We start from the raw sequence: 55,395 nt of genomic DNA, 5'->3' as shown, positions 1-55,395 counted from the left end.
GATCTGCAACGGCGCTCGTAGACGCCGGGCCGGGCCCCAAGGGGTCTGTTCCTGCAGCAGCCCCAAGTCCCCATCCTCTTCGGCGCGTAGCGGCGGTTCGGCTTCCGCCCGTGGGCAATGCTCAATCAGCAGTTTGGCGGTGCGGGCCAGGGACAGGCGCGCCGAGGTGCCTTGGCCGTCGCTCAAGGATTGGTTCAGTGCCCGCAGGGCGCTGGCTGCCATCAGGTAACCGGTGGCGTGATCCAGCGCCTGGACCGGCAGTGGCACCGGTTGCTGCGCGGCTTTCCAGGCCATGCCGGCGTCGGCGATGCCGCCGCTCATCTGCACCAGGCTGTCGAAGCCTCGGCGATTGCACCAAGGGCCGCTCCAGCCATAGGCGTTGAGGCTGATGTCGATCAGCCCCGGGGCGATTCGCTGGCGTGCCTCGGCGCCATAACCCAGGTGTTCCAGGGCATCGGCGCGGTAGCCATGCAGGAGCAGGTCAGCCTCCGCCAGCAGGCCCTCGAACACCGCGCGCTGTTCAAGGTCGTGCAGGTCCAGGCGCGCGCAGCGTTTGCCCAGGGTCACTTCCGGTTCCAGGGCAGGCTCGTTCCAGTGCGGCGGGTCGATGCGCAGGACGTCGGCGCCCAGCCCCGCCAGCAGGCGGCTGGCCACAGGGCCGGCCAGTACCCGGGTCAGGTCCAGCACCTTCAGTCCGGCCAGCGGCCGGGCGCTGGAGCCGCTCCAGGTTTTCTGCCGCTGGCCGCTGTGCGCCAGCCAGTGCACCAGCGGCTCGGCGTTGACTGCCCGGCCTTGTGGATGCACCTGCCACTGCGCCCAACTGCGCATCTGCGCGGCGCAACCGCCCTGGTCGACGATGGCTTGTTCCAGCGCCAGGGCATCCCACGTGGCCACTCGGGCGGCCATGGCATCGCGCGTGGTCACCGCGCCCAGCACCCGCTCGGCGGCGGCCCGGTGGTGGGGCGCATTGGTGTGCAGGCGAATCCAGCCATCGCGGCTGGGGTAGTCCCCGGCAATCGGGTCCCAAGGAGCCGGCAGGCTCCAGCCTTGCGGGCGGATCGAACCGGCGAACCAGAATGAAGCCAGGCGCCGGTCGACGCTGACCTCTGGCCGGCGTCCGGTCTGGCTGTACAGGAGTTCGGCGAGGGCTTGCCCGGCGGCGGCCATGCTGGCGCTGGCCAGGTCGGTCACGGCGAAGGCCGAGGGCAGGGCGCCCTGGCCGGTTTGTCGGACGCTTGCGGGCGCCAGGCCCAGCGCGGCCTGGAGGGTTGCCAGTAGTTCGGTCATGACGCACTCCCCGGTTCAGAGGAGGGCATTGCATCCTGAAACCGCCGCCACTGTCGATCACTTCCGGTCATCGGCCGCGGCGGGCGGCCGGCGTGGCGAGAACCGCGCTTACACCCGGAACTGGTCCATCAGTTTCATTTGCTGGGTGGCCAGGGCATTGAGCTGGCTGCTGACCTGGGCCGACTCGCTGGCCTGTTCGGTGAGGGTCTCGGTCACACTGCGGATCGCCGAGACGTTGCGGTTGACCTCTTCGGCCACCGCGCTCTGTTGCTCGGCGGCGCTGGCGATCTGCAGGTTCATGTCGCTGATCACGGTGACCGCGTCGCTGATCTTGCCCAGCGCCTGGACCGCCTGATGGATCTGCCCGGCATTGTTCTGCGCCTGGCTCTGGCTGGCGTGCATGGTGGTGACCACATCGCGGGTGCCGCTCTGGATGCGTTCGATCACCACGCGGATTTCCTCCACCGAGTCCTGGGTGCGCTTGGCCAGGTTGCGCACTTCATCGGCCACCACCGCGAAGCCGCGACCGCTTTCGCCGGCACGGGCTGCTTCGATGGCGGCGTTGAGGGCCAACAGGTTGGTCTGCTCGGCGATGCTGCGGATCACTTCCAGCACCGAGCCGATCTGCTCGCTGTTCACCGCCAGGGCTTCGACTTCGCCCACCGCCTTGCTCACTTCATCGGCCAGCAGGCTGATGTCCCGGGTGCTGCGTTCGATGATGGTCATGCCTTCCTTGGCCGACTGGTCGGCGCCACGGGCGGCCTGGGCGGCGTTGGAGGCACTGTTGGCGACGTCATGGGCCGTGGCGCTCATTTCGTTGGAGGCGGTGGCCACCTGATCGATCTCGCGGAACTGCACCTGCATGCCTTCACTGGTCTGGCGGGCGATTTCCGAAGACTGGTCGGCGGTGCCCCGAGCCTCGGTGATGCTCTGCTTGATCTGGGCGATGGTCGGTTGCAGTTTGTCGAGGAAGCGGTTGAACCAGCTCACCAGTTCGCCGAGCTCGTCTTTCTTGCTGTAGTTCAAGCGCTGGGTCAGGTCGCCGTCGCCGCTGGCGATGGCCTTGAGCATCTGCGCCACGCTGTTGATCGGCCGGGTCACGCCCGAGGCACTGAGCCAGATCAGCAGCAGGCCCAGCAGGCCGGCGCCGATGGCCACCAGCACGGTTTTCACGGTGCCGCTGGTCTGGGCGTCATCCAGCAGGTTCTGCAGTTTGACCGAGTCCGCCAGCAGCACTTGTTGCGGCAGGTCGATGGTCACGCCCCAGGGCTTGGCATCGGCGATCGGGCTGAAGGGGTAGATCGCCCGGATCAGCTCGCCCTGTTGCAGGACTTTCGATTGGCTGCCGGCGAGCGTCGCGAGGATGTCCTTGCCCTGGGCGCCCAGGCTGTCACCAATGTTCTTGCCAATTTGAGCGGGATCGCTGCCGACCGCCGCCAGCAGCCCGCTGCCGGCCAGGATCATCATGTGCCCGGCGCCATCGAACAGGCCGCGCTGGGCCTCCACGGCGGCGGCTTGCAGGGAGTCCAGAGCGATGTCGACGCCGATCACCCCGATGACCTTGCCGTCCACCAGCAGGGGCACGGAGATGGTGGTCATCAGCACTTGCTTCTTGTCCTCGCCGATGGTGTCGGCGTAGGGATCGAGCAGGCAGGTGCGCCGGGTATCACGGGGGCAGGTGTACCAGATGTTGTAGGGCGTGCCGCTGAGGTTGAGGGTGGTCTTGTTCATGTCCTCCTCGACCATCACCGTGTTCAGCTGCTTGCCTGCGGGACGGCTCCAGTAGCTGGCGAAACGTCCTTGTTCGTTGGAGGCGCGGCTCGCATCGTTGGCGAACTCGCGGTCCTTGCCGTCCAGGGCGTTGGGTTCGTAGGCCAGCCAGATGCCGAGCACCTTGGGGTTACGCTCGAAGGCGGTTTTCAGGCTGTGGTTGAGCTCTTCGCGCAGGGCCGAGGCATCCAGGCCGCGCTTTGCGGCCATCTCCCGCAGGTCCCGGACCTGATCCGCCAGGGCGGTGATCACCAGCTGGCTTTCGCCGAAGGTCTTCTGGATGCGCGCCGCCTGTTCGGCGGCCTTGGCCTGCAGCAGGTCCTCGACCCCGGCCGTCAGCATCCGTGTGCTGGAGGTGTTGACCAGCTGATTGTTCTGCTGGCTCTGGTAGATGTTCATGCCGACGATCAAGGCCACCACGCCCAACAGGCACAGTCCGGACAACAGCACTATTTTCAGGCGAATGGAGAGAGAGTCGAGCATGAGGGCAATCTCGCGAAAGGACGGATGGAAAGCACGGAATCGGATGACTCCGGTCGCCAAGTCCATTCAGCGCTATGCCCGGAACATCGGCTTGGGTGGCCTTTGCGTGAGGGGGTGCCGACGAACGGTCATGTCCTTGACATATATGGCCTCGGGGGCGAGGGCATAGCCGCCAGAGAACGCCAATCAGGAGGTTTGCGGCAGGGCTTCGGGGCGCGACCAGATCCACAGGTTGCCCAGGGTCATGCCGGCGATGGCGGCATACATCGTCCAGTGATGGTTGAGCAGGGTCAGCATCAGCCCGGCGCACAGCAGCATGCTGACGGTGGCGCTGATCTTGGCCTTGCGGCTGACGATCCGGCCGTTGCGCCAGTTGCTCAGGATCGGCCCGAACAGGCGATGGTTCTCCATCCAGGCACTGAGCCGTGGCGAACTCTTGGTGGCGGCCCAGGCGGCCAGCAGGATGAACTCGGTGGTCGGCAGGCCGGGGACGACGATGGCGATCAGGCCGATGGCCAGGCTGATATAGGCCAGCGCGCCAAACAGCAGGCGGGAAATCTTCGACGAGGAGGGGCGAGTGGGGGTCATGGCTTCGATGATGAGGTAACGCGCCGTACGGCTCAATCCGGGAAGGGCGGTGGCCGACAAAATACCGCTGCGGGCCGCTGGCGCGCCAGCGGTCCGCAACTATAGAGGTCAGGCCGGTTGTGCGGCGCCGGAATAAGCCTGTTCCAGCAGCACGGTGAAGCGGTTGAAGGCATCCAGGGCGCCTTTTTCCGCCGCGGCTTCTTCTTCGGCAGTGAATGCCAGGCCGTCGAGGATACGGGTGAAGGTCTTCCAGCCTTCGGCACGGCCGCCTGCCGGTTCGCCCAGGTGACGGGCGCCGAAGGTTTCGCTCAGGCCCAGGCCCACGGCGCGCTTGATCAGGAACGCGGCGCCGAGCTTGGAGCCCTCGGAGACGAAGATCCAACCCAGGGCTTCGGCCTGGCTCGGGTTGCGCACTGCACCGGCCACCGGGCCCGGAACGGCGGTTTCCAGGTCGGCCAGGTCAGCCTTGGCCGCTTCGGCGCGGCAGCGCTCGGCCAGGTCCGGGACGATCTTGTTCAGCTCGGCATCGTTGTACAGCTCCACCAGTTCCGACTGGAACAGGTACTGGGCCACCACGAAACGGGCGAATGCACCTTGGGTTTCAAACGGCGCATGGGCCTTGACCAGGGCGTCGAGCTTGGCGTGCGGCTCGTGGGTGATCTGGTTCAGACGCTGGGAGCGCAGGGGGTGACGCTGGGAGGAATCCTGGGTGGTCATGCAGATGTCCTTGAGAATGAGAGGCACTTAGTGACTAGACGAACAAGAAGACGCGACACAGTAAAAAATCCTCACTGCCCGGGATGAAAAAGGGCAGCGAGGAGTTCAGGTGTCAGATATCCCACACCAGGTTGACCGAGAAGTTGCGGCCGGGCTGGGTCAGGCGGTCGAGGTTGGCGGGGTTGAGCATGCCGGCCTCGCCGACGCCGTCGTAGCCGCGTACGTCATCCCAGTTCCAGTATTTCTTGTCGGTCAGGTTGTACAGGCCGGCGTTCACGGTGACGTCATCGGTGACCTTGTAGAAACCGGTGAGGTCGAGGATGCCGAAGCCCGGGGTCTTGAACTGGCTGCTGCTGGTCAGGCCGTCCGGGGCCTTGAACGCGCTGTCATCGACCCGATCCTTGCGCTTGACCAGGGTCCAGCTGAGCAAGGTGCCGTACTTGTCCTGGTCGTAACCCAGGCCGAATACCGCCTTGAGCGGGTTGACGCTGTTGATCGGTTCACCGTTGTCGGCATTGCGGCCGTAGGCATACGCCACCGAACCCAGGGTGTAGAGGCCTTGCGGGGCACCTACCGCGTCCAGGTTCAGGCGGCCTTTGATCTCGGCGCCCTTGATGGTGGCGTGCTTGATGTTGGCGGTCTGGAACTTGATCTGGTTGTAGCCGGGGGCGATGGCGTCTTCGTCGATGAAATCGCGGTACTGGTTATAGAACACCGCCACATCGAAGTTGCCGTGCTCGAAGTTGCCGCGCAGGCCGGTTTCCCAGCTTTTGCTCTTCTCCGGCTTCAGATCCGGGTTGGGGGTGACCGAGTAACCGGCCCCTGGGTTTTCAAAGCGCCCGAACAGCGCCTTGGCGCTTGGCGTGCGGAAGCCTTCGGCGTACTGGCCGTACCAGGTGTATTGCTCGGTCAGGGCGTAGGTCAGGCCGAACTTGGGTGACAGGCGATGCCAGGTCTTTTCACTGGCATTGATTTCCGAGGCCTTGCCTCCGGCGGTGACGATGGTGTTGACGAACTCGTCGGTCACGTGGGGTTTGAGCCGGGTGTAGTCGTAGCGCAGGCTGGGCAGGAAGGTCCAATCGTTCCAGTGGATCTGGTCCTGGACGAACAGGCCGTAGGTGTTGATGGTCGGGTCCGGGAAATCGCTGGACTTGGGCACGCTGTCCGAAGGCATTGCACTGGGCGCGCCGATGGCTGAGCAGCGCGGGGCCACGTTCAGGCAGGTGGCTGTGCCATAGCGGTAGCCGGTCACTTTCTGTTGCTTGACCTGGGTGCCGTAGGTCAGCAGGTGCTCGGTGTCGGCGAGGCTGAACGCCTTGTCCAGTTGTGCATCGAAGACCCACTGCTTTTCCTGGTAGAGGGTGTCGCGGGTGCGCGCGACACGGCGTCCGGACTGATAGATCTCGTCGGCATGCTGGTCGGTCTTGGCGGTCTGGTAGTTCAGGCTCCACTTGAGTGTGTCCGCCAGGAGGCTGTCGAGGGCAACGCTGTGCTCCAGGCCGAAACGCTCGCGGGTGATGGTGTCGTTGGCGGTGCGGGCACGGTACAGGTTGCTGCCGGTGCCGTTGAAGAACAGGCCGCCGACCACGCTGCGCTGGTTGCTGTCGCGGTCGTCCTTGTATTTCTCGTAGGTGAGGCCCAGGCGCGAATCGTCGTTGTAGTCCCAGCCCAGCTTGGCCAGCACGCTGGTGGTGCGGACGGTCTCCGGGTTGGCTTCGGTCCGGTTCAGGCCGGTGCCGCCAGTGCTGCCGTAGGATTCGGTTTCGCGACCGTTGCGCTGGCTCAGGTGCAGCAAGCCATCGAATTCGCCACTGCGCCCGGCGAACGTGCCGGAGGTCAGCCAGCTGTTGTCGGAGGAGCTGTAGCCGCTTTTCAGGCGGGCGCCGAGATCCTTGCCGGGCTTGATGATGTCATCCGGGTCCAGGGTGAAATAGCTCACCGCGCCGCCGATGGCGTTGCTGCCGTACAGCGCCGAAGCGGGACCGCGGAGTATTTCCACGCGCTTGATGATTTCCGGGTCGACATAGTTGCGCTGGGTTTGCGCGTAGGGGCCGTTGAAGAAGCTGCTGGGCACTTCGACGCCATCGACCTGGGTCAGGATCCGGTCACCGTCGATGCCGCGGATGTTGTAGCCGCTGATGCCGCCGCCGCGCAGGCCCGCGCCGCCGACCGAGACACCCGGCTCATAGCGGGTCAGTTCGCGGATGTTGTTGACGTTCTGACGGTCGAGTTCTTCCCGGTTTTGCACGCTCACCGTGCTGGGCACCGAATTGACGTCCTGTTCCTGGCGTGTGGCGCTGATGGTCACCTGCTGCAGGCTCAGCACATTGGCGCCGCTGCGTTTCTCCAGAACGATGCTGTTGTTGCCCAGCTTGCGGTAGCTCAGCTGGGTGCCGACGAGCAGCCGCTCCAGGGCTTTTTCCGGGGGCAGCGAACCGCGCACGCCCGGTGACGAAACCCCGGTGCCCAGCTCGGCCGGTAGCCCTACTTGCCAGCCGGTGACCGCGGTAAAGGCATTGAGCGCCGATACCAGCGGTTGCTCGGCAATGGCGAAGTTGTAGTTGCCCATGCGCTGGCTGGAGGAGGCCGAGGCATCGGCGGCCATCACCGGCGCGGCTTGGGCGCCGGCCAGCAGGATGGCTGCGGTCAGCAGCGACAGGGTGCAGTTCTGCAGGCGGGCACAGGGAACAGAGGATCGGCTGTTGAGGCGAGGGGACATCGAGAGCGCTCCGGGTCGCACGAATCTTTTATAGGTGCAGATACGCATTCAAAAATGCGAATCAGTTGCATTGGCTATAACGAGACGTACGACCTGTGGCTATCGCGTAAAAATAATTGTTCTCAGTTGAGAATCACCAGCGCCGGGAACTCCGAGAGCCGCGCCGAGGTGATATGGGCCAGGGAGCGCACCACGTCCAGGGGTTGATCCAGGCGGTAATTGCCGGTGACCGCGAGCTTCGCCAACTGTGGGTTGTTGTTGACGATCCAGCCCGGGTAATAGCGCCGCAGTTCCGCCAGGACCTGGCTCATGGGGCAGTTCTCGAACACCAGGCGGCCCTGGACCCAGGCCAGTTCCTTGTCGGCATCGAGCTTGGCCGGACGCTCGAACCCCTGGGGCCCGACCCGCACGCTTTCCCCGGCGCTCAGGCGAATGCGCTGGTCGGCGTGGGTGGCGCGCAGATCGATGTCGCCGCGCTGCACCTGGACCTGGGCGATGCCGTCCAGGTAGCGCACGGCGAAGGCGGTGCCGGCCACGCTGGCCTTGACCGGGCCAGCGTCCAGCTCCAGGGGCAGGCCAGGGGGGCCGGGGACCTCGAAGAAGGCTTCGCCCTGGTACAGCCGCGCCACGCGCTGGTGATCGTTGATCTGGCTGGAGAATGCCGAGTTGGTGTTGAGCAGCACCTTGGAGCCGTCTTCCAGTTGCAGGCGCTGGCGTTCGCCGACCTGGGTCAGGTGGTCGGCCTGCAGGCGCAGCGGCAGGTTGCTGAAGCTGAACAGCCCCAGCAGCAGCACGGCCGCAGTGGCCAGGGGTTTCCAGTGCGGGCGCAGGCGCGCCAGGCGTGAAACTTTCGGTGGTGTCGCCAGGGTCAGCGCGCATTGCGCCACTTGCGCCCCGTCCCAGATCGCCCGGGCCTTTTCAAAGGCCTGGGCATTGAGCGGTGAGGCCGCCAGCCATTGATGAAACTGGCGCACTTGTTCCTCGTTCGGATGTTCCAGCTCGATCAGCCAATCCAGCGCCTGATCCATGGCAAGGGTGCTTGAGTGCGAGCCGGCAGGGGTGGGCGGCTCGGCGCTGTGAAAATCCGTCACGGGTGTTCCTCGGCTGCGTCTGTGCGCAGCTGTTTTTTCAAGAGAGAGCGAAAGCCGGCCAAGGTTAACAAAGGCCCGGGGCTGACGCAGTCATTCTGCTCAGCGGTCCTGACTCACTGGCCGTCGAGACGTTCGGCGACGCCGATGCAGATGGCCATGATCAGTTTCAATTCCTTTTGTACCGTGCTCAGCGAAACCCCGAGCTCGTCGGCGATCTCCTGATAGCTGTGGCCGTGCAAGCGGCTGAGGATGAAGATCTGCTGCTGGCGCGGGCTGAGCTGGCCGAGGCTGAGGTTCAGGCGTTCGAGCAGTTGCTCGGCGTGGGCGGCGTCTTCGGCGCTGCTGACGGGCGCGGCGATGTTCTCCACCACCTCGGCAGGCACGTCTTCGAGCAGGGTGCGGCCCTGAATGCGCCGGGCCCGCAGATGGTCGAGGGCGAGGTTGCGCGCGGTCTGGAAGACGAAGGGTTCGAGGTGAGTGATCGGTCGCTCGCTGAGGGCCCGGGTCACGCGCAGGTAGGTTTCCTGCAGTAGGTCTTCGGCGGTGCTGTGGTTGTTGACCATCCGCTCCAGCGTTCGTAGCAGAGAAATGCGTTGGGTGAGGAAGACGTGGTTGAAGTGCGATTGACTCACAGCAAGGCCTGATCCATTTTTTCAGCAGATGATAATGATTGTCATCTGCGTCAATGGTCAAGCCTTGCGTGAATTATCCTCGGCCGGCCAGGTAGGCCGGGTAGTCGGGAATCCGGTGCTCGTGGGCCTGGTTCATCAGCGGGCTGCTGAGCAGGTAGTCGGCGCTGCATTCATTGCAGGCCACCGCAATGTTCCACACCGCCGCCACGCGCAGCAGGGCCTTGATGTCCGGGTCGTGGGGCTGGGGCTCGAAGGGGTCCCAGAAGAACACCAGCAGGTCGACCCGCTGTTCGGCGATCTGCGCTCCCAGTTGCTGATCGCCGCCCAAAGGGCCGCTGATCATGCTTTCCACCGGCAGCCCCAGGCGTTTGCTCAGCAGCAGCCCGGTGGTGCCGGTGGCGACCAGTTGATGTTCGGCCAGCCGTGACTTCTGCCGCTCGGCCCAGTCCAGCAGAAAGGCTTTGCAATGGTCATGCGCGACCAGGGCGATGCGCTTGCGCGCCGCCACGGTCTTTTGCGTGAAACTGATACCGATCATCGACGACTGTCCGTTTTATTCCGCGTTGCACAGGGCCAGACAGTTATCCAGCATGCGGTTGGAGAAGCCCCACTCGTTGTCGTACCAGGCCAGCACCTTGAGCAAGCGCCCGCCGCTGACCTTGGTGTGGTTGGCGTCGAAGATCGACGACAGCGGGTTGTGGTTGAAGTCGCTGGAGACCAGCGGCAGGGTGTTGTAGCCGAGGATCGTCGAGTGCTGGCTGGCGCTCTTGAGCAGGGCGTTGACCTCTTCGGCGGTGGTGTCGCGCTTGAGGGTCACGGTCAGGTCCACCAGGGATACGTTGATCACCGGCACGCGCACCGCCATGCCGGTCAGCTTGCCGGCCAGTTCCGGCAATACCAGGCCCACCGCCTCGGCGGCGCCGGTCTTGCTCGGGATCATGTTCTGGGTGGCCGAACGGGCGCGGTACGGGTCGCTGTGATAGACGTCGGTCAGGTTCTGGTCGTTGGTGTAGGCGTGGATGGTGGTCATCAGGCCGTTGTCGATGCCCAGCTCGCGGTGCAGCACCTGAGCTACCGGGGCCAGGCAGTTGGTGGTGCACGACGCGTTGGAGATGATCTGGTGCGACTGGCGCAGGATGTCGTGGTTGACCCCGTAGACCACGGTGGCATCGGCGCCCTTGGCCGGGGCCGAGATGATCACCTTGCGGGCGCCGGCAGTAAGATGGGCGGCGGCCTTGGCGCGGTCGGTGAACAGGCCGGTGCATTCGAACACCACGTCGATCTTTTCCGCGGCCCAAGGCAGTTCGGCCGGGTTGCGGATGGCGCTGACGGCGATGCGGTCGCCGTTGACCGTCAGGCTTTCCTGGTCATGCTGGACTTCGGCATCGAAAGTGCCGTGCACGGTGTCGTATTTCAGCAGGTGGGCATTGATCGCGCTGTCCCCCAGATCGTTGATGGCGACGATCTGCAGATCCTGACGATAGCCTTGGGTATAGAGTGCGCGCAGGACGTTACGGCCAATACGGCCAAAACCATTGATTGCGATTCGAAGAGTCATGTGCAAACGCCTGTCGTTGAATTTGTTGTTGGAATTACAAGATTATTCGCATAGAAATAGAAAACAAGCCTTTTTAGTGGCAATATTTTGTCTTATCTACAACGAGTGACCTGAATCAACTGGTCCAAATGGTCAGAAACTCCTCCGCTGTCTCTGAGTGGCGGTGCGTCTGATCAGCATAGACAAACAGGTCGCCACATCCGTTAGCCTGGAGTTCTACACATGCATCCCCGCGTTCTTGAGGTCACCGAACGGCTTATTGCCCGCAGTCGCGCCACTCGCCAGGCCTATCTTGCGCTGATCCGCGATGCCGCCAGTGATGGCCCGCAACGCGGCAAGCTGCAATGTGCGAACTTCGCCCACGGCGTGGCCGGTTGTGGCGCCGACGACAAGCACAGCCTGCGGATGATGAACGCGGCCAACGTGGCAATTGTTTCGTCATATAACGACATGTTGTCCGCGCACCAGCCTTACGAGGTGTTCCCCGAGCAGATCAAGCGCGCCTTGCGCGAAATCGGCTCGGTGGGCCAGTTCGCCGGTGGCACCCCGGCCATGTGCGATGGCGTGACCCAGGGCGAGGCCGGCATGGAACTGAGCCTGCCGAGCCGCGAGGTGATCGCCTTGTCCACAGCAGTGGCCTTGTCCCACAACATGTTCGACGCCGCGCTGATGCTGGGGATCTGCGACAAGATCGTCCCGGGGCTGATGATGGGCGCTCTGCGCTTCGGTCACTTGCCGACCCTCTTCGTTCCGGGCGGGCCGATGGTGTCGGGGATCTCCAACAAGCAGAAGGCCGATGTGCGCCAGCGTTACGCCGAAGGCAAGGCCAGCCGCGAGGAGTTGCTGGAGTCGGAAATGAAGTCCTACCACAGCCCCGGCACCTGCACCTTCTACGGCACCGCCAACACCAACCAGCTGCTGATGGAGGTCATGGGCCTGCACCTGCCGGGCGCCTCCTTCGTCAACCCCAATACGCCGCTGCGCGACGCCCTGACCCATGAAGCCGCGCAGCAGGTCACGCGCCTGACCAAGCAGAGCGGCAACTTCATGCCGATCGGCGAGATCGTCGACGAGCGCGTGCTGGTCAACTCCATCGTCGCCCTGCACGCCACCGGCGGTTCCACCAACCACACCCTGCACATGCCGGCCATTGCCCAGGCGGCGGGCATCCAGCTGACCTGGCAGGACATGGCCGACCTGTCCGAGGTGGTGCCGACCCTGTCGCACGTCTATCCCAACGGTAAGGCCGACATCAACCACTTCCAGGCGGCGGGCGGCATGTCGTTCCTGATCCGTGAGCTGCTGGAAGCCGGCCTGCTCCACGAGGACGTCAACACCGTGGCCGGCCGCGGCCTGCGCCGCTACACCCAGGAGCCGTTCCTCGACAACGGCAAGCTGGTGTGGCGCGACGGCCCGATCGAAAGCCTCGACGAAAACATCCTGCGGCCGGTGGCCCGGGCGTTTTCCCCGGAAGGCGGCTTGCGGGTCATGGAAGGCAACCTCGGTCGCGGGGTGATGAAAGTGTCCGCGGTGGCCCCGGAGCACCAGATCGTCGAAGCCCCGGCCGTGGTGTTCCAGGACCAGCAGGACCTGGCCGATGCGTTCAAGGCCGGCCTGCTGGAGAAAGATTTCGTCGCGGTGATGCGCTTCCAGGGCCCGCGTTCCAATGGCATGCCCGAACTGCACAAGATGACCCCATTCCTCGGGGTGCTGCAGGACCGGGGGTTCAAGGTGGCGCTGGTCACCGATGGGCGCATGTCCGGCGCTTCGGGCAAGATCCCGGCGGCCATTCACGTCAGCCCCGAAGCTCAGGTGGGTGGCGCCCTGGCGCGGGTCGTGGACGGCGATATCATTCGCGTGGATGGCGTCAAGGGCACGCTGGAGCTTAAGGTGGACGCCGCCGAATTTGCCGCCCGTGAACCGGCCAAGGGCCTGCTGGGCAACAACGTCGGCACCGGCCGCGAACTCTTCGCGTTCATGCGCATGGCCTTCAGCTCGGCGGAGCAGGGCGCCAGCGCCTTTACCTCTGCCCTGGAGACACTCAAGTGAAACTGGCCCTGGTCGGTGATATCGGTGGCACCAACGCGCGCTTTGCGTTGTGGAAAGACCAACAGCTGGAGGCGATCGAAGTCCACGCGACGGCGGACTACCGCTGCCCGGAAGACGCCATCAAGGCCTACCTGCGTGCCCAGGGCCTGGCCCTGGGCGCCATCGGTTCGGTGTGCCTGTCGGTGGCCGGCCCGGTCAGTGGCGACGAATTTCGTTTCACCAACAACCATTGGCGCCTGAGCCGACAGGCCTTCTGCCAGACGCTGCAGGTGGACCAACTGCTGCTGGTCAATGACTTCTCGGCCATGGCCCTGGGCATGACCCGCCTGCAACCCGGCGAGTTTCGCGTGGTCTGCGAGGGCGTTGCCGAACCCCAGCGTCCGGCGGTGGTGATCGGCCCGGGCACGGGCTTGGGCGTGGGCACCCTGCTGAATTTCGGCGATGGCCGCTACCTGGCCTTGCCGGGGGAGGGAGGCCATGTCGACCTGCCCCTGAGCAGCACTCGGGAAACCCAACTGTGGCAGCACATCCACGATGAGATTGGCCATGTCAGCGCCGAGACCGCCCTCAGCGGTGGCGGCCTGCCCCGGGTGTACCGGGCGATCTGCGCGGTGGACGGTCATGAACCGTGCCTCGACACCCCCGAAGCCATCACCGCGGCCGGCCTGGCCGGCGACCCGATTGCCCGTGAAGTGCTGGAGCAGTTCAGCTGCTGGCTGGGCCGGGTGGCGGGCAACAACGTGCTGACCACCGGTGGTCGGGGCGGGGTGTACATCGTCGGTGGCGTGATTCCACGCTTTGCCGACTTCTTCATCCACAGCGGCTTTGCCAAGAGCTTTGCCGACAAGGGCTGCATGAGCGATTACTTCAAGGGCATCCCGGTGTGGCTGGTGACCGCGCCCTATTCCGGGCTGACCGGTGCCGGCGTGGCCCTGGAGCAGGCCCAGGGCTGACACCGAGCAGCAGGGCGTACAGGCCGTAACAGGCCTCCCGCCATCAGGCATAATCGCGCTCCCTGCCTAACAATAAGGACGGCCCCGGTGAGTTCAGTCAGTAAGTCGATTTTGTTGGTTGACGATGATCAGGAAATTCGCGAGCTGCTGGAAACCTACCTCAGCCGCTGCGGCTTCCAGGTGCGCAGCACCGCGGACGGGGCCGGTTTTCGCCAGGCCCTGAACGAGGCGCCCAGTGACCTGGTGATCCTCGACGTGATGCTGCCCGATGAAGACGGCTTCAGCCTGTGCCGCTGGATCCGCCAGCACGCCAAGCGCAGCCAGGTGCCGATCATCATGCTCACCGCCAGCTCCGACGAGGCCGACCGGGTCATCGGCCTGGAGCTGGGCGCCGACGACTACCTGGGCAAGCCCTTCAGCCCCCGGGAGTTGCAGGCACGGATCAAGGCCTTGTTGCGGCGCGTGCAGTTCGCCCAGGAGCGGGTCGCGGGTGACGTGCTGTGCTTCGACGAATGGCGCCTGGATGTGATCAGCCACCGGCTGTTTCACAACGACGGCGAGGAAGTGATTCTCTCCGGCGCCGACTTCGCCCTGCTCAAGCTGTTTCTTGACCACCCCCAGGAAATCCTCGACCGCGACACCATCGGCAACGCCACTCGCGGCCGCGACCTGATGCCCCTGGATCGCATCGTCGACATGGCGGTCAGCCGCCTGCGCCAACGCCTGCGGGACACGGAAAAGCCGCCGCGGCTGATCCGCACCGTGCGTGGCAGCGGCTATCAGCTGGCAGCCAATGTGGTTGCCGGCAATGCTCACTGAGGCGTTACGCAGGCTGCTCCGGCGCTTGCCGGTGCCGCGCTCGCTGTTGGGGCGCATGCTGCTCCTGACCCTGTTGGCGGTGCTGTTCGCCCAGGCGCTGTCCAGCGTGATCTGGGTCTCGCAGTTGCGCGCCACCCAGCTCGAAGGCCTGGTGACCAGCGCCCGCAGCCTGGCCCATTCGATGACCGCCAGCGTCAGCTACCTGCGTTCGTTGCCGGTGGCGTACCGGCCCCTGGTGCTCGACCAGTTGCGCAGCATGGGCGGCACCCGCTTTGTCGTGACCCTCAATGACAAACCCCTGGGCATGCAGGTACTGCCCGCCACCCCACGCAAAGAAGCCGTGCTACACGCGGTGGAACAGGTGCTGCGCCAGTCCCTGGGCAATGACGCGGACATTTCCGTGACCTTTGTCAGCCCCGATGACCTGCGGATCTTCAATGGCGGCCTCAAGCTCGATGAATTGCCCCGCTCCTGGGCCCATTACGCCCTGACCCTGGAACCGGTGAACCCGCCGGTGCTGGTGACCCAGATCCAGATGGCCCCAGGGGAATGGCTGTACATCGCCTCGCTGCTGCCCGAGCCCTACACCAGCCTCGAAGAACAGGGCCTGCCGGCGCAGCAGGTGTGGTTCATCCTGCTCACCAGCGGGTTTTTGCTGCTGTTCATCGGCCTCTTGGTGCACTGGCAGAGCCGGCCCCTCAAGCGCCTGGCCCGGGCCGCGCGGGACATGTCCCTGGGCGCCGACGTCGAGCCGGTGGCGGAGGGCGGTGGCAGTGAAGTGGTGGAAGTGGGGCGGGCCTTCAACAGCATGCGCGAACGCATCAGCCGCTACCTGACCGAGCGCAGCCAGCTGTTCAGTGCCATTTCCCACGACCTGCGCACCCCCATCACCCGCCTGCGCCTGCGGGTCGAGCTGCTGGAAGACGAGCAACTGCAAGCCAAGTTCGGCCGCGACCTGGACGAGCTGGAACTGCTGGTCAAGGGCGCGTTGCAGTGCGTCAAGGACACCGACATCCACGAGAACATCGAGCCAGTGGACCTCAACCAGGTGCTCGATTGCCTGGTGGAGCCTTACCTGGCGCCCCACGGCAACGGCCGGGTGACCCAGCAGGGGCGGGCGCTGGCCAGCTACCCGGGCAAGCCCCTGGCGCTCAAGCGCTGCATGGGCAACCTGATCGACAACGCCCTGAAGTACGGGCAGAACGCCCACTTGCACATCGAAGACGACGACAGCGGCTTTGTCCTGCATGTCGACGACGAAGGCCCGGGCGTACCGGAGCAGCGCCTGGAGCAGGTGTTCGAGCCGCACTTCCGCCTGGCCGGCCAGCAGCAGGGCTACGGCCTGGGCCTGGGCATCGCGCGCAACATCGCCCACAGCCATGGCGGCGAAGTCAGCCTGCAGAACCTGCGCGAAGGCGGCCTGCGCGTGACCCTGTACCTGCCCCGGACCTTCGACTGATGTCGGCGTGAGACTGGCTTGCGTAGGCGCTGGCGTGCCAGCGAAGGCGTCTTCAAGAGCACTACGGGATTCAAGGGCCGCGACGCCGGCAAGCCGGCTCCTGCAGTGCAGCGCAATGTCACCAGGCGGTGACATTGCGCGGGCTCTTCGTTACCTGCGGTTGCGGGCGGCTTGATTAGACTCAGGCCTTCGATAAAAACAACAACAGGTCACCCATGGACGCTCTTTCCCTGCCATTGGGCAGCTGGCTGAATGCACCTGCACATCAGGCCTGGCTCGCCGCCGAAGGCCTGCGCCTGCTGGATTTCGCCAAGGCTTCACGGCTCGCCGAAGGCTTCGGCAACCTCGATGCCCAGGGCCGCCTGCCCGAAGGCGCCCTGGCCGAAACCATGAACACCGCGCGCATGACCCACAGCTTTGCCATGGCGCATGCCCAGGGCCTGCCCGGCTATGCCGGGCTGGTGGATCACGGTATCGCCGCGCTCATGGGGCCGTTGCGCGATGCCGAGCACGGCGGCTGGTTCGCGGTTGCCGGGCAGGCGGATGGCAACAGCACCAAGGCCGCCTACCTGCACGCCTTTGTCGCCCTGGCCGCCAGCTCCGCGGTGGTCGCGCAGCGGCCGGGTGCCCAGGCCCTGCTTGAGGAAGCGATCCGAATCATCGACGGGCATTTCTGGAGCGAGGAGGAGGGCGCCATGCTCGAGTCCTTCAATCGCAACTGGAGCGAGCTGGAAGCCTATCGCGGCGCCAACAGCAACATGCACGCCACCGAGGCCTTCCTGGCCCTGGCCGATGTCACCCAGGACCCGCGCTGGCTCAACCGCGCCCTGCGCATCGTCGAGCGGGTGATCCATCAGCACGCCGCCGCCAACGACTTCATGGTGATCGAGCATTTCGACTGTGGCTGGCAGCCCTTGCGCGACTACAACCGGGCCTTTCCCGCCGATGGTTTCCGGCCCTTCGGCACCACGCCGGGCCACGGCTTCGAATGGGCACGCCTGCTCTTGCACCTGGAGGCGTCGCGCGGCCTGGCCGGGATGCTGACCCCGGGCTGGCTGGCGCTGGATGCGCAACGCCTGTTCGCGAGTAACTGCCGCCACGGCTGGGACGTGGATGGCGCGCCGGGCATTGTCTACACCCTGGACTGGGACAATCGGCCGGTGGTGCGCCAGCGCCTGCACTGGACTCACGCCGAGGCCAGCGCCGCCGCCAGCGCCTTGCTCAAGCGCACCGGCGAGCAGCAGTACGAGGTCTGGTACCGGCGTTTCTGGGAGTTCTGCGAAGCGCATTTCATCGATCGCCAGCAGGGCAGTTGGCATCACGAACTGGGCCGCGACAATCGCCCGGCCGCCGAGATCTGGGGCGGCAAGCCGGACCTCTATCACGCCTGGCAGGCGGTGCTGATTCCGCGCCTGCCGCTGGCGCCGAGCCTGGCTTCGGCCTTGGCCCAGGCGTCTGTTCCGGGCCTTGTGTAACCATGTCGTGACATTTCACCGTCGCTTCGTTACCCGAACGTTCGACTAGGCTGTTTAGACTCGTGTGCAGCGCAAGCACCAGACTTGCATGCATAACAACAAGAAAGGTACTTCAGATGAATGCGATTTCTCGCCTCGCCACTGTCATTTCCCTTGCCTCTCTGTTTCCCCTGAGTGCCCTCGCCGCCGACTCCAAAGGTTCCGTGGAAGTTGTCCACTGGTGGACTTCGGGTGGTGAAAAAGCGGCCGTCGATGTGCTCAAGGCGCAAGTGGAAAAAGACGGCTTCACCTGGAAGGACGGTGCCGTGGCCGGCGGTGGCGGCTCCACCGCGATGACCGTGCTGAAAAGCCGCGCCGTGGCCGGCAACCCGCCGGGCGTGGCGCAGATCAAGGGCCCGGACATCCAGGAATGGGGCAGCACCGGCCTGCTCAGCACCGACACCCTCAAGGACGTGGCCAAGGCGGAAAACTGGGACGGCCTGCTCTCGTCCAAGGTGGCCAACACCGTCAAGTACGAAGGTGACTACGTCGCCGTGCCGGTGAACATCCACCGGGTCAACTGGCTGTGGATCAACCCGCAAGTGTTCAAGAAGGCCGGGATCGACAAGGCCCCGACCACCCTCGAAGAATTCTACGCCGCCGGCGACAAGCTCAAGGCCGCGGGCTTCATTGCCCTGGCCCACGGCGGCCAGCCGTGGCAGGACAGCACCGTGTTCGAAGACGTGGTGCTCTCGGTCATGGGCCCTGAAGGCTACAAGAAAGCCTTGGTGGACCTGGACCAGAAAACCCTCGCCGGTCCGGAAATGGTCAAGGCCTTCGCCGAGCTGAAGAAGATCACCGGCTACATGGACCCCAACCGCGCCGGGCGTGACTGGAACATCGCCGCGGCCGACGTGATCGGCGGCAAGGCCGGCATGCAGATGATGGGCGACTGGGCCAAGAGTGAGTGGACCGCGGCGAAGAAAATCGCCGGCAAGGACTACCAGTGCGTGCCGTTCCCGGGCACCGACAAGGCCTTCACCTACAACATCGACTCCCTGGCGGTGTTCAAGCTCAAGGCCGATCGCAAGGGTGACATCGCCGCTCAGCAGGACCTGGCCAAGGTGGCCCTGGGCAAGGACTTCCAGAAGGTCTTCAGCATCAACAAGGGTTCGATCCCGGTGCGCACCGACATGCTCAATGACATGAGCGCCGAGGGCTTCGACTCCTGTGCCCAGGCGTCGGCCAAGGACTTCCTGGCGGACGAGAAGACCGGCGGCCTGCAGCCGAGCATGGCGCACAACATGGCCACCTCCCTGGCGGTGCAGGGCGCGATCTTCGACGTGGTCACCAACTTCATGAACGACAAGGATGCGGACCCGGCCAAGGCCAGTGCGCAACTGGCCTCGGCGGTCAAGGCCGCGCAGTAAGGTCCGGCGCCGCAGGTTCGCCTGCGGCGATTTATCTGACGATGCTTCCCCCCCTTCTGTAGGAGCGAGCGTGCTCGCGATGACGGCCTGACATTCACCCTGGATGTCGACGGTTGGATCGCTATCGCGAGCAAGCTCGCTCCTACAGAGGGCGCGTCGGACTTCATTCCTTCAACTGGATTATCCCGATGAGCTCTGTGGCGGTTTTCAGCAAGGCCTCACCCCTGGACGCATTGCAGCGCTGGCTGCCCAAGCTGGTGCTGGCGCCCAGCATGGTGATCGTGCTGGTGGGGTTCTACGGTTACATCATCTGGACGTTCATTCTGTCCTTTACCAATTCCAGCTTCATGCCGAGCTACAAGTGGGTCGGCCTGCAGCAGTACCTGCGGCTGATGGACAACGACCGCTGGTGGGTGGCGAGCAAGAACCTCGCGCTGTTCGGCGGCATGTTCATCGCCATCAGCCTGGTGCTGGGGGTGTTCCTCGCGGTGCTGCTGGACCAGCGCATCCGCAAGGAAGGCTTCATTCGCACCGTGTACCTGTACCCCATGGCACTGTCGATGATCGTCACCGGCACCGCCTGGAAGTGGCTGCTCAACCCCGGCCTGGGCCTGGACAAGATGCTCCGCGACTGGGGCTGGGAAGGCTTTCGCCTGGACTGGCTGGTGGATCAGGACCGGGTGGTCTACTGCCTGGTGATTGCCGCCGTGTGGCAGGCCTCGGGCTTTGTCATGGCGATGTTCCTCGCCGGCTTGCGCGGTGTTGACCAGTCGATCATCCGCGCCGCCCAGGTGGACGGCGCGAGCCTGCCGACCATCTACCTGAAGATCGTTCTGCCGAGCCTGCGCCCGGTGTTCTTCAGCGCCTTCATGATCCTCGCCCACATCGCCATCAAGAGCTTCGACCTGGTGGCAGCGATGACTGCGGGCGGCCCGGGCTACTCCTCCGACCTGCCGGCGATGTTCATGTATTCCTTCACCTTCAGCCGGGGCCAGATGGGCATCGGCTCGGCCAGCGCCATGCTGATGCTCGGTGCCGTGCTGACCATCCTGGTGCCGTACCTGTACTCCGAACTGCGAGGCAAGCGTCATGACTAACTCCCTCGCCAAGCCGACCCTGAACTTCAGTCGGATCGCCATCTACGCCACCTTGCTGCTGGCGGCGGCGGTGTACTTGATTCCCCTGGTGGTGATGCTGCTGACCAGCTTCAAGACCCCCGAAGACATCCGCACCGGCAACCTGCTGAGCTGGCCCCAGGTGGTGGACGGCATCGGCTGGATCAAGGCCTGGGACACCGTGGGCGGCTACTTCTGGAACTCGGTGAAGATCACCGTGCCGGCGGTGCTGATCTCCACGTTCATTGGTGCAATGAACGGCTACGTGCTGTCGATGTGGCGCTTTCGCGGCTCCCAGCTGTTCTTCGGCCTGCTGCTGTTCGGCTGCTTCCTGCCGTTCCAGACCGTGCTGCTGCCGGCCTCGTTCACCCTCGGCAAGTTCGGCCTGGCCAACACCACCACCGGCCTGGTGCTGGTGCACGTGGTCTACGGCCTGGCCTTCACCACGCTGTTTTTCCGCAACTACTACGTGAGCATTCCCGATGCCCTGGTCAAGGCGGCGCGCCTGGACGGCGCCGGGTTCTTCACCATCTTCGGCAAGATCCTGCTGCCGATGTCGGTGCCGATCATCATGGTCTGCCTGATCTGGCAGTTCACCCAGATCTGGAACGACTTCCTCTTCGGCGTGGTGTTTGCCAGCGGCGACGCACAACCGATCACCGTGGCCCTGAACAACCTGGTCAACACCAGCACCGGGGCCAAGGAATACAACGTTGATATGGCGGCGGCGATGATCGCCGGGCTGCCGACACTGCTGGTCTACATCTTCGCCGGCAAGTATTTCCTGCGCGGGCTGACGTCCGGCGCGGTCAAGGGGTAAAGCATGGCAACTCTCGAATTACGCAACGTCAACAAGACCTACGGTGCCGGGCTGCCGGACACCCTGAAGAACATCGAGCTGAAGATCGACGACGGTGAGTTCCTGATCCTCGTCGGCCCGTCCGGCTGCGGCAAATCCACCCTGATGAACTGCATCGCCGGGCTGGAGCACATCAGTGGCGGGGCGATCCTGGTGGACGATGCCGACATCAGTGGCATGAGCCCCAAGGACCGTGACATTGCCATGGTGTTCCAGTCCTACGCGCTGTACCCGACCATGAGCGTGCGCGACAACATCGCCTTCGGCCTGAAGATCCGCAAGATGCCCACCGCCGAGATCGACGCGGAAGTGGCGCGGGTGGCCAAGCTGCTGCAGATCGAGCACCTGCTGACCCGCAAACCGGGCCAGCTTTCCGGTGGCCAGCAGCAGCGGGTGGCTATGGGCCGGGCCCTGGCGCGGCGGCCGAAGATCTACCTGTTCGACGAACCGTTGTCCAACCTCGACGCCAAGCTGCGGGTCGAGATGCGCACTGAAATGAAACTGATGCACCAGCGCCTGAAGACCACCACGGTCTACGTCACCCACGACCAGATCGAAGCCATGACCCTGGGCGACAAGGTGGCGGTGATGAAGGATGGGATCATCCAGCAGTTCGGCACGCCGAAGCAGATCTACAACGACCCGGCCAACCTGTTCGTGGCGAGCTTCATCGGTTCGCCGCCGATGAACTTCATTCCCCTGCGCCTGCAACGCAAGGACGGCCGCCTGCTGGCCCTGCTGGACAGTGGCCAGGCCCGTTGCGAGCTGCCCCTGGGGCCGCAGGACGCCGGGCTGGAAGACCGCGAGGTGATCCTCGGCATCCGTCCGGAGCAGATTGCCCTGGCCTCGGGCGAGGCCAACGGCCTGCCGACTATTCGCGCCGAAGTCCAGGTGGTCGAGCCCACCGGCCCAGACACCCTGGTGTTCGTCACCCTCAATGGCACCAAGGTCTGCTGCCGCCTGGCGCCGGACCAGGCGCCCGAGGCCGGGGAAAGCCTGACCCTGCAGTTCGATCCGGCCCGGGTGCTGCTGTTCGATGCCCAGAGTGGCGAGCGGCTGGGAGTGGCCGGCGTACCGGCTCCCGAGGCGCGCAGTGGCAATGTGGCGCAGTTCAAGGGGCGTTGAATGCGTGACGGATGGCCTGTCATCCGTCGCACCCGCTGTAAACCGCGTTGGATAAATCGTTAATAACAATAAAGACGAGGATGTAGGGATGAAAAAGCAACACAGCAATACTCGGGTGCTCTGCCAGTTGTCGGCGGTAGCGGCCCTGGCCCTGTCCGCCAATGCCATGGCCGACGAGGCGTTCAGCGCCGACTCCAAATGGATGACCGGTGACTGGGGCGGTGAGCGCACCAAGCTGATCGAGCAGGGGATCGACATCAAGGCCGACTACGTCGGGGAAATGGGCGCCAACCTGCGTGGCGGCTACAACGACGACAAGACCGGGCGCTACAGCGACCAGTTCGGCCTCGGCGTGGCCTTCGATCTGCAGAAACTGCTGGGCTGGGACAACACCCAGGCCAAGATCCAGCTGACCAACCGCAACGGCCAGAACATCTCCAATGACCGCATCGGCGACCCGCGTGCCGGCACCCTGAGTTCCTCCCAGGAAGTCTACGGCCGTGGCCACATGGTTCGCTTGACCCAGTTGTGGGTCCAGCACCAGTTCCTCGACGGCAAGCTGGACGTCAAGGCCGGTTACTTCGGCGAGGGCGAAGACTTCAACACCTTCCCCTGCGAATTCCAGAACCTGGCTTTCTGCGGCTCCCAGGTGGGCAACTGGGCCACCGGAATCTGGTACAACTGGCCGGTCAGCCAGGCGGCGTTGCGCGTCAAGTACCACATCACCCCGGAGCTGTATGCGCAGATCGGCGCCTACAACCAGAACCCCTCGCAGCTGGAGCACGGCAATGGCTTCAAGCTCAGCGGCAGCGGCACCAAGGGCACGGTATTGCCGGTGGAGCTGGTCTGGTCGCCCAAGCTCAATAGTCTGCCGGGCGAATACCGCGTCGGTTACTACAAGAGCACGGCCGAGGCCAATGATGTGCGCAAGGACGTCAACGGTCAGGACGCCGCGGACACGGGCGATGCCTATCGCGTGCACAACAGCAAGCACGGCTACTGGTTCGTCGGGCAGCAGCAACTCACCACGCACAACGGTGACGCTTCCCGTGGCCTGAACATCGCCGCCAACGCCACCTTCCACGACAAGGACACCAACGTCGTCGACAACTACCAGTCGCTGATGTTCGTCTACAAGGGCCCGTTCGACGCCCGTCCGAAAGATGACGTCGGCATCGGTTTCGCGCGTATCCACGTCAACGACGATGTGCGCAAGAACGCCCAGTTGATCAACGAGGACAACGGCATCAGCAACTACGACAACCCGCTGTACATGCCGCTGCGCGACACGGAATACAACTACGAGATCAACTACGGTTTCCACGTGACCAACTGGCTGACCGTGCGCCCCAACCTGCAATACATCACCCATCCGGGCGGTGTGGATGAAGTGGATAACGCGTTGGTGGCCGGTCTGAAAATTCAGTCGGTGTTCTAAGGCTGTTGCGATAAGCTCCTCCTCTATGTGCGCATTTTGCGGATGGCCCAGGCTGTCCGATTTTTTTTGTGGGGCAGGCGCAGCCCCTCATGAATATCGAGACAGCAGTGATTTTCAGGACCGCGGCCCATGCATGAGCATCCGCTACAACGCTTTTTCAAATCCTTGCGCGAACGCCCGGTGTTCGCCTGGGAGCGCTATCAGATGCGTGATGTGCTGGTGATCGATCACCCCCTGTGCCAGGCGGTGTTCAGTCGCCAGGGCGCCCAGTTGCTGCACTTCCAGCCGGCCGGGCAGAAGCCCTGGTTGTGGTGTGCCTCGAAGTGGCCGCAGGTAGGGGCGATCCGTGGCGGTGTGCCGGTGTGCTGGCCCTGGTATGGCCGTCACCCCAGCGAGAATGCCTGGCCGTCCCACGGCTGGGCGCGGTTGCTGGACTGGAAGCTGCTGGACAGCAGCAGCGACGAGGAGGGCGTGCGCCTGCACTGGCAATTGCAGTTGTGCGACTGGAAGGTCGACCTGCATGCGCACCTGGGCCAGAGCATGGACCTGCGCCTGAGTACCGAGCATCAGGACACTGAACCCTGCCAGTTGAGCCAGGCTTTGCACGCCTACTGGCGTATTGGCGACGTTGGTGAGGTAGCGCTGTCTGGGCTCGATGGCGCCCAGGGTTACGACCAGTTGAATCGCCAGGCCTGCCAGCAGCAGGGCGAGTTGCGGGTCGAGGGCGGTTGCCAGCGGGTGTTCCAGCACGAAGGCGAATTGCAGCTCAAGGATCACGCCTGGCAGCGCGAGCTGTGCATCGATACCGGTGACGATGCCGACACCGTGGTCTGGCATCCGGGCAGCCGGCCGCTGCTGGGGGTGAGCTGGAATGAGGTGTCGCGGTTTGTCTGCGTCGAAGCGGCTGCCGGGGGCACCGACAGCCTGTGCCTGGCGCCGGGGGAGCAGGCGCACCTGAGCCTGCAGGCGCGCGCTGCGGTGTAGGCGTCGGCTTGCCTCAGTTGAACTCGTCGCCCACCGGGTAGCGGCTGGCGTTGAGGCTTTCCTTGATCTTGCGCAGGTGCGGCTGGAAGTCCACGCCACGGCGCAGGGTCATGCCGGTGGCCAGCACGTCGAGCACGGTGAGCTGGATGATCCGCGAGGTCATCGGCATGTAGATGTCGGTGTCTTCCGGCAGCGGGATGTTCAGGCTCAGGGTGCTGGCCTTGGCCAGGGGCGAGTTTTCCGCGGTCAGCCCCAGCACCGACGCGCCGTTTTCTCGGGCAATGCGCGCCACTTCCACCAGTTCGCGGGTGCGGCCGGTGTAGGAAATGATCACGAACAATTCGCCGGTGTGGGCCACCGAGGCGATCATGCGCTGCATCAGCACGTCGGCATGGGCGGTGACGGCCAGGTTGAAGCGGAAAAACTTGTGCAGCGCATCCATGGCCACCGGGGCCGAGGCGCCGAGGCCGAAGAAGTGGATCTGCCGGGCCTGGATCAACAGGTCGACGGCCTTGCTGATCAGGTTCGGGTCCAGGGCCTGGCAGGCGCTGTCCAGGGAGGCGATGGCGCTGCCGAAGATTTTTTGCGTGTAGGCTTCGGGGTTGTCGTCGGCCTCGACCGCGCGGCTGACGTACGCGGCGCCGCTGGCCAGGCTCTGGGCCAGTTGCAGCTTGAGTTCCGGGTAGCCGCTGACACCGAAGGAGCGGCAGAAGCGATTGACCGTCGGCTCGCTGACCGAGGCGGCCTGGGCCAGCGCTGCGATGCTGAAGCGGGTCGCCTGCTGCGGGTTGAGCAGGATGACTTCGGCGACTTTGCGTTCCGCCTTGTTCAATTCTTCAAGGCGGTTCTGGATCTGCTCCAGAAGGTTTCGCACTCGGTCCATTAACGTTTCCTAGATCGGCTAGACAGGCGTGGCGGGCAGAGCCACGACAAGCGCCTGCAATGCGAAGTTGAGAGGTGGCCTATCCTACTGATGGCCTGGATCGACCACCACCTGGAATCTGTATTTTGTAAAAATGTTGTGTTTATTACTACATTTTTCCTTGAGTGATGCCTTGAAAAAAGGTATTTGTAGCTTAACTTGATAAAAGAACAAACATCATGCCTTCGATAACGGTTGAACCCTGCACCTTTGCCTTGTTCGGCGCGCTGGGCGATCTGGCGCTGCGTAAGCTGTTTCCTGCCTTGTACCAACTTGATGCCGCCGGCTTGTTGCACGATGACACGCGGATTCTGGCCCTGGCCCGCGAGCCGGGCAGCGAGCAAGAGCACCTGACCAATATCGAAACCGAGTTGCACAAGTATGTCGGCGACAAGGACATCGATCCCGACGTTGTGCAGCGTTTCCTCGCCCGCTTGAGCTACCTGCATGTGGACTTCCTCAAGTCCGAGGACTACATCGCCCTGGCCGAACGTGCTGGCAGCGAACAGCGGCTGATTGCCTACTTCGCCACTCCGGCCGCGGTCTATGGCGCGATCTGCGAGAACCTGTCCAAGGTCGGGCTCAACCAGCACACCCGCGTGGTCCTGGAAAAGCCCATCGGTTCGGACCTGGATTCCTCGCGCAAGGTCAACGACGCGGTGGCGCAGTTCTTCCCGGAAAACCGCATCTACCGGATCGACCACTACCTGGGCAAAGAGACGGTACAGAACCTGATCGCCCTGCGTTTCGCCAACAGCCTGTTCGAAACCCAGTGGAACCAGAATTATATCTCCCACGTGGAAATCACCGTGGCCGAGAAGGTCGGCATCGAAGGCCGCTGGGGCTATTTCGACAAGGCCGGCCAACTGCGGGACATGATCCAGAACCACTTGCTGCAACTGCTCTGCCTGATCGCCATGGACCCGCCGGCCGACCTCTCCGCCGACAGCATCCGCGACGAGAAGGTCAAGGTGCTCAAGGCCCTGGCGCCCATCAGCCCGGAAGGCCTGACCACCCAGGTGGTGCGCGGCCAGTACATTGCCGGCCACAGCGAGGGCCAGTCGGTGCCGGGTTACCTGGAGGAAGAGAACTCCAACACCCAGAGCGACACCGAAACCTTCGTCGCCCTGCGCGCCGATATTCGCAACTGGCGTTGGGCCGGGGTGCCGTTCTACCTGCGCACCGGCAAGCGCATGCCGCAGAAACTGTCGCAGATCGTCATCCACTTCAAGGAACCGTCGCACTACATCTTCGCCCCCGAGCAGCGCCTGCAGATCAGCAACAAGCTGATCATTCGCCTGCAGCCGGACGAAGGCATTTCGTTGCGGGTGATGACCAAGGAGCAGGGCCTGGACAAGGGCATGCAGCTGCGCAGCGGTCCGTTGCAGCTGAATTTTTCCGACACCTATCGCAGCGCGCGGATCCCCGATGCCTACGAGCGGTTGTTGCTGGAAGTGATGCGCGGCAATCAGAACCTGTTTGTGCGCAAAGATGAAATCGAAGCCGCGTGGAAGTGGTGTGACCAGTTGATCGCCGGCTGGAAGAAGTCCGGTGATGCGCCCAAGCCCTACGCGGCCGGGTCCTGGGGGCCGATGAGTTCCATTGCACTGATCACGCGGGACGGGAGGTCTTGGTATGGCGATATCTGATTTGCAACTGCCCACGGGTGTGCGCGCCCACGAATTCCGCAGCCCGACGCTGCTGGCTGAAGGCCAGGCGCTGATGGTTGCCGAGCTGCTGCGCGAGGCCATCGCGGCTCGTGGCCAGGCGACCCTGGTGGTGTCCGGCGGGCGCAGCCCGGTGGCATTCTTCCAGGCCCTGGTGAAGCAGCAGTTGGACTGGTCCAAGGTGCTGGTCAGCCTGGCGGACGAGCGCTGGGTGCCGGTGGAGCATGCCGACAGCAACGCCGGTCTGCTCAAGCGCTACCTGCTCCAGGGGCCGGTGGCCAAGGCGCGTTTCCTCGGCCTCTACAGTGCAGCGGCCAATCTTGAAGAGGCGGCGCAGCAAGCGGACAGCCTGCTGGCCGAACTGCCGGGCATCGATGTGCTGGTGCTGGGCATGGGCGATGACGGGCACACCGCGTCGCTGTTCCCCAACAGCCCGAACCTGGCCGAGGCGCTAGACAGCAACGGCACTCGTCGCTGCTGGCCGATGCTGGCGCCAAGCGTGCCGCATCAGCGCCTGAGCATGAGCCGGGCCTTGCTGGCGTCGGCCCGCCACCGCCTGTTGTCGATTTCCGGTCAGTCCAAGCTGACCACCCTGAGCGCTGCACTGGCTGGTGACGCTGTCGCCGAAATGCCGATTCGCGCCTTCCTGCAAACCCCGTTAGAGATTTACTGGTGCCCATGAGCCAAGGATCAGCCGCTATGACAAAACTCGCCCCGACCGTTTCCATGGCGGACAAAGTTGCCCTGATCGACAGTCTCTGCGCCAAGGCGCGGATTCTGCCGGTGATCACCATCGCCCGTGAACAGGATGTGCTGCCACTGGCCGATGCCCTGGCCGCCGGCGGCCTGACGGCCCTGGAAGTGACCCTGCGTTCGCAGTTCGGCCTCAGGGCGATCCAGATCCTGCGTGAGCAGCGCCCGGAGCTGGTGACCGGCGCCGGTACCGTGCTCGACCCGCAGATGCTCGCCGCGGCGGAGGCGGCAGGCTCGCAGTTCATCGTCACCCCGGGGATTACCCGTGACCTGCTGCAAGCCAGCGTGGCCAGCCCGATCCCGCTGTTGCCGGGGATCAGCAACGCCTCCGGGATCATGGAGGGTTATGCCCTGGGCTACCGCCGCTTCAAGCTGTTCCCGGCGGAAGTCAGCGGTGGCGTGGCGGCGATCAAGGCGCTGGGCGGGCCGTTCGGCGAAGTTAAGTTTTGCCCGACCGGCGGCGTCGGCCCGGCCAACATCAAGAGCTACATGGCCTTGAAGAATGTGATGTGCGTGGGCGGTAGCTGGATGCTTGACCCCGAGTGGATCAAGAACGGCGACTGGGCGCGGATTCAAGAGTGCACGGCCGAGGCCCTGTCGCTGCTGGACTGAAGTTTTTACCCGATTCGTTGGTGTGTTCTACGGCTTTACGGTGCGCTTGGTCGGCGCACCGTTTTTTTTTGCCTGGAAAACAGCGTCGATGGCGGGGTTAGCGGGTGGCCAGTTCGCTCAGGGCCTCGATCAGGCGCTGCATGTGCTCAAGCGGTGTCGTCAGCCCCGGGGTGATGCGGATGCAGGTGCCGAACCCGGCACCGTTGCGGGCCACGGTGAACAGTTGGTAGTCCTCTAGCAGGCGATCCACCAGGGCTTGCTGATGCGGATGGCGGGTGAAGCGCAAGGCACTGATGGCGCAGCACAGGCGCGGGTCCCGCGGAGTCATGACTTCGATTCCCGGACGTTCGCGGACCGCTTCGCTCCAGGTTTCCCGCAGGTAGTTCAGGCGTGCTCCCTTGGCGGCGGCGCCGCCCATGGCCCGGTGTTCTTCCAGCACCTGGGGCAGGGTCATCAGGGCGGGAATGTTCGGTGTGCTGTAGGGCGTGCGGGCGCGCACGTCATCGCTTGGAAAGTGGAACTCGCCCATGTCCGGGTCGATGTCTTCCAGGCGTTCCGGGTGGATGTACAACAAGCCCAGGCTCAGCGGGGCGCCGATCCATTTATGCAGATTGAAACCGGCAAAGACGATGCCCAGCTCGGCCAGGTCGAAGTCGATCTGGCCCAGGGCGTGGGCGCCGTCGAGGATGATATCGACACCATGGTCCCGGGCTGCGGCGGCAATCGCCTGGACCGGCATCACCAGGCCACTGCGGTGGGTGACATAGGTCAGGGGCATCAGCTTGAGCCGTGGATAACGTTCGAAAGCGCTTTTGTAGGTGCTGACAAGGCTGTCAAAACTGGCAGGATGCTGATGCACGATTTCCACAACGTCGACCCCACGCTGACGGGCCAGCCAGCGCACGGCGCCTTTGACCGTGTCGTATTCCAGGTCGCTGAGCAGTACCTGGTCGCCGGGCTGCAGGCGGTTGTAGTTGCGAATCAGCGATTGCAGGGCGTCGGAGGCGCAGCGGGTCAGGGCCACGGCGTTTTCCGGCGCCTGCAGCAGTGCCGCCAGCTGGCGGCGGATCTGCAGCGCGTCGATTTGTTCGAAACGCTGGCGGACCAGCACCGAGTTGCTGCGGTTCACCCACTGGATGTTGTGCTGGTACGCCTCGGCCACGGTGCGGGTCATGCGCCCGAAGTAGCCGTTTTCCAGGTTGATCGGGCCTGGCTCGATATCGAATTGGCGGGCGATGCCTTGCCAGTGCTCTTCGTCGCGGGCAAGTGTGGCGGCAGTCCTTGGCATGGCGGGCTCTTTATCAGTGGCGGGGTTTGGGTTTGCCGTGTTTGGCGCGTAGCGGGTCCAGCAGGTCGGACAGGCCGTTGTGGTCGATTTCCTGCATCAGCGCCAGCAGGCCGCCGAGCTCGCCCTTGGGGAAGCCTTCGCGGGCGAACCAGTTCAGGTAGGGGCCGGGCAGGTCGGCGAGGATGCGCCCCTTGTACTTGCCGAAGGGCATTTCCCGGGTGACCAGCAGTTCAAGTGTTTCAGGCGTCATCGCGCAGGCCGCTCTGTGATTCGGGTGCCGAGGAAAATACAGGCATTCTGCATGCAGGCCAAATGACAGATCATGCAAATAGCGCGGATACAGATTTTCATGATTTCAATAAGTTATTGAAATATAACGAATAAATATGGATTTAAAGTCTGGCATGGCGGGTGCAACGGTTAACTCAACCCTCGTAGTTCAACCCTCGTAACCCACAAGGAACCAGAAAATGACTGACTTGAATAAAGAAGCGATTTCGGTACTCAACAGCCTGATCGAAACCAGTAAGGACGGCCAGGAAGGGTTCAAGACCTGCGCCGAAGACATCAAGCATCCAGAGCTCAAGGCGCTGTTCATCAAGCGCTCCAGCGATTGCGCCAGCGCCGCGGCGCAATTGCAGTCGGTGGTGCGCTCCATGGGGGGCGAACCGGAAACCTCCACCAGTGTCAGCGGCGACCTGCACCGGCGTTGGGTCGACCTCAAGTCGCTGGTGACCGGCAAGGACGAGGAAGCCGTGCTCAACGAGGCCGAGCGTGGCGAAGACCATGCGTTGAAGGCCTACAAGGAAGCCCTGGAGACAATCAACAAGCACAACCTGGTGGGCATTCGTGATGTGGTGGAGCGCCAGTATCACGGCGTGCAACGCAATCACGATCAGGTAAAAGCCCTGCGCAACCAGGCTCGTGCCCGTTCATAAGGCTAAAAACCTGTCAAAAACGCCAGCCAGTCTGGCGTTTTTTTATGCCGTTGATTTAATGCTGGACGCTATTTAGTTAGCTAGCTAATAATTAGCCTGCCTTCGCCGATGACTATCGCGACTATCGTTAAAACTGTCCTGCCAAGAGTGCCTGCCAGTGCCTATTACCCTGCAAGCCTTGCTTGCTCCCAACCTGCGCGCGGTGCAGTTCGCGATCAAGACCCTGCTTGGCGGCGGCGTGGCCTTGTGGCTGGCCTTGCGCTGGGGGCTGGAGCAGCCGGCCTGGGCGCTGATGACCGCGTTCATCGTCGCCCAGCCGTTGTCCGGGATGGTGCTGCAAAAGGGGCTGGCACGGCTGCTCGGGACTCTGGTCGGGACCCTCATGTCGGTGCTGTTCATGGGGGTGTTCGCGCAGACGCCCTGGTTGTTTCTTCTGGCCCTGGCGTTGTGGCTGGGGCTGTGCACCGCCAGTTCGACCCTGCTGCGCAGCGCCTGGTCCTATTCCTTTGTGCTGGCGGGCTACACCGTGGCGATCATTGCCTTGCCAGCCATCAGCCATCCGCTGGGGATCTTCGACCAGGCGGTGGCCCGCTGCACGGAAATCTCCCTGGGTATCATCTGCGCCACTGCCAGCAGTGCGCTGATCTGGCCGCTGCGGGTCGAGCGGCAGTTGGCCGATCAGGCCCGCAGTGCCTGGCACAGCGGGATGCAGGCGGCCCGCGCGACCCTGGCCGGGGATGCCTTGGCGCGCAAGGGCTTGCTGGAGATTCTCGGGCGTATCGTCGCTGTGGACGCGCAGCGCGAACATGCCTGGTTCGAAGGCCCACTGGGTCGCCAGCGGGCCCGGGCGATCAGTGGCCTGAGTCAGAAGCTGCTGATGCTGCTGCGGATTTCCCGTTCGGTACGACGCCAGTGGAAGCAACTGGAGGCCGCCGAAGCCGTGCCGTTGCAGCCCTGGATGGATCAGCTCCAGGCGGCGTTGGACGCCGCCGATGGCGCCAGCCTGCAAGCCTTGTCGCTGCGCGTGCTGGAGGCCTCTCGCGAGGTTTCGCTCAGCCCCGCGCAGAGCTATTGCCTGGCGCGGTTGAGCTTGTTGCTGGATACCGCGCTGGGCGCTACCCAGGCCCTTGAAGCGGTGCAGGAGGGGCGGGCGTCGGTGGCGCAGCCGGCGACCCTGGCGCCCCATCGCGACCTGTCGCTGGCCCTGGTGTTCGGTGCCCGTAGCGCCCTGGCGTTCCTCACGGTGGCCAGCTTCTGGCTGGCCACGGCCTGGCCCGCCGCTTCCGGGGCGATGCTCCTGACCTGCGTGGTGTGCAGCCTGTTTGCCAGCCGCGAGAACGGTGCGCAGATCGGCATGAGCTTCATGCGCGGGATCTTCCTGGCGATCCCCGTGGCGTTCGTGGTGGGGCAGATCCTGTTGCCGCAGTGGAGCGGTTTTCCAATGCTGGCGATGGCCATGGGCGTGCCGCTGTTCTTCGGTGCCCTGGGCATGGCCAACCCGCAGATCGGTGCCACGGCCACATCGTTCTGCCTGCACTTCATCGTGCTGATCTCGCCCATGAACCGCATGAGTTTCGATGTTGCCAGCTTCTTCAATAACGCCCAGGCCATGGTGCTCGGGGTCGGCGCCGCGGTGCTGGCCTTCCATCTGCTGATTTTGCGCAACCCGGCGTGGCACGGCCGGCGTCTGCTGGCGGCGACCCTGCATGACCTGGTGCGCCTGACCCGGCGCAACCTGCGGGGCGCGGAAAGCTGGTTCGGCGGGCGCATGGCCGATCGCCTGTTACAACTGGCGCGGCATTACCCCGAGCTGCCGGAGCCGGCCCGCAGTCGCTGGGACGATGGCTTGCTGGGCCTGGATATTGGCGACGAACTGATGCACCTGCGCTTGAGCCTGGCGGTGGCCCAAGTGCCGGTCAGTGCCGCACAGCGGGCCTACTTCGAGCAACTGCAACGGACCCTGGAACAAGGCCCGGCGGGTAACCGCCAGGATGCCCTTGAACAGCCCAGCGCGGCCTTGCTCGAAGCACTGGCGCAACAGCCACCCAGCGATGCGCTGAAGCTGGCGAAGGGCGCGGTGGTGCAATTGCAAAGCAGCTGGCGCAGTTGGTGCCGGCAGCAGGAGGACAGTCATGGGGCTGCGTGAGTGGTCGGTGGGCGGGGTGCTGCTCAGCCCGTTTCTGATTTATGTGGTGCTGGCGCTGGTGCTCACCGGCGCCTTGCGGATGCTGGTACGGGTGACCGGGCTGGGCCGCTGGATCTGGCACGAAGCATTGTTCGATTGTGCCCTGTACGTCTGTGTGTTGACGGCCATTACCGTGGTTCTGGGGCCCTTATAAGGAGTTGATCATGCGTACACCCGTACGTGTCGCGTTTACCCTCTGCCTGGTGGCGGTGGCGATCTTTGCCGGTTATCACCTGTGGCAGTACTACATGCTGACCCCCTGGACCCGTGATGCACGGATTCGCGCGGATGTGGTGATCGTCGCCCCGGATGTGTCCGGTTGGGTGCGCGAGCTCAAGGTCGCGGACAACCAGCAGGTCAAGGCCGGAGAGCTGTTGCTGAGCATCGACCGCGACCGTTTCGAGGCCGCCCTGGAAAAGGCCCTGGCGGTGGTGCAGACCCGCCAGCAGCAACTCAATTTGCGTGAACATGAAGCCAGCCGGCGTGCCGCCCTCGGGCCCCAGGCCATCAGTGCCGAGCTGCGGGAGAACGCCCAGATCAACGCCGGCATTGCCCGTGGCGAGCTGCGCCAGGCCCAGGCTGAGGCCAAGGTCGCCGAATTGAACCTGGCCCGCAGCCAGGTGCATGCCCCGCGTGACGGGCATATCACCAACCTGCGCCTGGCCGAGGGCAATTACGTCAATGCCGGGCAGCCGGTGATGGCGTTGATCGATGATTCGACCTTCTATGTCCAGGCCTATTTCGAGGAAACCAAACTGCCGCGGATCCAGGTCGGCGACCCGGTGAAGGTCTGGCTGATGAGCGCCGGCGATGCCTTGCAGGGCCATGTGCAAAGCATCAGCCGGGGCATTACCGACCGCAATGCGACGCCCGACGGGCAGTTGCTGGCGGAAGTGGAACCGACCTTCAACTGGGTGCGCCTGGCTCAGCGGATTCCGGTGCGGATCAAGCTCGACAAGGTGCCCGAAGGCATCAACCTGAGCGCCGGCATGACCGCCAGCGTGCAGGTAGAGGAGGGTAGCAAACGGTAGGGGCCGGCAAGCCGGCACCCGGGCGATTGCGTGGGGCGGCGTTCAGCCGATGGTGATGGCTGGCAGGGTCGGCAGGGTCACGGTCTGTTGCTTGCGTGGCGCGAGAATCTCGGCTTCGCCGTCCACCACCAACTCATCGCGCTGGTTGAACACGCGGGTGGCGATGCGCACGCGGAACTTGGGCAGTTTTTCGAGGATCTCCAGGCGCACGGTCAGGGTGTCGCCAATCTTCACCGGCTTCTGGAAGCTCATCTGCTGGCCGATATAGATGGTGCCCGGGCCGGGCAGCTCACAGGCCACGGCGGCGCTGATCAGCGCACCGCTGAACATGCCGTGGGCGATGCGCTCCTTGAACATGGTGGCGGCGGCGAACTCGGGGTCCAGGTGCACCGGATTGTGGTCGCCGGACATGGCGGCGAACAGCTGGATGTCACGCTCCTCGACGGTCTTGCTGTACTGGGCGGTCTGGCCGACTTCCAGGGCTTCGTAAGGGGTGTTGGTTACCTGGGTCATGTTGCTGAAATCCTCTGACAGATAAATGAACGCACTGACTGCGCACCGCTTATTCCGACCGCGCTGGCCGGCGGTGCTGCAGCGCCTGGTCCAGCCAGGCCAGCACGTCGTGGGTCACTTGGTCACGGTTGCTTTCGTTGAACAGTTCATGACGTGCCTGCGGGTAGATATTGAGTTGCAGGCATTGGCTGCCGGCCTCGCGCAAGGCGTTGGCCAGATCCTTGAGACGCTTGCCGGCGCTCACCGGATCACATTCACCGCCGATGACCAGCAGCGGCAGGCCCGGATCGATCTGCGCCAGGTTGGCGATCTTGCTGATCTGCTGCAGCCCGCCCAGCAGGTCGATCCACAGTTGGTTGGTGCAGCGAAAGCCGCAGAGCGGGTCATTGACGTACTTGTCGACTTCCGCCGGGTCGCGGCTGAGCCAGTCGAAGGCGGTGCGGTTGGGCTTGAACGCTTTGTTGAACGAGCCGAAGGACAGCCACTCGATCAGTGCGCTGCGCCCCTGGCCGCCCTGGCGCCAGCGTTCGAGGCGGGCGATCAGGCTGGCGATGCGGTACAGCGCCACTGGCTGGAAATTCGAGCCGCTGAGAATGGCTCCGTGCAGGCTGGCGCTGTGGTGTTGCAGATAGGCCTGGGCAATGTAACTGCCCATGCTGTGGCCCAGCAGCACGATGGGTGTGCCGGGGTGCTGTTGACCGATGTGCTGGTTGAGGCTGGCCAGGTCGCCGACCACCTTGCTCCAGCCGTTCTGATCCGCGTAGTGGCCCAGGACCCCCTGTTCCGCGCTCTTGCCGTGGCCGCGCTGGTCGGGCGCGTAGACCGCGTAACCTTCGGCGCACAGGGCCTGGGCCAGGCGCGCGTAGCGCCCGCTGTGCTCGGCCATGCCATGGGACAGCAGGATTGCCGCCTTGAGCGGCGGCTCGGGCAACCACTGGTTGATGAAGAGGCGGTGGTGGTCGCTCGTGGTCAACCAGAACGTGTCATGGGTCATGGCGATTCCTTTGCTCGAAGACGCTGAACTTTATAGCGCATCAGTGCCTGTGCGTCTGATTCGTGAGCTCGTTGGAAGCAAGATTCACAAAATTAATGACACACTTGCGCATATTTGCCTGAATCGCCATAGCTGCTAACGTCCGAGGAGCCCCGCCCCTGATAGCGTTACAGTGGCGGCCCCGGACAGCTCAGGTACAAAGAGAGGATAAGAATAATGCAACCTGATTTCTGGAATGATAAGCGCCCCGCCGGCGTCCCCAATGAGATTGACCTGGGGGCCTTCAAGTCGGTGATCGAGGTGTTTGAGCGTTCCTGCAAGAAATTCGCTGATCGCCCCGCCTTCAGCAACATGGGCGTGACCCTTACCTACGCCGAGCTGGAGCGCTACAGCGCGGCCTTCGCCGGTTATCTGCAAAGCCATACCGACCTGGTTCCGGGAGACCGTATCGCGGTGCAGATGCCCAACGTCCTGCACTACCCGATTGCGGTATTCGGCGCCTTGCGCGCCGGTCTGGTGGTGGTCAACACCAACCCGCTGTACACCGCGCGGGAGATGCGTCATCAGTTCAAGGATTGTGGAGCCCGAGCCCTGGTCTACCTGAACATCTTCGGGCAGAAGGTCCAGGAAGTGCTGGGCGACACCGATATCCAGTTCCTGATCGAAGCCAAGATGGGCGACCTGATGCCCAGTGCCAAAGGCTGGCTGATCAATACCGTGGTGGACAAGGTCAAGAAGATGGTGCCGGCCTACCACCTGCCCCAGGCCATTTCCTTCAAGAGCGCCCTGCGCCTGGGGCGTGGCCAGGGGATCAAGCCGCTGCAGGTGGGGCTCGACGATGTCGCGGTGTTGCAGTACACCGGCGGCACCACCGGCCTGGCCAAGGGCGCCATGCTGACCCACGGCAACCTGGTGGCCAACATGCAGCAGGCCCGGGCCTGCCTCGGCCAGCACGGGCCCGACGGCCACACCCAATGGCGCGAGGGCCAGGAGGTGATGATCGCGCCGCTGCCGCTGTACCACATCTATGCCTTCACCGCGAACTGCATGTGCATGATGGTGACCGGCAACCACAACGTGTTGATCACCAATCCGCGAGACATCGGCGGCTTCATCAAGGAGCTGAAAAAGTGGCGGTTTTCCGCGCTGCTGGGGCTTAACACGCTGTTCGTGGCGCTGATGGATCACCCGGAATTCAAGCACCTGGATTTTTCCAGCCTCAAGCTGACCAACTCCGGTGGCACGGCCCTGGTCAAGGCCACGGCGGAGCGCTGGCAGGAACTCACCGGTTGCCGGATCACCGAAGGTTATGGCCTCACCGAAACCTCGCCGGTGGCGTGCACCAACCCCTATGGCGACCGCTCGCGGCTGGGCACGGTCGGTCTGCCGGTGCCGGGCACCACCTTGAAGGTCATCGATGACCAGGGCACCGAGCTGCCGCTGGGCGAGCGCGGCGAGTTGTGCATCAAGGGGCCGCAGATCATGAAGGGCTACTGGAACAAGCCCGAAGCCACCGCGGAAGTGCTGGACGCCGAAGGCTGGTTCAAGTCCGGGGATATCGCGGTGATCGATCCGGATGGTTTCGTGCGCATTGTCGATCGCAAGAAGGACATGATCATCGTCTCGGGTTTCAACGTGTATCCGAACGAGATCGAGGATGTGGTCATGGCTCACCCCAAGGTTGCCAACTGCGCGGTCATCGGCATTCCGGACGAGCGTTCCGGCGAGGCGGTGAAGCTGTTTGTGGTGCCGCGTGAGACGGGGGTCAGCCTTGAAGAACTCAAGGCCTACTGCAAGGAAAATTTCACCGGCTACAAAGTGCCCAAGCACATTGTCCTGCGTGATTCCCTGCCGATGACGCCGGTGGGCAAGATCCTGCGTCGCGAGTTGCGCGATATCGCCTGAGTCCAGGGCTTTTACCTCGCGGGCAAGCCGGTTGACGCAACTGGCTTGCCCGCGATGCTTTCCAGGGGGGCGCAAAGCCCCGGGCCAGAGCGGAATTCGTGCTGGTAGAATTTTTACTCTAAAAGTGACTACGAGATTGTCTTGAGTCATTTTTGTGACTATGAAGGCCTATTTTGGCTCTAGGCGGCCTTTTCCAAAGCTGCTACTCTCGGCGCGCTTTGTGACTTCTCGGCCTAAGTAAAAGCCAGACTCACCAACAGACACCAATAAAAAACACAGACAAATAATAATCGCATCAACTGCGGTGATGAATTCGCGTTGCTGAGGAGTGGGCTTCCATGATCGAAGACTTTTGGAAGGATAAGTACCCAGCTGGGATTGCTGCCGATATCAATCCTGACGAGTATCCGAATATTCAGGCGGTGTTGAAGCAGTCCTGCCAACGTTTCGCTGACAAACCGGCTTTTAGCAACCTCGGCAAGACAATCACCTACGGTGAGCTGTACGAACTGTCGGGAGCCTTTGCCGCGTACCTGCAGCAGCATACCGATTTGCAGCCCGGCGATCGAATCGCCTTGCAACTGCCCAACCTGCTGCAGTACCCGATCGCGGTGTTCGGTGCGATCCGCGCCGGCCTGATCGTGGTCAACACCAACCCGTTGTACACCGCACGGGAAATGGAGCACCAGTTCAACGACTCCGGTGCCAAGGCCCTGGTCTGCCTGGCCAACATGGCCCACCTGGCAGAAGCCGTGGTGCCCAAGACCGGGGTCAAGCATGTGATCGTCACCGAAGTGGCGGACCTGCTGCCGCCACTCAAGCGCCTGCTGATCAACAGCGTGGTCAAGTACGTGAAGAAGATGGTGCCGGCCTACCATCTGCCCCAGGCGGTCAAGTTCAACGATGCCCTGAGCAAGGGGCATGGCCAGCCGGTGCAGGAAGCCAACCCTGCCAGTGGCGACGTGGCGGTGCTGCAATACACCGGCGGCACCACCGGCGTGGCCAAGGGCGCCATGCTGACCCACCGCAACCTGGTGGCCAACATGCTGCAGTGCAAGGCGCTGATGGGTTCCAACCTCAATGAAGGCTGCGAAATCCTCATCACCCCGCTGCCGCTGTACCACATCTATGCGTTCACCTTCCATTGCATGGCCATCATGCTCATGGGCAACCACAACATCCTGATCAGCAACCCGCGCGACCTGCCGGCGATGGTCAAGGAACTGTCGAAGTGGAAGTTCAGCGGGTTTGTCGGCCTGAACACCCTGTTTGTTGCCCTGTGCAACAGCGAGGCGTTCCGCAAGCTGGACTTCTCGGCACTGAAGGTCACCTTGTCCGGTGGCATGGCCTTGCAACTGGCGGCCGCCGAGCGTTGGAAGGACGTGACCAACTGCCCGATCTGCGAAGGTTATGGCATGACCGAAACCAGCCCGGTGGCCACGGTCAACCCGATCCAGAACATCCAGATCGGCACCATCGGCATTCCGGTGCCTTCGACCCTGTGCCGAGTGGTCAACGATGCCGGTGAAGAACTGCCCCTGGGTGAAGTCGGCGAGCTGTGCGTGAAAGGCCCGCAGGTGATGAAGGGCTACTGGCAGCGCCAGGACGCCACCGATGAAGTCCTCAACAGTGAAGGCTGGCTGAAGACCGGTGACATCGCGCTGATCCAGCCGGACGGCTATATCCGCATCGTCGACCGCAAGAAGGACATGATCCTGGTCTCCGGTTTCAACGTGTACCCCAACGAACTAGAAGACGTGCTGGCCTCGTTGCCGGGCGTATTGCAGTGCGCGGCGATCGGCGTGCCGGACGAGAAATCCGGCGAGACCATCAAGATCTTCATCGTCGCCAAGCCGGGGGTCACCCTGACCAAGGAGCAAGTGATGGCGCACATGCGTGCCAACGTCACCGGCTACAAGGTGCCCAAGGCCGTGGAGTTCCGCGATGCGCTGCCGACCACCAACGTCGGCAAGATCCTGCGCCGTGAACTGCGTGACGAAGAGCTGAAGAAACTCGGCGTGAAGAAGTAAAACCTAGCGCCGAAAAAAAGCCCCGCCAGTGCGGGGCTTTTTTATTGGCCGGCGTGGGTGCCGGGCTTACTGCTGGAACTGGGCGAAGCTCACGCCGGTGCCGGCTGGACGCACGTCCTTGAGGAAAGAGTCCTTGTCGGCACTCAGCTCCAGGCTCAGGGCGGCCTTGCGCTTGCCTTGGTTGCGGATCACCAGGCCTTCGAGTTTTTCCCGCAGGAACACGGTGGGCACTTTCAGGTGCAGCAGTTGATCGGTGTCCGGGGTGTGCAGCAGCAGGTGCACCCATTCGTACTGACCGATGGCCAGGCGGGTAACCAGGATATCGAACCACCAGATATTGCGGTTGCGGTTCAGCTCCGCGAAATGGCAGTTGTTGACGCCCAGCACCGCACCGCCCAGTTCCTGGTTCCGGCGGGCGATGGCCTGCTTTTTATCGAGTTTCATAACATTCCTACGGGGATTGGATCTTCAGTGCTTGGCCTGAACAGGTTGCGCATTCTCCCGGGTTGCCCGGCAAACATAAAGCGCAACCTCGGCAGATCGATGAAATGCCCGGCAAAAAATAATTGAAACTCTGCGCGAAAGCCGCGGGTCAACCTTGGGTAACGACGCAACTCACTGTGTTCGATCAATGAATGTTCAACGGAGAAATACCATGAGCAGCGCAGCGGATAAGGCAAAAGGCCTGGCCAACGAAGCCATTGGCAACATCAAGCAAGGTGTCGGCAAGGCCACCGACAACACCAAGCTGCAGGCAGAAGGCAAGCTGCAGGAGAAGAAGGGCGAAGCCCAGCAAGCCTTGGGCAAAGCCAAGGATGCAGTCAAGAAAACCATCGACAAGGCCTGAAAACCTCGGCGTCGATGATGCACGGCAGCGGCCATCCATGGATGGCCGTTTTTGTGTGCGGGCCCAGGGGGGGATCAGCCAATCCACTTGTTGTCATGGTTGCGGTTCGCCAACTGAGCTAATTTGTTGTAGAAAACGCCCCCTGAGTCGCTTTTGACTTCAACCTGTTTGCGGCGAAAGGAGACGCTATGATTTTTCCGGACCTCAAAGGTTTGCCCTTGCACCGTGTGCTGATTCGCACGGTCCATGAGTTCATTGCGGACGAGATGTCGACCTACGCCTCGGCGCTGGCCTACCAGATGCTGTTTTCGCTGTTCCCCTTCATCCTGTTCCTGATCGCCCTGATCGGTTTCCTCCACTTGCCGGACTTCTTCACCTGGCTGCGCCTGCAGTCGGAACTGGTGCTGCCCCGTGAGGCGCTGGAGCAGGTCAACCCGGTGATCGACCAGTTGCAGCAATCCAAGGGCGGCCTGCTTTCCATTGGTATCGTCATCGCCCTGTGGACCGCCTCGGCGGGCGTGCGCCTGATGATGAGCGCGATGAACGCCGCCTACGACGTGGTCGAGGGCCGGCCGATCTGGAAGCGCTTCCCGCTGTCGGTGTTCTACACCGTGGGCATCGCCGGCATGCTCCTGGCCGCGGCGGCGCTGATGGTGCTGGGGCCGCAGGTGATGGCCTGGCTGGCAGGGCAGGTGGGCCTGGAGGACTTCATCGTCACCCTGTGGACCATCCTGCGCTGGCCAGTGATCGTGCTGCTGATGATGGTGGCGGTGGCGTTGATGTACTACGTGATGCCCGATGTGCAGCAGAAATTCCGCTTCATCACCCCAGGCTCGGTGCTGGCGGTCGTGGTGTGGATCATCGCTTCCCTGGGTTTTGCCTACTATGTGAAGACGTTCGCTAACTACAACGCCATGTATGGCAGTATCGGCGCGATCATCGTGCTGTTGCTGTACTTCTACATCTCCTCCGCGGTGCTGCTGCTGGGAGCGGAGATGAACGCGGTGATTGAACACATGTCGGCCGAAGGCAAGAACCCTGGCGAAAAGGGCTTTGACGGGCACGACGAAAAACAACACGTTTCGGGACTGGGACGGGACCACTCGCTCAAGCCGACCACTGACGAAGCCTGATCATGATCCGTGAAATCCTCAAGATGGGCGATGAGCGCCTGCTGCGTATTGCCCCGCCGGTAGCGCCGGAGATGTTCGACAGCCCCGAGTTGTGGGAACTGATCGACGATATGTTCCAGACCATGGAAAGCGTGGGAGGCGTCGGCCTGGCGGCGCCGCAGATCGGCGTCGACTTGCAGCTGGTGATCTTCGGCTTCGAGCACAGCGAACGGTATCCGGAGGCCGAAGCGGTGCCCCAGACCATCCTCATCAACCCATTGATCACGCCCTTGAGCCCGGAACTGGAAGAGGGCTGGGAGGGCTGTCTCTCGGTTCCCGGCCTGCGGGGCGCGGTGCAGCGCTATCAACACATCCGCTATGAAGGCTTCGACCCCAGGGGCGAGCCCATTGTGCGGGTGGCCTCGGGCTTTCATGCGCGGGTGGTGCAGCATGAGTGCGATCATTTGATCGGTCGGCTGTATCCGTCGCGGATCAGCGATTTCAGCAAGTTCGGCTTCACCGAAGTGCTGTTTCCCGAACTCGACCCCAACGCCGACGAATAGGTGCGAGCGGGCTGTTGGGTCAGTGCCGTGGCAGGTTGCCGCTGACCATGGCCAGCAGTGGCTTGCTGCGTCGGTAGCGGGCCAGTCGATCATGCAGCGGTTGTGGCAACTGACCCGCAATGGCAAAGCCCATGGAGCGGTACAGCGCCTCCAGGTCCGGGTGGCAGAACAGCCAGACCGGGCCGGCGACGGTTTGCCGGGCCTGGTCCACCAGCGTGGCCGCCAGCCCTTGGCCGCGACAGGCCGGGGCGACGAACAAGCCGGTCAGCCAATACCCTTCCGCCACCGGGCTCAGGCTCATGCCGGCGATGATCTCGGTGCTTCTGGCAACCCAGAGTTGGCCGTCGCAGGAGGCGCGCATGGATGACTGGTGCTGGCGGTAGAACTTGTTCAGCAAGGGCCGTTCGGCCTCGGCAAGCAGGCTGATCAGGTGGGCGGGCATGGGCTTTCCGGAGATGGCAACAGGGGCGGGGGGATTATAAAAGAACCCTGGCCGGCTATAGGTGCTATACCTGAAGCCTTTCCCGCATCAGTGGAGTGAATGTCATGTCCAAAGGTATGAACGCCAAGAAAAATGCCAAGAAAAAGCCGGCAAAGAGCGCAGATGAGAAACGCGCCGAGAAAAAGGCCAAGAAAACCGAAGTGAATGTTTTCGGTCACTGATCACTTTGACGAAGCCCGCTCTGCGGGCTTCGTTCTATCTGCCCTCAGGCCAATTCCAGCGCCAGGGCTTCACGTACGGCAGGGCGTTGTTCAACCCGGGCCTGAAACCGCGACAGGGCCGGCCAGGTTGCAAGATCGATGGCGAACAGCGCCGTCCAGCGCAGGACGGTGAACAGGTAGGCATCGGCGATCCCGAACTGCGCGCCCTGCAGGTAGTCCTGGCGCTCGAGCGTCTGCTCGAGCAAGGCCAGGCGCTTGAACAGCTTCTGCTTGAACACCTCTTTCACCGCCTCATCGAACCCTGGATTGAACAGCCAGCCCATGATTGCGTGAACTTCGCTGGTGATGAAGTTCAGGGTTTCCTGCAGCCGCACCCGCTGCCAGCTGCCGTTGGCCGCCGCCAGGCCAGCCTCGGGCTTGAGGTCGGCGAGGTATTGCAGGATTGCCGGGCCTTCGGTGAGCACTTCGCCATTGTCCAGTTGCAGCGCGGCGACGTAACCCTTGGGGTTGATGGCGAGGAAGTCCTGGCCGTCGGCGGTGCGCTTGCTGCGGTTGTCGACGCGGATGGCCTCGAACGGCAATTGCAGCTCCCGCAGCACGATATGGGAGGCCAGGGAACAGGCTTGTGGGGCGTAATAGAGTTTCATCGGCAGGTCTCTGGTGAAGGTGTGGGCCAGTGTCATGGAGAGTGATGGCATGGGTAAAATTAATCTTTCAGAGCGCAGCCATAAGGATAGCTACTGCCATGATGAACCTGATGCACTGGCGCCTGCTGGTGGCAATTGCCGAATGCACCACCATCACTCGCGCCGCCGAGCAGGTGGGCATGACCCAGTCCGGGGCCAGCCAGGCGCTGGCCCAGATGGAGGACATGCTTGGGGTGCAGCTGTTCACCCGCGAAAACCGCCAGGCGCTGCCCACGGCGATCGGCTTGCAGGTCCTGGCGCAGGCGCGGGTGATGCTCGACGCCCTGGCCCGGGTCCGTCGGGAGGTGGACACGGCCCGCGGCATTCCCCAGGGCAACCTGCGCCTGGCCGGGTTCCCCATGGTTCTGGCGACTTTCCTGCCGCCGTTGCTGCGGCGTTTCAAGCCGCTGTATCCGGGCGTCGAGGTGGTGCAGCTGGAGGTCAGCGACGACGAGGTCGAAACCCTGCTCGAGGCGCAGTTGGTGGACATCGGGGTTGTGCTCAACCCGGCGCCCGAGCGCCATTCGTGGTTGCTGGGACGTGATTCGTGGGTGGCGGTGCTGCCCCAGGATCATCCCTGGCCGGCTTCGACCATCGACCTGGCGTCCCTGCTGGCGCAGCCCTTTGTCCTGGCCACCGGCGGCTGTTCGGTGAATGCCCGCAGCCTGGCGGCCGAAGCCGGCATGCCCCTGGCCGATGTGCGGGTCGAGGTGCGCGAGTGGAACAGTGCCTTCAGCCTGGTGCGTGAGCGCCTGGGCGTGACCCTGGTGCCACAAAGCACTCTGCCGGCGCACCGCGAGGGCTTGCGGGTGCTGGCGCTGAGCAGCGCGGTCGAACGCGAGTTCGCCCTGGTGGTGGCTCCCGGACGGGAATCGAATGCGCTGGTCCAGGCATTTCTGGCAACCCTTGGCGAGATTTAGAACGCTTGGCGCGAAGGGTTTGGCAACACTCTATTTATGTCTTGTCTGTTACTTGTCGCGAATGAATTTCAACGCTTTGAAAGTTGTGAAAACGGACTGACTAGTGGCCTTGCATAGAGTCTGCGGCTGTCTATGCTCAATTGTGAAATTTGCTATCTGTTGGCTTTTGAGTATTTTTCCCGCGATGTTCGTGCGGTTGTAAAAGGCTGGGCGCACCACTCGGTTTGCGCTTACGAAATTGAATTCATGAATAAGAGCGAGAGTGCGCAATTAGAGGCGCCGCAGGTTCAGGAGTGTCGACTTAGATGGAGTTTCTATTCTTTGTTAGGTAAGGCCCGCGAGCGGGTCATCAAGTAAAGGATGGCTTGATAAGAGCGTTGCAACATGGACTCTCCGATTAAACATCATTTATCACCTGACACTTCCTCTCTCATATGGAGGGAGGCGCTTGCCCGTTTTATGGAACGTTGTGGTGGATCAGTTGAAAAACTAGAAACTTCCGTCAATGAAAAGACAGCGTTGAAGGTGATACAACCATGTTTAACCTACATCACAAGGCTGACCTGCAGGAAATCGAACGCTTCAATTGTGCGCTGAGCGAAGCCAATGCCAAGTTGGCGGCGATCAGTCGTTCCATGGCGATGATCGAGTTTTCTGCCGAGGGCGTCGTGCTCGATGCCAATGAAAACTTCTGTCAGGTCATGGGCTATTCCGCAGAGGAGATCCGCGGCAAGCACCACCGGATTTTCTGTGAGGAAGAGTTCTACCGCAGCGAGGAGTACGCCAAGCTGTGGCGCGACCTGGCACGGGGCGAGCCGGTCAGCGGGACTTTCCTGCGCCTGGACAAGCGAGGTCGGGAAATCTGGCTCGAGGCCAGCTACATGCCGGTGTTCGACGCCAATCGCCAGGTGCGCAGCGTGATCAAGGTGGCTTCGGACGTCTCCGAACGTATCCATGTCGAACATGAAAACCAGAGCCTGCTGAACGCCATCGGCCGCTCCATGGCGATTATCGAGTTCAGCCCGGATGGCAAGATCATTACCGCCAACGACAACTTCCTGAAGACCATGCAGTACTCGCTGAATGAGATTGTCGGTCAGCACCACAGCATGTTCTGCCACCGTAGCGAGGCGGAATCCGCCGAGTACAAGCAATTCTGGGCATCGTTGAACCGTGGTGAGTACCACTCCCATCGCTTCGAGCGGGAGAACAAGTACGGCCAGACGGTGTTCCTCGAAGCCTCCTACAACCCGCTGTTCGATGCCAAGGGCCGCCTGTACAAGGTGGTGAAGATCGCCAGTGACATCACCGATCAAATGACCACCCTGCGCTCCGCCGCCGAGTCCGCCCACAGCACTTCAGTGCAGAACGACGCCTGCGCGCAGAAGGGCTCGGAGGTGGTGCAGCAGACCGTGGAGATCATCCAGCAGATTTCCCATGACCTCAATCAGGCGGCCCATAGCATCGACGCGGTGAGCAAGCAGTCGGAAATCATCGGCAGCATCGTCCAGACCATCCGTGGGATTGCCGACCAGACCAACCTGCTGGCGCTCAACGCGGCCATTGAGGCGGCCCGGGCCGGCGAGCACGGGCGCGGCTTTGCCGTGGTGGCGGACGAGGTGCGCAGCCTGGCGGCGCGTACCAGCCAGGCGACGGTGGAAATCGTCGAGGTGGTGCGCAAGAACCATGACCTGTCGACGAGCGCGGTGACCAGCATGCAATCGAGCCTGAGCCGCACCGGGCTGGGGGTCGAGCTGGCGAACGAGGCGGGGGAAGTGATCCTGGAGATCCAGCAAGGCTCGCGGCATGTGGTGGATGCCATCAGCCAGTTCAACTCGACCTTGCAGTTGCAGTAGGCGCTTTCCAGCAGGCACAAAAAAGGGTTCCCGCTGGGAACCCTTTTACATTCAGTGGCATTACAGCGCGGCGAGGAACTTCTCGTCCACTGGCTTGGCGCCGTTCTGGGTATTTTGTCCTTCCTGGGCCATCTGCATCTTGTCCTTCATACGCTGGGCGATTTCCTGGCTGATTGCCAGTTGCCGCTCTGGTGGCAGGTTCTGCAAGTCTTCCTCGGTCAGCCCCAATTCTCTGAGGATGCTGTCGCGCAGACGCTGTTCCGGGGTCTTGCTCATGTACTCCTTGAACTCGCTCAAGGCACCGGTTTCGGTTGCGCTGGTGGTGGGCGCGGCACTGGTGGTGGGTGGCGTGGCCTGGAGCAGGACGCGGGTCTTGGCGAAGGCCGCGTTGACGTTGTCATCCACGCTGTTGGCTGGCGGGGTGGAGGACTGCGACGCCGGATAGGTCACGGAGTTCTGGGCTTGTTGCAGCATGCCACTGTACAGCGCGCTGGCGGCTGCGGTGGTTGGGTCCATATCGGTGCGCGAGGTGGGCTGCACCGAAACGGATTTCTGGGCGTTGACCAACATGATCGGGAACCTGTGTGAGAGAACTAGGCGAGTAGCTCAGCAAAATCCATGCCGGATAAAATCGTTCTTGAATATCAAAGGTTTGGCTGGGGTGTCGGTGCCGGGTTGCCTGCAAACGGACAAGTCTTGCCGCTTTCTGGCAATCGCCGCCCCGGGGCTTGCCGAGGGCGGCGCGGTATCACTTAGTAAGTGATGGGGATGCCGAAGTCTTCCTGGAAGGCATCGTCTACTGGGTTGTAGCCGAGCACCCGGGTGGTTTCGCTGAGGTCCAGGCGCTTGAAGCGATTGTTGGAAATGCCGTGGCCGATCAGGAACGGTACCCCCGGGGTTTCCACCGCCCGTTGCAGCAGTTGCAGCGCATCCCGCGGGCTGAGCCAGGCGCTCAGGTCACGGGTGGTGGTCAGCTCGTGGTGCTGCGGGTCCTCGAACGCGCCAATGCGCAGGGCAATGCAGGACAGCCCGCGCTTGGCGGCATAGAAGGCGCACAGGGCTTCGCCGTAGCACTTGCTCACCCCATACAGGTTGGCCGGCATCACCGGCATGCCTGGGGTGATCTGCCGATCCACCGGGTAGCCTTCGATGGTCTGGGCGCTGCTGGCGAATACCAGGCGCCGGCATCCGGCCTGCACCGCGGCTTCGAACAGGTAGGTCGTGGCGAGAATGTTGTTGGGCAGCAGCTCGTCGAAACTGGCCGTGGCGTGGGGAATGCCGGCCAGGTGCACGATGACGTCGATCCCCGGCAGCAGGCGGCCAATGGCGTGTGGGTCGTCGAGGTCCAGGCGCACGAAACGGTGCGGCGCGGGGATCTCGAAATCCGGCTCGATCCGGTCGGTGAGGGTGAAGCGATGGCGCTCCTGGGAGCCCTGGAAAAACACTTTGCCGATCCTGCCGCACGCGCCGGTCAGTAGTACGTTAAGTCCATTCATGTCGAATCTCCGCAAAGCTGAAAAGGGGCGGGACGGGGGCTAAGGGGTGCCGTTGCGACCGTGCAGCAGGAACCCCGGGCGCAAGCTCAGGCGTTCGTAGTAGGCGGCCACGGCGGGGAAGTCCGGATGCTCCATCGGGGTCATCTGCCAGCGATTCACCGAGAGGCCGAGGACGATATCCGCGAGGCTGAAATCCTCGCCGAGGACATAGGCCCCAGAGCGCTCAAGCTGGCGTTCGAGAATGCCCATCTTGGCGTTCCAGGCCTGCAGGCTGGCGCTGATGCGCCGGCTGTCCTGGAAATCCGTATGCTGGCGTACCAGGCCCATGAAGGCGTAGCTCCAGGACGGATTGAGCTCGGTGGCTTGCCAGTCCATCCACTGTTCCACCAGGGCCCGGGCCCGCGGGGCGATCGGCAGCAGGCCGCAGCCAGGGTGCTGGTTGGCCAGGTAGCGGCAGATGCTGTTGGATTCCCACAGAACGCCGGCGTCATCGATCAGTACCGGGACCTGGGCATTCGGGTTGAGGGCCAGAAACTCGGGTGTGTGCGTGGACTGGAAGCCGCTGCCCCAGTCTTCCTGCTGGTAGGAAAGCCCAAGTTCCTCACAGGTCCACAAGACTTTCCTGACGTTGATGGACGAGGCTTTGCCGAGAATTCTACAGGGGGTTCCCATGACGTTTCCTTGTTCGTGGCACCGGTTGGCCATGGGAATTTAACAGCCTGGCATTGCCTCGGCGACGGCCAATTTGCCTCCAGGCGTGTAGCCGCGCACTTCAGGCAGGATCGGGCAGGGCCGAGGCGGGCAGGCCGAAAACCCGGTCGAACAGCCAGTTGAAGGCAAAGGTGTAGCAAGGGATGAACAGAATCAGCGCCAGGTCCAGGAGGAAGGCCTGCACCAGGCTGATGTCCATCCACCAGGCAATCAGCGGGATCAGGAACACGATCAGGGTCAACTGGAAACCCACGGCATGGGCAATGCGTCGCTTGACGGTGCGGGTGCGTGACCGCTGGCGGCTCTCCCAGCGCTCGAACAGGCTGGTGTAGATGAAGTTCCAGGTCACCGCGATGCTGGTGATGACCACCGCCAGCGGCCCGGTGCTGCTGGGCGAGGTGCCCGAGAGCAGGGCCAGGCCGAGGGCCGAGAAGGTCATGCCGAACACCTCGAACAAAGAGACATAGACCAGTTTGCGTTTCACGCCTTGCATGTGGATTCCTCGGTATTGAATGCGGATGACCGGCTCGGGGCTGGCACGGGGCGCAGAAGATAGCTTCAATACAGATGACAGAAAAAGTCGGAAGCTTTCAGTTTTCCTGATAGGTTGGCGCCCATGAATTTTTCCAGCGACAGCATCCAGTTGTTTCTCGCCGTGCTCGATCGCGGCTCCTTTTCCGCGGCGGCGCGCTTTCTCGGCAAGGTGCCTTCGGCAGTCAGCATGGGCATCGCCAACCTTGAGGCCGAGCTGGGGTATGCGCTGTTCGATCGCCGCCATCGCGAGCCGCTGCCCACGCCTTTGGCCTTGTCCCTGGCGCCCCACGCGCGGCTGATCGCCGACCAGCTCAAGCAGCTGCAGGTGCATGCCGTCGAGCTGTCCCTGGGCCTGGAGAGCAAGCTGTCGATCGCGGTGGTGGATGACATCGACAAGCAACGGGTGCTGGCCGCGATCAAGCTGATTGCCGAGCGTTATCCGCTGCTGGAGGTCGAGCTGCTCAGCGCGCCCCAGGATGACGTGCTGGAGCTTTTGCACCGCGGCCGGGTCAGCGTCGGCGTGGCGTTTGCCGGGTTGAGCGTGAATGCCCTGGAGTATTTCCAGTACCTGGGCAGCGAGCGGATGATCGCCTGCATTTGCGCGGCGCACCCGGTGTTCCAGGCCTGCGATGGTTCGCTGTACCTCGAAGAGCTGATCAAGGTCCGCCAGGTGGTGGTGGCCAGTCGCGACCTGCCGTTGAGTGATACCCGGCCGCTGATAGGCGAGTCGCTGTGGCGCACTGACAGCCTAGCCATGGCCCTGCACATGGTGGAAGCGGGGATTGGCTGGGGTAATTTTCCGTTGTCGGTGATCCAGCCATTGCTGGCGGCGGGACGTCTACGGCGGCTGCATTTCAAGAACATCGACAACGGCCTGTCCTTGCCGGTGCATGCGATTTGGCTGAAGAACCAGCCCTTGCAGAAGGGGGCCCTGGCGCTGGTGCAGTTGCTCAGCGGCGAGGACCCGGCGCTGGGGGCCGTGCCCGCGCCTGCCTGAGGACCTACGCCAGGGCCTGCCGGCGTAGCCAGTGCAGCAGCTTTCCGGCCGCTGAGTCGGGGTCGATGGCCTGGGGCGACAGCAGGTAGTAGGCGCTGCCGTCAGCGATAAAACCGAAGGGCGCGCACAGCAGCCCGCCCGCCAGATCATCCCGTACCAGTTGCCACGGCGCGATCGCCAGCCCCAGTCCTGCCACGGCCGCTTGCAGGCTGAAGTAGAAATGTTCGAAAACCTGCTCCTGCGCCGTGGTGGCCGTCGGCAGTTGCTTGAGCTGCAGCCACTGTTCCCAGGCTTGTGGCCGGGTGGCGCTGTGCAGGCGCGGGGCCGGCTCCGCCAGTTGTGGCAGCCCGTCTGGCGTGGGCGTCCAATCCGCTTGTCGTTCGGGACGGCACACCGGCCCTATGGCTTCGTCGAACAGCCAATGGGCCTGGGTCTCGCGGTTCCAGGCAAAGTCGTTGCGGCGGATCGCCAGGTCGATCCCGCTATTGAACGAGAAGGGCCCGCCACCGGCCTGCAACTGGATCGACACGTGCGGGTGCTCGGCATAGAACCCCGGCATGCGCGGAATCAGCCAGCGCATCAGCAGGGTCGGTTCGCAGGACAGCACCAGCGGCGCCTCGGGGCCGGGTGCCCGCAGGCGGCTGGCGGTGTGCTCGATCAGGTCCAGGGCCTGGGTCACGCTGTGCAGCAGCTCGGCGCCGGCGGCGGTGAGAAACACCCGTTGGCTGCGGCGCTCGAACAGCGTGCTGCCCAGGTCCTCCTCCAGGGCGCGCACGGCGCGGCTGATGGCGCCGTGGGTCAGGTGCAGGGCGGCGCCGGCCTGGGTGAAGCTTTCCAGGCGCGCCGCCGCTTCGAAGCAGCGCAAGGCGCTCAGGGGCGGCAGCCGCCGTCGGGAAAGTTGTGAGTTTTTATCACCATCAGTGTCAGTTTTCATCGTTAGCGGCCTGGCTCTGAGCTTCATACAGTAGCGCCTTATTCTATAACCAAGGCGTATTCGACGTGACCGAACTGTTACTTGTAATCACTATTACCCTTCTCGCGGTGCTCAGCCCCGGGGCCGACTTTGCCCTGGTAACCCGCAACAGCCTGCTGCTGTCGCGTCGTCATGGCGTGCTCACGGCCTGGGGGATCGGGCTCGGGGTCATGCTGCATGTCGGCTACAGCCTGCTGGGGGTCGGGGTGTTGTTGCAGCAGTCGCTGCTGTGGTTTACCGGGTTGAAGATCGCCGGGGCGCTCTACTTGATCTACCTGGGCGTCAAACTGTTGCGCAGCCCTGTGCAACGTCCGGGAGCAGGTCCGGCGCAAGGGGCCGAAATGTCATCCTGGGGCGCCTTGCGCAGCGGCTTCTTGACCAATGCGCTGAACCCCAAGACGATGATTTTCGTCCTCAGCCTGTTCATGCAGGTGGTTCAACCGGGCACGGCCTTGCCGGTGCAGGTCGGCTACGGTGCGATCATCGTCCTGGCCCATGTGCTGTGGTTCGTGCTGGTGGCGATGTTTTTCTCGGCCCCGGCGATTGCCGGTCGGCTGCTGGCCTACAAGCGCCGGATCGATCAGGTGTTCGGCGCGGTACTGGTGGGCTTTGGCCTGTTGCTGAGTGTCTTGAGCGTCAGGCCCTGAGGCCTTTCAGGTGCTTTCCCGAACCCGCAATTCGAAGCCCATGTCCACCACCGGCTCGGCGACGCTGTTGCCGGCCAGCAGGGTCAGCATCTGTTCGGCGGCGCGGCGGCCAATGGCTTCGCGCGGGGTACTGATGCTGCTCAGGCGCGGCACCATGTGCTCGGAGGAGGGCAGGTCGTTGAAACCCAGCACCGCCACTTGCTCGGGCACCTTGATTCCGCAGCGCATGGCTTCCAGCAGCGCGCCCTGGGCCAGGTCGTCGTTGCCGAAGAAGATCGCATCCACCTGGGGTTGGCTCTGCATCAGTTGCAGGAACAGCTCGGCCCCCAGGCCGACGGACGAGGGGCGCGGGGTCAGCAGTTCCAGGTCGGGGTTGTACAGCCCGGCCTGCTGCAGGGCCCGGCGGAAACCTTCACCGCGCAGCAGGGTGCGCTGGTCCAGTTGCGCGCCGACGTAGGCCAGGTGCTTGCGTCCGCGGGAAATCAGGTGCTGGGCGGCCGTCTCGCCGGCGTTCAATTGCGAGAAGCCCACGCAGTTGAGCCCGGCGCCGGAGTCCAGGTCCATCATGTAGACGCAGGGAATGTTGTTCGCCTCGATCATCCGTCGGGCGCTTTCGGTGCGGTCGAAACCGGTCAGCAGCAGGCCGCGAGGCTGGTAGGTCATGTAGTTGCGCAGCAGGTTTTCTTCTTCGTCCCGGGAATAGTGGCAGTTGCCGATCAGCACTTCGAAGCCCTTGGGGCGCAGCACCTGATGGATGGCTTCCAGGGTCTCGATGAACAACAGGTTGGACAGCGACGGCACCAGTACCACCACCGATTGGCTCTGGGCCGAAGCCAGGGCGCGGGCGGCGGAGTTGACCACGTAGTTCAGCTCCAGCGCGGCCTTCTGCACCTTTTCCACCAGCTCGGTGGCCACGCTGCTGACGCCGCGCAGGGCCCGGGAAGCGGTGATCGGGCTGACGCCAGCCAGGCGGGCCACTTCGTTGAGGGTGGGGCGACCCGTGGTACGGGTGTTTTTGTCGTTTTTATGAGTGGTCATCAGACGGCTTGCCAAACAAAATTCAAGTCTCTAAGGTAGCGCTGTCCTGAAACAGCTGCAATGCGTGAGCGAGGTGTGCCTGACCCTCGCTCTTTGGTTTGGCGGACTATATACGCGGCAACCCACAAAAATGACAAGAAGGCGTCGGCAGACACTGTTTTTGTACTAGATTTTTTATTTGCGAAGGTAGCGCTGTCTGCGCGCTGAGGTGTTTCATGAGTCAACCCATCACCGCCCTGGTCATCATGGGTGTTGCCGGCTGTGGCAAATCCAGTGTCAGCCAGGCCTTGTGCCAGCGCAGTGGCGCCATGGCCATTGAAGGCGATTCATTCCATCCGGCGGCCAACATCGCCAAGATGAGCGCCGGCATTCCCCTCGACGACGAAGACCGCGCCGGCTGGCTCGACAGCCTGTGCGATGAGCTGCGGCGCACCCTGGCCGCCGGCCAGCGCCCGGTGCTGACCTGCTCGGCATTGAAGCGCAAATACCGCGAGCGCCTGCGCTCCGCGACGCCCGGGCTGGGCTTTGTCTTTCTCGAACTGACGCCGGCAGTCGCCGCCGACCGTGTGGCGCACCGGCCAGGGCACTTTATGCCTTCGACCCTGATCGACAGTCAGTTCGCCACTCTCGAATCCCCGGTGGGGGAGCCGCTCACCCTGGCCCTGGATGCCAGCACCCTGAGCGTCCAGCGCCTGGCCGAACTGGCCAACCAATGGTGGCTGGAGCATGGCCTGGAACCTTCACATTAAGTGCTGGCTCGAAAAAGGTAGCGCTACCCCACTTGGCCCTTGTTTTTAACGCTTTAATAAAAACAACAAACCGGAGGCAATCCCATGTTTGGCATGTCCCAAGAGACCTATCTGCTGGTTGATGCAGTGGTCACTATCATCGGTCTGATCGTGTTGATCACCCGATTCAAGCTGCATCCCTTTATTGCCCTGACCATCGCCGCGGGGTTCCTCGGCCTGACCTCGGGCATGCCGGTGGACAAGATCATCAAGGCGTTCCAGGACGGCTTTGGCGGGGTGCTCGGTTTTGTCGGCATCATCCTGGCCCTGGGTACCATGCTCGGCAAGATGATGGCCGAATCCGGCGGTGCCGATCAGATCGCCCAGACCCTGATCCGCTCGTTCGGCAAGGAGCGGGTGCAGTGGGCGATGATGTTCGCCGCCTTCCTGGTGGGCATTCCGCTGTTCTTCGAGATCGGCTTCGTGCTGCTGATCCCGCTGGTGTTCATCGTTGCCCGGCGCACCGGGGTGTCGCTGATCAAGATCGGCATTCCGCTCCTGGCCGGCCTGTCGGCGGTGCACGGCCTGGTGCCGCCGCATCCGGGGCCGCTGCTGGCCATCGGCGTGTTCGGCGCCGACATCGGCAAGACCATTCTCTACGGCCTGATCGTTGCCCTGCCGACCGCCATCATTGCCGGTCCGATCTACGGCACCTTCATTGCCAAGTACATCCCGGGCCACCCGTCCCAGGAGCTGGTCGACCAGCTGGCCCGTGAAAACACCTCGCAGAACCTGCCGAGCTTCGGCGTGACCCTGCTGACCGTGCTGCTGCCGGTGTTCCTGATGCTGCTCAAGACCTTCGCCGACGTGGCGCTGCCGGACGGGCACTTCTTCCGCCTGTGGATGGACATGATCGGCCACCCGATCAGTGCCTTGCTGCTGGCCTTGCTGCTGTCGCTCTACACCTTCGGCTACAAGCAGGGCATCGGCTCCAAGCAGATCCTCGGCCTGCTCGACGCCAGCCTGGCACCTACCGCGGCGATTATCCTGATCATCGGTGCCGGCGGTGGTTTCAAGCAGATGCTGGTGACCAGCGGCGTGGGTGATGTGATCGGCCACATGGCGGTCAACGCGCAGATCTCGCCGATTCTCCTGGCCTGGCTGGTGGCGGCGGTGATTCGCATTGCCACCGGTTCGGCCACCGTGGCGACCATCACTGGCGCGGGCATCGTGGTGCCGGTGGTGGGGATGATTCCCGGGGTCAACCGCGAGCTGCTGGTGCTGGCCACCGGTGCCGGATCGCTGATCCTGTCCCACGTCAACGATGCCGGTTTCTGGCTGGTCAAGCAGTACTTCAACATGACCGTGGCCGAGACCTTCAAGACCTGGACGGCGATGGAAACCATCCTCTCGGTGGTGGGCCTGATCTTTATCCTGTTGCTGTCGTTGGTGGTTTAAACGGCTCGCCGGTGAAACAGGGGCACAAAAAAACCGCATCGCTGCGGTTTTTTTGTGGCTGAAAGACCCTCAGCTTTTCTGCACCAGCCCGTCGGCGCGGAACATGCCACGAATGCCGCGCACCGCCTGGCGAATCCGGTCCTGGTTCTCGATCAGGGCGAAGCGCACATGATCGTCGCCGTACTCACCGAATCCCACTCCCGGGGAGACGCAGACCTTGGCCTCGGCCAGCAGTTTCTTGGCGAACTCCAGGGAGCCCAGGTGTGCATAGGCTTCGGGAATCTTGGCCCAGACGTACATCGAGGCCTTGGGGTTCTCCACCATCCAGCCCAGCTCATGCAGGCCCTTGACCAGCACATTGCGCCGTTGCCGGTACTGCTCGGCAATGTCTTTCACGCACTGCTGGTCGCCTTCCAGGGCGGCAATCGCCGCCACCTGCAGCGGGGTGAAGGTGCCGTAGTCGTGGTAGCTCTTGATCCGCGCCAGGGCGTTGACCAGCTCCGGGTTGCCGACCATGAAGCCGATGCGCCAGCCGGCCATGTTGTAGCTCTTGGACAGGGTGAAGAACTCCACCGCGATGTCCTTGGCCCCTGGCACCTGCATGATCGACGGGGCTTTCCAGCCGTCGTAGACGATGTCGGCGTAGGCCAGGTCGTGGATCACCAGCACGTCGTACTGCTTGGCCAGGGCGATCACGCGTTCGAAGAAATCCAGCTCCACGCATTGGGCGGTGGGGTTGGAGGGGAAGCCCAGGATCATCATCTTCGGCTTGGGAATCGAACCGCGAATGGCCCGCTC

53 protein-coding genes and 1 pseudogene (2 of these 54 running past the window's edge) are annotated in these 55,395 nt (G+C 63.3%); 30 read left to right on the top strand and 24 right to left on the bottom strand.

Translation table 11 applies throughout. The features are described 5' to 3' along the window. From LXM55_RS10720 to gap, 9 genes are all read right to left on the bottom strand, one after another. On the bottom strand, positions 1 to 1,287 hold the 5' portion of the coding sequence (locus LXM55_RS10720; protein WP_233320347.1) for a CoA transferase. The gene continues 69 nt to the left of window position 1, outside the view; only the first 1,287 of its 1,356 coding nucleotides appear in the window; the start codon lies at positions 1,285 to 1,287; its stop codon lies off the left edge, out of view. A 108-nt stretch (positions 1,288 to 1,395) separates the two neighbouring features. Then, a complete protein-coding gene (locus LXM55_RS10715) occupies positions 1,396 to 3,540 on the bottom strand; it encodes a methyl-accepting chemotaxis protein (RefSeq protein WP_233320346.1) in 2,145 nt (714 codons plus the stop codon). 186 nt (positions 3,541 to 3,726) lie between these two features. Then, the gene (locus LXM55_RS10710; protein WP_233320345.1) at positions 3,727 to 4,128 is read right to left on the bottom strand and encodes a YbaN family protein; all 402 of its coding nucleotides are present in this window, start codon (positions 4,126 to 4,128) and stop codon (positions 3,727 to 3,729) included. 108 nt (positions 4,129 to 4,236) lie between these two features. Next, entirely contained in the window at positions 4,237 to 4,845 is a 609-nt protein-coding gene (locus tag LXM55_RS10705) for a biliverdin-producing heme oxygenase (protein ID WP_233320344.1), read from the bottom strand. A gap of 112 nt (positions 4,846 to 4,957) precedes the next feature. Beyond that, entirely contained in the window at positions 4,958 to 7,564 is a 2,607-nt protein-coding gene (locus tag LXM55_RS10700) for a TonB-dependent receptor (RefSeq protein ID WP_233320343.1), read from the bottom strand. Between the two features lie 122 nt (positions 7,565 to 7,686). After that, complete coding sequence (locus LXM55_RS10695; RefSeq protein ID WP_233320342.1) at positions 7,687 to 8,655, bottom strand: FecR family protein; 969 nt, start codon at positions 8,653 to 8,655, stop codon at positions 7,687 to 7,689. A gap of 113 nt (positions 8,656 to 8,768) precedes the next feature. After that, positions 8,769 to 9,287, bottom strand: a complete 519-nt coding sequence (locus tag LXM55_RS10690) for an RNA polymerase sigma factor (protein ID WP_233320341.1) — start codon at positions 9,285 to 9,287, stop codon at positions 8,769 to 8,771. A 73-nt stretch (positions 9,288 to 9,360) separates the two neighbouring features. Further along, positions 9,361 to 9,825 (bottom strand): methylglyoxal synthase, encoded by a 465-nt coding sequence (locus LXM55_RS10685; protein WP_233320340.1) that lies wholly within the window; start codon positions 9,823 to 9,825, stop codon positions 9,361 to 9,363. A gap of 15 nt (positions 9,826 to 9,840) precedes the next feature. Next, complete coding sequence (gene gap, locus LXM55_RS10680) at positions 9,841 to 10,845, bottom strand: type I glyceraldehyde-3-phosphate dehydrogenase (RefSeq protein WP_233320339.1); 1,005 nt, start codon at positions 10,843 to 10,845, stop codon at positions 9,841 to 9,843. Positions 10,846 to 11,067: 222 nt separating this feature from the next. On the opposite strand from gap, the gene edd reads away from it, so the two are divergent. From edd to LXM55_RS10625, 11 genes are all read left to right on the top strand, one after another. Next, positions 11,068 to 12,894 carry a phosphogluconate dehydratase gene (edd, locus tag LXM55_RS10675; RefSeq protein WP_233320338.1) on the top strand — a complete coding sequence of 609 codons (1,827 nt, stop codon included), beginning with the start codon at positions 11,068 to 11,070 and terminating at the stop codon, positions 12,892 to 12,894. Continuing rightward, the gene (locus LXM55_RS10670; protein ID WP_233320337.1) at positions 12,891 to 13,847 is read left to right on the top strand and encodes a glucokinase; all 957 of its coding nucleotides are present in this window, start codon (positions 12,891 to 12,893) and stop codon (positions 13,845 to 13,847) included. Before edd ends, LXM55_RS10670 begins: the two co-directional genes overlap by 4 nt. An 87-nt stretch (positions 13,848 to 13,934) precedes the next feature. Further along, positions 13,935 to 14,666: a response regulator gene (locus LXM55_RS10665; protein WP_233320336.1), complete on the top strand. Its 732-nt coding sequence runs from the start codon at positions 13,935 to 13,937 to the stop codon at positions 14,664 to 14,666. Next, positions 14,656 to 16,125 carry an ATP-binding protein gene (locus tag LXM55_RS10660; protein WP_267924240.1) on the top strand — a complete coding sequence of 490 codons (1,470 nt, stop codon included), beginning with the start codon at positions 14,656 to 14,658 and terminating at the stop codon, positions 16,123 to 16,125. Before LXM55_RS10665 ends, LXM55_RS10660 begins: the two co-directional genes overlap by 11 nt. A 215-nt stretch (positions 16,126 to 16,340) precedes the next feature. Continuing rightward, on the top strand, positions 16,341 to 17,600 hold the full coding sequence (locus tag LXM55_RS10655) for a D-mannose isomerase (RefSeq protein ID WP_233320335.1): 1,260 nt from the start codon (positions 16,341 to 16,343) through the stop codon (positions 17,598 to 17,600). A 116-nt stretch (positions 17,601 to 17,716) separates the two neighbouring features. Next, positions 17,717 to 19,009, top strand: a complete 1,293-nt coding sequence (locus LXM55_RS10650) for an ABC transporter substrate-binding protein (RefSeq protein WP_060840680.1) — start codon at positions 17,717 to 17,719, stop codon at positions 19,007 to 19,009. Positions 19,010 to 19,197: 188 nt separating this feature from the next. Beyond that, positions 19,198 to 20,106, top strand: a complete 909-nt coding sequence (locus LXM55_RS10645) for a carbohydrate ABC transporter permease (RefSeq protein ID WP_060840679.1) — start codon at positions 19,198 to 19,200, stop codon at positions 20,104 to 20,106. Then, a complete protein-coding gene (locus LXM55_RS10640) occupies positions 20,099 to 20,944 on the top strand; it encodes a carbohydrate ABC transporter permease (protein WP_047305723.1) in 846 nt (281 codons plus the stop codon). Before LXM55_RS10645 ends, LXM55_RS10640 begins: the two co-directional genes overlap by 8 nt. Before the next feature lie 3 nt (positions 20,945 to 20,947). Then, on the top strand, positions 20,948 to 22,108 hold the full coding sequence (locus LXM55_RS10635; RefSeq protein ID WP_233320334.1) for an ABC transporter ATP-binding protein: 1,161 nt from the start codon (positions 20,948 to 20,950) through the stop codon (positions 22,106 to 22,108). Between the two features lie 88 nt (positions 22,109 to 22,196). Beyond that, complete coding sequence (locus LXM55_RS10630; protein ID WP_233320333.1) at positions 22,197 to 23,546, top strand: carbohydrate porin; 1,350 nt, start codon at positions 22,197 to 22,199, stop codon at positions 23,544 to 23,546. Positions 23,547 to 23,675: 129 nt separating this feature from the next. Next, complete coding sequence (locus LXM55_RS10625) at positions 23,676 to 24,530, top strand: D-hexose-6-phosphate mutarotase (protein ID WP_233320332.1); 855 nt, start codon at positions 23,676 to 23,678, stop codon at positions 24,528 to 24,530. Between the two features lie 13 nt (positions 24,531 to 24,543). On the opposite strand, the gene LXM55_RS10620 is transcribed toward LXM55_RS10625, so the two are convergent. Continuing rightward, complete coding sequence (locus tag LXM55_RS10620) at positions 24,544 to 25,404, bottom strand: MurR/RpiR family transcriptional regulator (protein WP_170001736.1); 861 nt, start codon at positions 25,402 to 25,404, stop codon at positions 24,544 to 24,546. A 227-nt stretch (positions 25,405 to 25,631) separates the two neighbouring features. Here LXM55_RS10620 and zwf point away from each other — a divergent pair, with 227 nt between their 5' ends. Genes zwf through LXM55_RS10605 form a run of 3 tightly spaced genes read left to right on the top strand, consistent with a single transcriptional unit; the run spans position 25,632 to position 28,484 of the window. Then, positions 25,632 to 27,101, top strand: a complete 1,470-nt coding sequence (zwf, locus tag LXM55_RS10615) for a glucose-6-phosphate dehydrogenase (protein ID WP_233320331.1) — start codon at positions 25,632 to 25,634, stop codon at positions 27,099 to 27,101. Continuing rightward, positions 27,088 to 27,801 (top strand): 6-phosphogluconolactonase, encoded by a 714-nt coding sequence (pgl, locus tag LXM55_RS10610; RefSeq protein WP_233320330.1) that lies wholly within the window; start codon positions 27,088 to 27,090, stop codon positions 27,799 to 27,801. The genes zwf and pgl overlap by 14 nt, the downstream gene beginning before the upstream one ends. Before the next feature lie 17 nt (positions 27,802 to 27,818). Continuing rightward, complete coding sequence (locus LXM55_RS10605; RefSeq protein WP_233320329.1) at positions 27,819 to 28,484, top strand: bifunctional 4-hydroxy-2-oxoglutarate aldolase/2-dehydro-3-deoxy-phosphogluconate aldolase; 666 nt, start codon at positions 27,819 to 27,821, stop codon at positions 28,482 to 28,484. A 97-nt stretch (positions 28,485 to 28,581) separates the two neighbouring features. Here the strand turns inward: LXM55_RS10605 and LXM55_RS10600 are convergent, their stop codons facing one another. Further along, the gene (locus tag LXM55_RS10600) at positions 28,582 to 29,772 is read right to left on the bottom strand and encodes an aminotransferase class V-fold PLP-dependent enzyme (RefSeq protein ID WP_233320328.1); all 1,191 of its coding nucleotides are present in this window, start codon (positions 29,770 to 29,772) and stop codon (positions 28,582 to 28,584) included. Between the two features lie 13 nt (positions 29,773 to 29,785). Continuing rightward, entirely contained in the window at positions 29,786 to 30,022 is a 237-nt protein-coding gene (locus LXM55_RS10595; RefSeq protein WP_015636734.1) for a DUF3820 family protein, read from the bottom strand. A 220-nt stretch (positions 30,023 to 30,242) separates the two neighbouring features. On the opposite strand from LXM55_RS10595, the gene LXM55_RS10590 reads away from it, so the two are divergent. The 4 genes from LXM55_RS10590 (at position 30,243) to LXM55_RS10575 (ending at position 33,926) form a co-directional block, all read left to right on the top strand. After that, the gene (locus LXM55_RS10590; protein ID WP_233320327.1) at positions 30,243 to 30,710 is read left to right on the top strand and encodes a ferritin-like domain-containing protein; all 468 of its coding nucleotides are present in this window, start codon (positions 30,243 to 30,245) and stop codon (positions 30,708 to 30,710) included. 157 nt (positions 30,711 to 30,867) lie between these two features. Next, positions 30,868 to 32,856, top strand: coding sequence for an FUSC family protein (locus LXM55_RS10585; RefSeq protein ID WP_233320326.1), 1,989 nt, complete (start codon positions 30,868 to 30,870; stop codon positions 32,854 to 32,856). Next, positions 32,843 to 33,049, top strand: a complete 207-nt coding sequence (locus tag LXM55_RS10580; RefSeq protein WP_233320325.1) for a DUF1656 domain-containing protein — start codon at positions 32,843 to 32,845, stop codon at positions 33,047 to 33,049. The genes LXM55_RS10585 and LXM55_RS10580 overlap by 14 nt, the downstream gene beginning before the upstream one ends. 10 nt (positions 33,050 to 33,059) lie before the next feature. After that, positions 33,060 to 33,926 (top strand): efflux RND transporter periplasmic adaptor subunit, encoded by an 867-nt coding sequence (locus LXM55_RS10575; protein ID WP_233320324.1) that lies wholly within the window; start codon positions 33,060 to 33,062, stop codon positions 33,924 to 33,926. A 42-nt stretch (positions 33,927 to 33,968) separates the two neighbouring features. Here LXM55_RS10575 and LXM55_RS10570 read toward each other — a convergent pair whose 3' ends face one another. Together LXM55_RS10570 and LXM55_RS10565 are read right to left on the bottom strand one after the other, a co-directional pair. Next, a complete protein-coding gene (locus LXM55_RS10570; RefSeq protein WP_011062855.1) occupies positions 33,969 to 34,439 on the bottom strand; it encodes a MaoC family dehydratase in 471 nt (156 codons plus the stop codon). A 49-nt stretch (positions 34,440 to 34,488) separates the two neighbouring features. After that, positions 34,489 to 35,433, bottom strand: coding sequence for an alpha/beta hydrolase (locus tag LXM55_RS10565; RefSeq protein ID WP_233320323.1), 945 nt, complete (start codon positions 35,431 to 35,433; stop codon positions 34,489 to 34,491). Positions 35,434 to 35,649: 216 nt separating this feature from the next. On the opposite strand from LXM55_RS10565, the gene fadD2 reads away from it, so the two are divergent. Continuing rightward, on the top strand, positions 35,650 to 37,338 hold the full coding sequence (gene fadD2 / locus LXM55_RS10560; protein ID WP_233320322.1) for a long-chain-fatty-acid--CoA ligase FadD2: 1,689 nt from the start codon (positions 35,650 to 35,652) through the stop codon (positions 37,336 to 37,338). 338 nt (positions 37,339 to 37,676) lie between these two features. Beyond that, a complete protein-coding gene (gene fadD1 / locus LXM55_RS10555) occupies positions 37,677 to 39,368 on the top strand; it encodes a long-chain-fatty-acid--CoA ligase FadD1 (RefSeq protein ID WP_233320321.1) in 1,692 nt (563 codons plus the stop codon). A gap of 66 nt (positions 39,369 to 39,434) precedes the next feature. On the opposite strand, the gene LXM55_RS10550 is transcribed toward fadD1, so the two are convergent. Further along, complete coding sequence (locus LXM55_RS10550; RefSeq protein WP_060840664.1) at positions 39,435 to 39,812, bottom strand: hypothetical protein; 378 nt, start codon at positions 39,810 to 39,812, stop codon at positions 39,435 to 39,437. Positions 39,813 to 40,023: 211 nt separating this feature from the next. Here LXM55_RS10550 and LXM55_RS10545 point away from each other — a divergent pair, with 211 nt between their 5' ends. From LXM55_RS10545 to def, 3 genes are all read left to right on the top strand, one after another. Continuing rightward, positions 40,024 to 40,215, top strand: a complete 192-nt coding sequence (locus LXM55_RS10545) for a CsbD family protein (RefSeq protein WP_233320320.1) — start codon at positions 40,024 to 40,026, stop codon at positions 40,213 to 40,215. 188 nt (positions 40,216 to 40,403) lie between these two features. Then, positions 40,404 to 41,348, top strand: coding sequence for a YihY/virulence factor BrkB family protein (locus LXM55_RS10540; protein ID WP_233320319.1), 945 nt, complete (start codon positions 40,404 to 40,406; stop codon positions 41,346 to 41,348). A gap of 2 nt (positions 41,349 to 41,350) precedes the next feature. Continuing rightward, a complete protein-coding gene (def, locus tag LXM55_RS10535) occupies positions 41,351 to 41,890 on the top strand; it encodes a peptide deformylase (RefSeq protein ID WP_233320318.1) in 540 nt (179 codons plus the stop codon). Positions 41,891 to 41,909: 19 nt separating this feature from the next. Here def and LXM55_RS10530 read toward each other — a convergent pair whose 3' ends face one another. Both LXM55_RS10530 and gstA read right to left on the bottom strand, forming a co-directional pair. After that, positions 41,910 to 42,332, bottom strand: a complete 423-nt coding sequence (locus LXM55_RS10530) for a GNAT family N-acetyltransferase (protein ID WP_233320317.1) — start codon at positions 42,330 to 42,332, stop codon at positions 41,910 to 41,912. Positions 42,333 to 42,597: 265 nt separating this feature from the next. Further along, a complete protein-coding gene (gene gstA, locus LXM55_RS10525) occupies positions 42,598 to 43,200 on the bottom strand; it encodes a glutathione transferase GstA (protein WP_233320516.1) in 603 nt (200 codons plus the stop codon). A gap of 98 nt (positions 43,201 to 43,298) precedes the next feature. Between gstA and LXM55_RS10520 the strand changes: the two genes are divergently transcribed. From LXM55_RS10520 to LXM55_RS32650, 3 genes and pseudogenes are all read left to right on the top strand, one after another. Then, a complete protein-coding gene (locus tag LXM55_RS10520) occupies positions 43,299 to 44,159 on the top strand; it encodes a LysR family transcriptional regulator (protein ID WP_233320316.1) in 861 nt (286 codons plus the stop codon). Positions 44,160 to 44,695: 536 nt separating this feature from the next. After that, positions 44,696 to 45,469: pseudogene (locus LXM55_RS32655) on the top strand (PAS domain-containing protein); the annotation flags it as partial. Between the two features lie 6 nt (positions 45,470 to 45,475). Continuing rightward, positions 45,476 to 46,015 carry a methyl-accepting chemotaxis protein gene (locus LXM55_RS32650; RefSeq protein ID WP_442799753.1) on the top strand — a complete coding sequence of 180 codons (540 nt, stop codon included), beginning with the start codon at positions 45,476 to 45,478 and terminating at the stop codon, positions 46,013 to 46,015. Positions 46,016 to 46,075: 60 nt separating this feature from the next. Here LXM55_RS32650 and LXM55_RS10510 read toward each other — a convergent pair whose 3' ends face one another. From LXM55_RS10510 to LXM55_RS10495, 4 genes are all read right to left on the bottom strand, one after another. Continuing rightward, positions 46,076 to 46,585, bottom strand: coding sequence for a hypothetical protein (locus LXM55_RS10510; protein ID WP_233320314.1), 510 nt, complete (start codon positions 46,583 to 46,585; stop codon positions 46,076 to 46,078). A 182-nt stretch (positions 46,586 to 46,767) separates the two neighbouring features. Further along, complete coding sequence (locus LXM55_RS10505; protein WP_233320313.1) at positions 46,768 to 47,511, bottom strand: NAD-dependent epimerase/dehydratase family protein; 744 nt, start codon at positions 47,509 to 47,511, stop codon at positions 46,768 to 46,770. Positions 47,512 to 47,550: 39 nt separating this feature from the next. Beyond that, positions 47,551 to 48,183: a glutathione S-transferase family protein gene (locus LXM55_RS10500; RefSeq protein WP_233320312.1), complete on the bottom strand. Its 633-nt coding sequence runs from the start codon at positions 48,181 to 48,183 to the stop codon at positions 47,551 to 47,553. Between the two features lie 100 nt (positions 48,184 to 48,283). Further along, complete coding sequence (locus LXM55_RS10495) at positions 48,284 to 48,715, bottom strand: PACE efflux transporter (protein ID WP_233320311.1); 432 nt, start codon at positions 48,713 to 48,715, stop codon at positions 48,284 to 48,286. A 123-nt stretch (positions 48,716 to 48,838) separates the two neighbouring features. On the opposite strand from LXM55_RS10495, the gene LXM55_RS10490 reads away from it, so the two are divergent. Then, a complete protein-coding gene (locus LXM55_RS10490; protein WP_233320310.1) occupies positions 48,839 to 49,753 on the top strand; it encodes a LysR family transcriptional regulator in 915 nt (304 codons plus the stop codon). 4 nt (positions 49,754 to 49,757) lie between these two features. Here LXM55_RS10490 and LXM55_RS10485 read toward each other — a convergent pair whose 3' ends face one another. Then, positions 49,758 to 50,687, bottom strand: a complete 930-nt coding sequence (locus LXM55_RS10485; protein ID WP_233320309.1) for a LysR family transcriptional regulator — start codon at positions 50,685 to 50,687, stop codon at positions 49,758 to 49,760. A 65-nt stretch (positions 50,688 to 50,752) separates the two neighbouring features. Here LXM55_RS10485 and LXM55_RS10480 point away from each other — a divergent pair, with 65 nt between their 5' ends. Next, the gene (locus LXM55_RS10480) at positions 50,753 to 51,373 is read left to right on the top strand and encodes a LysE family transporter (protein WP_233320308.1); all 621 of its coding nucleotides are present in this window, start codon (positions 50,753 to 50,755) and stop codon (positions 51,371 to 51,373) included. Positions 51,374 to 51,379: 6 nt separating this feature from the next. Here LXM55_RS10480 and LXM55_RS10475 read toward each other — a convergent pair whose 3' ends face one another. Then, the gene (locus LXM55_RS10475; RefSeq protein ID WP_047288632.1) at positions 51,380 to 52,411 is read right to left on the bottom strand and encodes a LacI family DNA-binding transcriptional regulator; all 1,032 of its coding nucleotides are present in this window, start codon (positions 52,409 to 52,411) and stop codon (positions 51,380 to 51,382) included. A gap of 215 nt (positions 52,412 to 52,626) precedes the next feature. On the opposite strand from LXM55_RS10475, the gene LXM55_RS10470 reads away from it, so the two are divergent. Both LXM55_RS10470 and LXM55_RS10465 read left to right on the top strand, forming a co-directional pair. Further along, on the top strand, positions 52,627 to 53,160 hold the full coding sequence (locus LXM55_RS10470) for a gluconokinase (RefSeq protein ID WP_233320307.1): 534 nt from the start codon (positions 52,627 to 52,629) through the stop codon (positions 53,158 to 53,160). Between the two features lie 84 nt (positions 53,161 to 53,244). Next, on the top strand, positions 53,245 to 54,597 hold the full coding sequence (locus LXM55_RS10465) for a GntP family permease (RefSeq protein WP_092311455.1): 1,353 nt from the start codon (positions 53,245 to 53,247) through the stop codon (positions 54,595 to 54,597). A gap of 69 nt (positions 54,598 to 54,666) precedes the next feature. On the opposite strand, the gene alaC is transcribed toward LXM55_RS10465, so the two are convergent. Further along, positions 54,667 to 55,395, bottom strand: the 3' portion of a protein-coding gene (gene alaC / locus LXM55_RS10460) for an alanine transaminase (RefSeq protein WP_047305701.1). It continues 483 nt past the right edge of the window; only the last 729 of its 1,212 coding nucleotides appear in the window; its start codon lies off the right edge, out of view; it ends in the stop codon at positions 54,667 to 54,669.

The organism is Pseudomonas sp. Au-Pse12 (assembly GCF_021341665.1).
Taxonomy (GTDB): domain Bacteria; phylum Pseudomonadota; class Gammaproteobacteria; order Pseudomonadales; family Pseudomonadaceae; genus Aquipseudomonas.
Note: the sequence above shows the minus strand (reverse complement) of the source record. Positions and strands in the feature narration are given on the sequence as shown.

What these genes read in the sequence shown, in the direction of transcription:
- LXM55_RS10605 (WP_233320329.1), top strand. Translation starts at nt 27,819, where the DNA reads ATGACAAAACTCGCCCCGACCGTTTCCATGGCGGACAAAGTTGCCCTG.
- LXM55_RS10660 (WP_267924240.1), top strand. Translation starts at nt 14,656, where the DNA reads ATGCTCACTGAGGCGTTACGCAGGCTGCTCCGGCGCTTGCCGGTGCCG.
- LXM55_RS10700 (WP_233320343.1), bottom strand. Translation starts at nt 7,564, where the DNA reads ATGTCCCCTCGCCTCAACAGCCGATCCTCTGTTCCCTGTGCCCGCCTG.
- LXM55_RS10465 (WP_092311455.1), top strand. Translation starts at nt 53,245, where the DNA reads ATGTTTGGCATGTCCCAAGAGACCTATCTGCTGGTTGATGCAGTGGTC.
- LXM55_RS10590 (WP_233320327.1), top strand. Translation starts at nt 30,243, where the DNA reads ATGACTGACTTGAATAAAGAAGCGATTTCGGTACTCAACAGCCTGATC.
- LXM55_RS10640 (WP_047305723.1), top strand. Translation starts at nt 20,099, where the DNA reads ATGACTAACTCCCTCGCCAAGCCGACCCTGAACTTCAGTCGGATCGCC.
- LXM55_RS10650 (WP_060840680.1), top strand. Translation starts at nt 17,717, where the DNA reads ATGAATGCGATTTCTCGCCTCGCCACTGTCATTTCCCTTGCCTCTCTG.
- LXM55_RS10625 (WP_233320332.1), top strand. Translation starts at nt 23,676, where the DNA reads ATGCATGAGCATCCGCTACAACGCTTTTTCAAATCCTTGCGCGAACGC.
- LXM55_RS10490 (WP_233320310.1), top strand. Translation starts at nt 48,839, where the DNA reads ATGAATTTTTCCAGCGACAGCATCCAGTTGTTTCTCGCCGTGCTCGAT.
- LXM55_RS10630 (WP_233320333.1), top strand. Translation starts at nt 22,197, where the DNA reads ATGAAAAAGCAACACAGCAATACTCGGGTGCTCTGCCAGTTGTCGGCG.
- LXM55_RS10495 (WP_233320311.1), bottom strand. Translation starts at nt 48,715, where the DNA reads ATGCAAGGCGTGAAACGCAAACTGGTCTATGTCTCTTTGTTCGAGGTG.
- LXM55_RS10565 (WP_233320323.1), bottom strand. Translation starts at nt 35,433, where the DNA reads ATGACCCATGACACGTTCTGGTTGACCACGAGCGACCACCACCGCCTC.
- edd (WP_233320338.1), top strand. Translation starts at nt 11,068, where the DNA reads ATGCATCCCCGCGTTCTTGAGGTCACCGAACGGCTTATTGCCCGCAGT.
- LXM55_RS10545 (WP_233320320.1), top strand. Translation starts at nt 40,024, where the DNA reads ATGAGCAGCGCAGCGGATAAGGCAAAAGGCCTGGCCAACGAAGCCATT.
- LXM55_RS10570 (WP_011062855.1), bottom strand. Translation starts at nt 34,439, where the DNA reads ATGACCCAGGTAACCAACACCCCTTACGAAGCCCTGGAAGTCGGCCAG.
- gap (WP_233320339.1), bottom strand. Translation starts at nt 10,845, where the DNA reads ATGACTCTTCGAATCGCAATCAATGGTTTTGGCCGTATTGGCCGTAAC.
- LXM55_RS10530 (WP_233320317.1), bottom strand. Translation starts at nt 42,332, where the DNA reads ATGCCCGCCCACCTGATCAGCCTGCTTGCCGAGGCCGAACGGCCCTTG.
- LXM55_RS10485 (WP_233320309.1), bottom strand. Translation starts at nt 50,687, where the DNA reads ATGAAAACTGACACTGATGGTGATAAAAACTCACAACTTTCCCGACGG.
- def (WP_233320318.1), top strand. Translation starts at nt 41,351, where the DNA reads ATGATCCGTGAAATCCTCAAGATGGGCGATGAGCGCCTGCTGCGTATT.
- zwf (WP_233320331.1), top strand. Translation starts at nt 25,632, where the DNA reads ATGCCTTCGATAACGGTTGAACCCTGCACCTTTGCCTTGTTCGGCGCG.
- LXM55_RS10635 (WP_233320334.1), top strand. Translation starts at nt 20,948, where the DNA reads ATGGCAACTCTCGAATTACGCAACGTCAACAAGACCTACGGTGCCGGG.
- LXM55_RS10500 (WP_233320312.1), bottom strand. Translation starts at nt 48,183, where the DNA reads ATGGGAACCCCCTGTAGAATTCTCGGCAAAGCCTCGTCCATCAACGTC.
- LXM55_RS10710 (WP_233320345.1), bottom strand. Translation starts at nt 4,128, where the DNA reads ATGACCCCCACTCGCCCCTCCTCGTCGAAGATTTCCCGCCTGCTGTTT.
- LXM55_RS10505 (WP_233320313.1), bottom strand. Translation starts at nt 47,511, where the DNA reads ATGAATGGACTTAACGTACTACTGACCGGCGCGTGCGGCAGGATCGGC.
- LXM55_RS10600 (WP_233320328.1), bottom strand. Translation starts at nt 29,772, where the DNA reads ATGCCAAGGACTGCCGCCACACTTGCCCGCGACGAAGAGCACTGGCAA.
- LXM55_RS10550 (WP_060840664.1), bottom strand. Translation starts at nt 39,812, where the DNA reads ATGAAACTCGATAAAAAGCAGGCCATCGCCCGCCGGAACCAGGAACTG.
- gstA (WP_233320516.1), bottom strand. Translation starts at nt 43,200, where the DNA reads ATGAAACTCTATTACGCCCCACAAGCCTGTTCCCTGGCCTCCCATATC.
- LXM55_RS32650 (WP_442799753.1), top strand. Translation starts at nt 45,476, where the DNA reads ATGACCACCCTGCGCTCCGCCGCCGAGTCCGCCCACAGCACTTCAGTG.
- LXM55_RS10705 (WP_233320344.1), bottom strand. Translation starts at nt 4,845, where the DNA reads ATGACCACCCAGGATTCCTCCCAGCGTCACCCCCTGCGCTCCCAGCGT.
- LXM55_RS10475 (WP_047288632.1), bottom strand. Translation starts at nt 52,411, where the DNA reads ATGACCACTCATAAAAACGACAAAAACACCCGTACCACGGGTCGCCCC.
- pgl (WP_233320330.1), top strand. Translation starts at nt 27,088, where the DNA reads ATGGCGATATCTGATTTGCAACTGCCCACGGGTGTGCGCGCCCACGAA.
- LXM55_RS10645 (WP_060840679.1), top strand. Translation starts at nt 19,198, where the DNA reads ATGAGCTCTGTGGCGGTTTTCAGCAAGGCCTCACCCCTGGACGCATTG.
- LXM55_RS10685 (WP_233320340.1), bottom strand. Translation starts at nt 9,825, where the DNA reads ATGATCGGTATCAGTTTCACGCAAAAGACCGTGGCGGCGCGCAAGCGC.
- LXM55_RS10715 (WP_233320346.1), bottom strand. Translation starts at nt 3,540, where the DNA reads ATGCTCGACTCTCTCTCCATTCGCCTGAAAATAGTGCTGTTGTCCGGA.
- fadD1 (WP_233320321.1), top strand. Translation starts at nt 37,677, where the DNA reads ATGATCGAAGACTTTTGGAAGGATAAGTACCCAGCTGGGATTGCTGCC.
- LXM55_RS10510 (WP_233320314.1), bottom strand. Translation starts at nt 46,585, where the DNA reads ATGTTGGTCAACGCCCAGAAATCCGTTTCGGTGCAGCCCACCTCGCGC.
- LXM55_RS10470 (WP_233320307.1), top strand. Translation starts at nt 52,627, where the DNA reads ATGAGTCAACCCATCACCGCCCTGGTCATCATGGGTGTTGCCGGCTGT.
- LXM55_RS10540 (WP_233320319.1), top strand. Translation starts at nt 40,404, where the DNA reads ATGATTTTTCCGGACCTCAAAGGTTTGCCCTTGCACCGTGTGCTGATT.
- fadD2 (WP_233320322.1), top strand. Translation starts at nt 35,650, where the DNA reads ATGCAACCTGATTTCTGGAATGATAAGCGCCCCGCCGGCGTCCCCAAT.
- LXM55_RS10580 (WP_233320325.1), top strand. Translation starts at nt 32,843, where the DNA reads ATGGGGCTGCGTGAGTGGTCGGTGGGCGGGGTGCTGCTCAGCCCGTTT.
- LXM55_RS10655 (WP_233320335.1), top strand. Translation starts at nt 16,341, where the DNA reads ATGGACGCTCTTTCCCTGCCATTGGGCAGCTGGCTGAATGCACCTGCA.
- LXM55_RS10575 (WP_233320324.1), top strand. Translation starts at nt 33,060, where the DNA reads ATGCGTACACCCGTACGTGTCGCGTTTACCCTCTGCCTGGTGGCGGTG.
- LXM55_RS10520 (WP_233320316.1), top strand. Translation starts at nt 43,299, where the DNA reads ATGATGAACCTGATGCACTGGCGCCTGCTGGTGGCAATTGCCGAATGC.
- LXM55_RS10595 (WP_015636734.1), bottom strand. Translation starts at nt 30,022, where the DNA reads ATGACGCCTGAAACACTTGAACTGCTGGTCACCCGGGAAATGCCCTTC.